This window comes from Kosakonia sp. YIM B13588, assembly GCF_042788165.1.
GTDB classification, from domain to species: domain Bacteria; phylum Pseudomonadota; class Gammaproteobacteria; order Enterobacterales; family Enterobacteriaceae; genus Kosakonia; species Kosakonia sacchari.
This window is the reverse complement of record NZ_JBHZPO010000013.1, coordinates 1-55,201: the sequence shown is the minus strand read 5'-3', so window position 1 is coordinate 55,201 and position 55,201 is coordinate 1. Positions and strand designations below refer to the sequence as shown.

Below are 55,201 nucleotides of genomic sequence, written 5' to 3'. Positions count from 1 at the left end.
GTGTCTCCCAGTCTTTACTGTTTCCGAGGTTGACTAGCGCGTTTTTCAACCGCAGACACTCATCCTGGCCAGCGCACAAATCCTGAGTTTTCAGTACGATATCGGCGAAGTCATCCAGCAGCACCATGCCGGACTTCTGAATGGCTGAGCGTAACACCGGGCTTACGCGGGAATCGTCTTCGGTAGTGGGATGAAGCTGGCGGCTGACCGCCTGAGCAAGCGCGGTGGCTTTGTTCACAATATCGGATTCTGGCAACGGCAAGGGCGGGGCGTTGTTCCAGATAATTTGCGAGCAGTCGAACGGCGTAAACGGCGACGTCTGCCGTGAGGTCCAGTTGTTTTGCATGTGGATATTACACATGCCGGTGCCGCTGATGCGTAGCGTGTCACCAATCCGCAACCCAGCGGCTTCCAGCTGATTCACGCTGCTGGCTTCAACGGTCTGCGCGCCTTTAATCCACGACACGGTAAATTTGATCGGCATATCCAGCGGCATCCAAATCAACAACATCGCCAGCACCACCAGCGAACCGACGGAAATGACGGCGCTGCGCACCCAGTGTTGTAACGGGAAATTTTTCACTTCATCGTGCAGGGAAAGAAAACGCCCCTGGCGCACAACGTGGCGATCAAGGTAGATATCAATATCGGTTTGCTGGCCCAAATCCTGTGTGACGAAGGGCTGCCAGTGACGCGGATAAATCAGGTCGATAATACCTAACGAGATATTATTCATTTGCTCCTGATTATTCTCACCGAACAGCCCCCAGCGCTTTGGTGTGCCACGCAGACAATGAATCTCCCGCAGTGTGTTTTTAGCCGGCGGCGCATATAAACCCCAGAGCCCTGCTGCAAGCAGCATCACGCCGCCGCCAGCCAGCCACGGGATAAAGACATCGGGCGAGGCCAGACAGAAGAAAAACAATAGAAACGAGACCGAGATCAGCAGTGCTTCGCGCATGCCGTCCGGGCGGCTTAATGCGTACTCCTCCGACGTTTCCCGGCGAATATTGAGCAGCTCAATTTGCTCACTCTCTTCGCCACGGATAGCGGACTGGCTCGACGATACGCGCTCAAGTTCGCCCCCGCGCTCTTCATGCATATATTCGTTGAGCGTGTGCCCATTGAGCGAGATAACCAGCGGCATGGAGTCGGTGCGGATCAGTTCAACATTGTTTTCGTCGGTAATGTACTGCTCCCAGGACGGGGGCAAATGGACTTCGACAGAATCAAGGTAGTAGCGCCATTTATTCGGGGCGTCAGTGGTGATGCCATAGCGGGTGATCGAGTGCGTGACATACAGCACCGTGTTGCTATGCGCGGTAAGATTGATGAAAACAGGGGCGGCAGTCGCGCCCGTCGGGGCGAGATTGTTTTGCGTACGAGAGAGCGCTTCCAGATAACGCTCCGCCATTTCACGTTCTTCAGGTGTTAATTTGCGGGTCGTCGCGCCGGTGAAAGCCTGTAAATACGGCAGTCGATACCGACGTTGCGACCTGAACCTGAAAATCCATCCGGCGAGGAATGCGCAGGCCAGCATAGCAGCGAAAAAAATCAAAATGGTGCTCATGCTTTCCCCATCTTACTTTTTCTAACAGGTGTAGTCAGTTGCACCCTTCCCGTAACAATCTAATGTGGTTGGCCTTTTAAGCAAGCAATTAACTTGAGTATTTTTAAGCGCATACCAATGTCAAAGAGAATAGCAAAACCACCCTAACGGGAATATCAGCAAATTCTTAGTTTTATTTCAAGCTATTGACTTTTGAGTCAAATTGGGAATTGATTTCGATGAGGTTACGGGAATGTAAATTAGCGGCAAAGTACATTGCCCAAACAGTGCGTAGTGTCGCACAATAACGAAAGTTTCTCTGCAAAGACCGATAATAATGAGCGAATCATTGCAAAAACCCACCATTCTTAACGTAGAAACGGTCGCGTCTTCACGACTTTTTAACGTCGAAAGTGTGGATCTGGAATTCAGTAACGGCGTGCGCCGTGTTTATGAACGTATGCGCCCCTCTACGCACGAAGCCGTGATGATTGTGCCAATTGTTGACGATCACCTGATCCTGATCCGCGAATATGCGGTTGGCACTGAATCCTACGAACTGGGATTTTCCAAGGGGCTTATCGATCCAGGTGAGAGTATATACGAAGCGGCGAACCGTGAACTAAAAGAAGAAGTCGGATTTGGCGCAAAAGAGCTTACTTTTCTGAAAAAACTCAGTATGGCGCCTTCTTACTTCTCCAGCAAAATGAACATTGTCGTGGCAGAAGATCTGTATCCGGAGTCGCTGCCGGGTGATGAGCCAGAGCCGTTACCGCAGGTACGCTGGCCGCTGAAGCACTTAATGGATCTGCTGGAAGATCCTGATTTTAACGAAGCCCGCAATGTCAGCGCGCTGTTTTTGGTTCGCGAATGGCTAAAAGGCCAGGGGCGGCTTTGAACGCACAAAATAATAAATGAAAAGGGCGCATTTGCGCCCTTTTTGCTGTCTGTCAGCCGGGACCAGCCCGGCGCAGAGTTAAAAGAGTTCGTGAGACTCGCCGTTATCCATTAACGTGGTGCCCACTTCATGGACGGCTTGCTGCGTTGGCTGCGTGCCTTCAATAAAGTATTCCTGGCGGCTGCTACCACCGTTCGCCAGTTGGCCGGTGCTGCGGTCGATATTCACCGTCACCACGCCTGGCGGCGGCGTTAATGGCTCTTCAGGAACCCCATCCAGCACGACTTTCATATACGCATCCCAGGCAGGTTGCGCGCTTTTCGCGCCGCCTTCGTAGCCGGAAATCTGATCTTTAATCGCGCCGGATGCGGTAGTACGCCCTAAATCCCTGCGATGATCGTCAAAGCCGATCCAAACGGAGGTCACCACACCTGGGCCATAGCCCGAGAACCAGGCATCTTTCGAACTGTTCGTGGTCCCGGTTTTACCGCCAATATCATTGCGTTTGAGATCACGACCTGCGCGCCAGCCTGTGCCCTGCCAGCCTGGCTCGCCAAAGATGTTACTGTTCAGCGCGCTTTTGATCAAAAACGACAGCGGGGTGCTGATAACATGTGGCGCGTACTCTTCGGCGCCGCTTCTTTGCACCAGCGCCTGGTTGGCTTGCTCAAGCTGTGGTTGCGGTACTGCCGCGTTCTGCTGCTCTTGTGAGGTGGCGACGTTTTCCATGTCTTTGTTTTCCAGCACGTTCGATTTCGGCGTATCGCCGTAAATCACCGGAATATCACAATCGGCACAGGCGACTTTCGGACGTACTTCAAACAGCACATTGCCCTGATCGTTTTCGATTTTGGTAATGAAATACGGATCGATCAGGAAACCACCGTTCGCCATCACCGAATAACCACGGGCGACCTGCATTGGCGTAAAGGAAGCAGAGCCCAGCGCCAGCGATTCGGTATGAACAATGTTTTGTGCCGGGAAGCCGAAACGCTGCAGATATTCCGCCGCGTAATCCACGCCCATTGCGCGCATTGCACGCACCATCACCACGTTTTTCGACTGCCCCAAACCCTGACGTAAACGAATCGGACCGGCATACTCATCCGGCGAGTTTTTCGGTCGCCAGTCGGAACCTGCGCCTGCATCCCAGCGGGAAATTGGTGCATCATTCAGAATGCTCGCCAGCGTCAGGCCTTTATCCATTGCCGCGGTGTAAAGGAACGGCTTGATGTTAGAACCTACCTGACGCAGCGCCTGTGTCGCGCGGTTAAACTTGCTTTGGTTGAAATCGAAGCCGCCAACCAGCGCCAATACGGCGCCGTTGCGCGGGTTGATAGAAACCAGCGCGGAGTTAACATCTGGCACCTGCGCCAGCCACCAGGCATCGTCCACCTGGCGAACCCAAATCTGCTGCCCGGCTTGCACCACGTCAGTAACTTTGCGCGGCGTTGCGCCTTGTTGCGTATCGGAACGATAAGGACGCGCCCAGCGCATACCTTCCATGCGCAAAGAAACCGAGGTGCCATCGGCCATCATCGCCGTCGCTTCTTGCGGATTGGCACTGGTCACCACTGCCGGCGAGAGCGGGCCGTAAGTCGGCAGCGTTTTCAGGGAGTCGGTGATTTTTTTACTGTCCCACGCCGCTTCGCCCACTTTCCACAACACATTCGACGGGCCGCGATAACCGTGGCGCATGTCGTAATCCATCACGTTATTACGCACGGCGGCCTGCGCGGCCTGCTGCACTTTACGGGTAATGGTGGTGTAAACGCGGTAGCCATCTTCGTAGGCTTTATCGCCATAGCGATTAACCAAATCCTGGCGCACCATTTCGGAAAGGTAAGGCGCGGAAAAAGCGATTTCCGGCGCGTGGTAATTAGCATCGATAGCTTCGCCGCGCGCTTGATCATACTGCTGCTCGGTGATGTAGCCTTCACTTTCCATACGCGCCAGCACAACGTTACGGCGCGCGGTGGCGCGGTCTAGCGAATAGAGCGGATTAAACGTAGACGGTGCCTTTGGCAGACCGGCAATCACCGCCATTTCACTTAACGTTAACTGATCGACCGTTTTCCCGAAGTAGACCTGCGCTGCGGCACCCACGCCGTACGCACGGTAACCGAGGTAGATCTTATTGAGATAAAGCTCAAGGATCTCATCTTTGCTCAGCAACTGTTCAATGCGGATCGCCAGGAACACCTCTTTAAGCTTACGCATCAGCGTGCGTTCCGGGCTTAAGAAAAAGTTACGTGCCAGTTGTTGGGTAATCGTACTTGCGCCCTGCGACGCGCGTCCGGAAAACATCGCCACGCTGGCGGCGCGGAAAATCCCCACCGGATCGACACCGTGATGTTCATAAAAACGGCTATCTTCCGTGGCGATAAACGCTTTAACCATTTCAGGCGGGATTTGATTCAGCGTCAGCGGAATACGGCGTTTTTCGCCATATTGCGCGATCAATTCGCCGTCAGCGCTATAGACCTGCATCGGAATTTGTAGCCGCACGTCTTTCAGCGTGGCGACGTCAGGTAGCTGTGGCTCAATATATTTGTACAGACCGTAAATCGAGCCTGCTCCCAGCAGAATGCAACATACTGCAAGGATGAATAAATACTTTACGAACTTCACTGGAGATTTCCCATTTAGAGTCATTTGGGCAGTTTATAAACAACCGCGCGGTAGTATAAAGGCAAGCCTGATGCATTGATATAGCGTCATCCAGCGAGACGATAAGGAGATCGGGATTTATGGCATTCAGGCACTGGCAAATTGGTTTGCATATTCAACAAGATGGCATCTTCATTGTCGCCCTTACCGCCGGGCGTCGCGGCCAGGCGCTGCGCCGTTGGTGGCACCTTCCGCTATCCCCTGGCGTCGTGGTGCAGGGGCGGATAAAAGCGCCAGACGAACTGCTCGATGCATTGCGTCCCTGGCGGCAAACCCTACCGCAACGCCATTGCGTACGCATGGCATTTCCCGCCGGGCAAACCCTGCAAAAAAAGCTTCCGCGACCGGCAATTACGCTGCGCGAACCAGCGTTAACAAGCTGGGTTTCGCAGGCAATGGCGCGTGAACTGGAGATGGCAGAAAACGATCTCTGCTTCGATTTCACCGAAGATGAGCCCGGCAAAGCGTACGGCGTTACTGCTGCGCAAAATAAAGATGTGGCGTCGCTGCTGGAGATAGCGCAGACATTATCTCTTCATCTTTCCTCTATTACGCCGGACGCCAGTGCGCTGCAGCCATTGTTACCCTGGCTTACGCCACCGGCTCGTTGCCTTGCCTGGTGTGATGAGCGCCAGTGGCTGTGGGCCACGAGAGAGAGTTGGGGGCGACGAGCGCGGGAAGAAGCCGAAAATGCCGCCCAGCTTGCCGCCGTGCTTGGGCTGCCCGCAGACGAAATCGCACAGTGTGGCGAGATGCCCGGTGGATTTGATTGCTGGAGCGCTGTCCTGTCGCGCCAACCGCCTTTACCCGATGCCGGAGAACGTTACGCGATAGCGCTGGGACTGGCTGTTGCCAGGGGATACTAATGCAGCCCGCCGTGAATTTTCTGCCATGGCGGCGTCAACAGCGGTTGCGCTGCATTCGTCTGTGGGGCGCGGTTTTTATCGCAACAGCGTTGGTGATTGTGCTGGGCGGCACATTATGGCGGGCACTTGCTGCGGTTGATCTGCGTCAGGCTACGCTGTGGCAGCAATCTGATGCCGCTTTACTCGCCGGGTTGCACGCCGCCGAGCAGCCGTTGCAGCTTCGCCGCCAGCGTTGGCAGCAGGAGCAGGCGCAGCGATTACGGCGTCAGCGTACCCAGGCGTGGCGACAGACGTTGCTCACCCTCGCGGAAAATCTGCCGCCCAACGCCTGGCTTACTGCTCTGCGCTGGCAGCAAAACCAGCTTGAAATCGCTGGCCTGGCCGGTTCCTTTCACGCATTAAGCGAGCTTGAGCAAGGGTTGCAGAAAACGACAGGATTTCAGTTGCAACCCGCAGGCACAGTAGAACGTGATGCGCAGGGGCGCTGGCAATTCCACTACCAACTGAACCGGGAGCGTGATGATGCTCAACCCTGATGTTTGGTTTGCTTTGTCATTACGAACGCGCGTGCTTTGTTGGCTACTCAGTTCACTTTGCGCACTGGCACTTTTATGGTGGCTGGCGATATCTCCGGTCAAAGAGACGCAGATGCGGCTGGTTGCTCAACAACCGCAACAACGCACAAAGCTACGTGCGCAGTGGCAAAAGTTACACGCGCTGGTGCCGCCGTCAGAAACAGTGGCCTTGCCGGAGCTTAAGGCATTTAGCCCCCTCGATTTTCAGGCACAGGGGCGCCAGCTTGCCCGCTGGCAGCCTGTTCAGGGGGGCGGAGAATTAGTGCTTGAGACCGGCTGGAAAGGTGTAGTCGAGACGTTTTCGCTGCTAACAGAGCGCGGCATGCAGGTTCCTGCGTTTTCATTAATGGTCAGTGAAGGCGCGTTGAATTTTACGCTGCGAGTGGAGCAAGACAATGCGAATTAGACGTTTGTTACTGGTCGCGCTGCTCCCCCTGTTTCTGTGCGGCATGCGCGATCCTTTTCAACCACCGCCAGATAGATGTCAAACCGCGCAACTTGGCAACTGGCATTTTCACGGCGCAGTGGCTGGCGAGCAACCGATAGGGATCGTGCGTGATGATACCGGGCGCTGGTATCGCCTTATTACCGGCGAAACACTGCCCACCGGATGGCGCATTGTCGCTATCCACCAGGATGAAATGCTGATTGAGATTGGCGAAGAGTGCACTCCAGCGCAATGGCGCTGGCAACGAGAAGGAACTCAACATGCGAAAATGGATAGCGAGCGCGATGCTCTTTAGCCTGCCACTTGCTGGCGCACAGACATCACGTGTCGTCACAATGACCGTCGACGACGTACCTGTCACGCAGGTATTGCAGGCGCTGGTTGCGCTGGAGAAGCAGAACATAGTGATTTCACCTGAGGTCAGCGGCACGGTGTCGCTGAACCTCAAAGATGTTCCCTGGCAGCAGGCGCTCCAAACCATTGCCGCCAGTGCCGGATTAACGTTACACCAGCAGGGCAACATCTGGCAGGTCCATACGGCGGCATGGCGGCAGCAAAAGCAGGCGGAGCAGGAGGCTGCTCAGCGCCAGCGCAAGCAGAACATACCCTTGCAAACACGCAGTTTTGTGTTGCGCTATGCCGACGCGGTAGAGCTGGCAAAAGCCGGAGAAAAACTGCTCAGCCCACAAGGGGCGATGACGGTTGATGTGCGGCTTAACCGGTTACTGGTGCGTGACAATAAAGAAGGGCTCGCCGCACTGGAAAAATGGGTCACGCAGATGGATCTACCGGTCGAGCAGGTAGAGCTGGCGGCTTATATCGTCACCATCAATGAAAAAAGCCTGCGCGAGTTGGGGGTGAAATGGGGACTGGCGCAGGATAAACCTGCGGCGCGTGGGCAACTTAGCGGTATTTCTGCCGATCTCTCAGTTCAGGATGCCAGTACGCGCGTCAGCTTTAATATCGGCAGTATCAACGCCCAACTGCTGGAGCTGGAATTGTCAGCGCTTGAGCAAAAACAGCAACTTGAAATTATCGCCAGCCCGCGCCTGTTGGCTTCTCACCGCCAGCCAGCGAGTATCAAGCAAGGGAGCGAAATACCTTATCAGGTTGCCAGCGGCGATAGCGGTAGCACGGCTGTGGAATTTAAAGAAGCGGTGCTGGGAATGGAAGTCACGCCGACGGTGCTGCCCGATAATCGTGTCCGGCTGAAGTTGCGCATTAGCCAAAATATGCCGGGCCAGGTGCTACAGCAGGCAGGGGGTGAGGCGATGGCGATTGACAAGCAGGAGATTGAAACGCAGGTAGAAGTAAAAAGCGGCGATACGCTGGCGCTGGGCGGCATCTTTTCACAAAAAAATTCTGCCGACAGTGCGCAGGTTCCGGGTTTAGGCTCGATTCCAGGCATCGGCAGGTTATTTCGCCAGGACGCGAAAGATAATGAGCGGCGCGAGCTGGTGGTGTTTATTACGCCCAGGTTGGCGGCGGTACATTAAATCTGCCGTAACTCCCCCTTTTTCAATGGAACTTGGTTCATGTGTTTGACGTGAGACATGATTTAGCTTACAAGGAGTACCGATTTGAGCGTCAGTGGTCTCCGTCGAACAATGAGCAGCATGAAGGATTGCGTGTTTATTCAGTTGCCAAACAAGCCGGAGTACTGAGATAATTTTCGATCTGACTCTCGCACTATCGCATATGAGGTTTCAGTTCATGTCCTGCTACGCCGAGTCTTTGCGAAGCGGGTTTATCATCAACGAATAGTCTTAGTAGTACCGAAAAAATGGCAGAGAAACGCAATATCTTTCTGGTTGGGCCTATGGGTGCCGGCAAAAGCACTATTGGGCGTCAGTTAGCTCAACAACTCAATATGGAATTTTACGATTCTGATCAAGAGATTGAGAAACGAACCGGAGCTGATGTGGGCTGGGTCTTCGATGTTGAAGGTGAAGAAGGCTTCCGCGATCGCGAAGAAAAAATCATCAATGAGCTGACGGAAAAACAGGGCATCGTACTGGCGACCGGCGGTGGCTCTGTGAAGTCTCGCGAGACCCGTAATCGTCTCTCCGCCCGTGGCGTAGTGGTTTATCTGGAAACCACTATCGAAAAGCAATTAGCTCGCACTCAACGTGACAAAAAACGCCCGCTTCTGCAGGTAGATACGCCGCCGCGCGAAGTGTTGGAAGCGTTGGCCGACGAACGTAATCCGTTGTATGAAGAGATTGCCGACGTGACCATTCGCACTGACGATCAGAGTGCTAAAGTGGTGGCAAACCAGATTATTCATATGCTGGAAAGCAACTAATTCTGGCTTAATTCACACGCCTGCGGGTTTAAGCAACTAAGGTGGATGTCGCGTCATGGAGAGGATCACAGTCACTCTCGGGGAACGTAGTTACCCTATCACCATCGCGGCTGGTTTGTTTAACGATCCAGCTTCCTTCTCGCCTCTGAAGTCTGGTGATCAGGTTATGCTGGTTACCAATGAAACACTGGCTCCGCTCTATCTTGATAAAGTCCGCCATGTTCTTGAACAGGCTGGCGTGAAAGTGGATAGCGTGATTCTGCCGGATGGCGAGCAGTACAAAAGCCTTGCGGTGATGGACACAGTCTTCACCGCGCTGTTGCAAAAGCCCCATGGCCGCGATACCACACTGGTCGCGCTGGGCGGTGGAGTGGTGGGTGATTTGACCGGCTTCGCGGCAGCCAGCTATCAGCGCGGCGTGCGCTTTATTCAAGTGCCGACCACGCTCCTTTCTCAGGTTGATTCCTCTGTTGGCGGCAAAACAGCGGTGAACCATCCCCTCGGCAAAAACATGATCGGTGCGTTTTATCAGCCTGCATCGGTGGTTGTCGACCTTGATTGTCTGGCTACGCTTCCTGCCCGCGAATTGTCCTCCGGCCTCGCGGAAGTGATCAAATACGGCATTATTCTCGACGGCGAGTTCTTTACCTGGCTGGAACAGAATATGGATGCGTTGCTGCGCCTTGATGGTCCGGCGATGGCGTACTGTATTCGCCGTTGTTGTGAGCTTAAAGCAGAAGTTGTTGCCGCTGATGAGCGGGAAACAGGCTTACGTGCTTTACTGAATCTGGGGCATACCTTCGGCCATGCTATTGAAGCGGAAATGGGCTACGGGAACTGGTTGCACGGTGAAGCTGTCGCGGCAGGTATGGTGATGGCGGCGCATGCATCGGAGCGTCTAGGTCAGTTCAGTAAAGCGGACACGCAGCGTATAAAGGCGCTGCTGAAACGCGCAGGTTTGCCGGTACAAGGCCCGCAGGAGATGTCCGCGCAGGCTTATTTACCGCACATGATGCGCGATAAAAAAGTGTTGGCGGGAGAGATGCGTTTAGTGCTTCCGTTGGCAATAGGGAAGAGTGAAGTTCGCGGCGGAGTGTCGCACGACGTAGTACTTGGCGCTATTGCTGATTGCCAGCAGGCGTAACTATTAGAAAGGTCTGGTCACGCACCGCGTGGCGTTTAACTTCGGGCGAGATGCATGATGTGGCATACGCCTTTGTGTGGGGTGTTAAATGGATGAATTCAAACCAGAAGACGAGCTGAAACCCGATCCCAGCGATCGTCGTACTGGTCGTTCTCGCCAATCTTCCGAGCGTGTCGATGAACCGCAGATCAACTTTGATGATGTTGATGTCGATGCGGATGACCGCCGCCCTTCTCGCAGCCGCCGGGCGCGTGATGAGCGTGAAGAAGAGAGCTATGAAGAAGATGAAGAAGCGTTTGACGAGGAGCGCGAAGAGCGCCGTCCGCGTAAACGTAAGAAAGCGGCAGCCGCGAAACCCGCTTCCCGTCAGTATGTGATGATGGGCGTCGGCATTCTGGTTCTGCTTCTGTTAATCATCGGCATCGGTTCCGCGCTGAAATCCCCCGCACCGACAACGAGCACTGAACAAAACGCACCGGCGGAGAAAAGCATCGATCTCTCTGCAGGCAATAACAATGCCAGCAATACCGGTGCCGCAGATCAGGCAAATGGCGCACAGCCAGCACCTGCTCAGCAACCTACTTCAGGCAATGCGCCTGCGCAGCAGGATGTCTCGCTGCCGCCAATTTCTTCTACGCCATCACAAGCTGAAACTCCTGCCGCGCCTGCGGGTCAGCAACGTGTTGAAGTGCAGGGCGATCTGAACAACGCGCTGACTCAGCCACAAAACCAGTCTCAGTTGGATAATGCGGTGAATTCGACGTTGCCAACCGAGCCTGCAACAGTTGCGCCGGTACGTAACGGCAACGGCGCTGCTGCGCGTCAGCAACAATCTGCTACGGCTGAAAGCCATACCGCTGCGCCGCGTACCGAACGCAAACAGATGGTGATCGAGCCGAAGGCGGTGGCTAAAGAGTCCGTGTCGAAAGCAGAACCGAAAGCCGAATCCAAAGCTGTCGCTCAGCCGCCGAAACGCACTGAAACCGCCTCTACCGCGCCGGTAAAAGCGCCTGCGGTAACGCCGTCACCTGTGCAAACACAGCCTAAAGCCGTGACTGCACCAGCAGCCAGCGCCGCGCCTGCGGCAAGCACTGCTGCCGCTACCGGAAATGTTGGCGCGTTAAAGTCTGCGCCGGGTAACCACTACACATTGCAGTTGAGCAGTTCCTCGAACTCCAACAACCTCAATGCGTGGGCGAAGAAAGAGAATCTGAAAAACTTCGTGGTATACCAGACAACACGTAACGGCCAGCCGTGGTACGTGCTGGTGAGCGGTGTGTACGCATCTAAAGACGATGCGAAACGCGCTGTTGCGGCGTTGCCGGCAGACGTACAGGCGAAAAACCCCTGGGCCAAACCGATACATCAGGTTCAGGCCGATCTGAAGTAATGTATAAAGCGCAGGATGCTGTCGGAGCTTTCTCCACAGCCGGAGAGAGTGTAAGTAATCAGTCAGCATGAAAAAGAATCGCGCTTTTTTGAAATGGGCAGGGGGGAAATACCCCCTGCTGGACGATATCGGAAGGCATCTGCCGCAGGGTGAATGCCTTATCGAGCCGTTCGTCGGCGCGGGTTCGGTGTTTCTCAACACGTCGTTCTCCCGCTATATCCTCGCTGATATCAACAGCGATTTGATTAGCCTCTATAACATCGTTAAAGACCAGCCTGACGAGTATGTGCGCCAGGCACGGGCGCTGTTCGCGCCTGAGACGAATCAGTCTGTGGTTTATTACCAGCTGCGCGAAGAGTTTAACCAGTGCCAGGAGCCCTTCCGGCGCGCGCTGCTGTTTTTATACCTCAATCGCCATGGCTACAACGGTCTGTGCCGCTATAATTTGCGCGGTGAATTCAACGTACCGTTCGGGCGTTATAAGAAACCCTATTTCCCGGAAGCGGAGTTGTACCACTTCGCCGAAAAAGCGCAGAATGCCTTTTTTTACTGTGAATCTTACGCAGATAGCATGGCGCGCGCTGACGAGAACTCCGTGGTTTACTGCGATCCGCCTTACGCCCCGCTGTCGGCGACGGCCAATTTTACGGCGTATCACACCAACAGTTTCAGTCTTGAGCAGCAGGCGCATTTGGCGGCGATTGCCGAAAGCCTGGTGCAAAACCGGATCCCGGTATTGATTTCCAACCACGACACGCTGTTAACGCGTGAGTGGTACAGTCAGGCAAAATTGCACGTGGTAAAAGTGCGGCGCAGTATCAGCAGTAACGGTGGTACACGTAAAAAGGTGGATGAGCTGCTGGCACTCTATCGCCCGGCTCCGCGATAATTCGCATTCACCGCGCTGCCTGCCGAACCCTACTTTCTCAAGGAGATGCGGATGAAACAGTATTTGATTGCCCCCTCGATTCTGTCGGCTGATTTTGCTCGCCTGGGCGAAGATACCGCCGCCGTACTGGCTGCGGGTGGTGATGTGGTGCATTTCGACGTGATGGATAACCATTACGTGCCGAATTTGACCATTGGCCCGATGGTGCTCAAAGCGCTGCGCAATTATGGCATCACCGCGCCTATTGATGTTCACCTGATGGTGAAGCCGGTTGATCGGCTGATCCCGGACTTCGCGGCCGCTGGCGCAAGCATTATCACCTTTCATCCCGAAGCGTCCGAACACGTCGATCGCTCCCTGCAGCTCATCAAAGAGCACGGTTGTAAAGCGGGGCTGGTGTTTAACCCGGCAACACCGCTCAGCTACCTGGATCATGTGATGGATAAACTGGACGTGATCCTGCTGATGTCGGTAAACCCCGGTTTTGGCGGCCAGTCTTTTATTCCACACACGCTGGATAAGCTGCGTGAAGTGCGTCGCCGCATTGATGCCTCAGGCTTTGATATCCGTCTCGAAGTCGACGGCGGTGTGAAGGTGAGCAACATCGGCGACATCGCCGCCGCGGGCGCAGATATGTTTGTCGCGGGTTCGGCGATTTTCGATAAACCCGATTACAAACAAGTTATTGATGCAATGCGTAGCGAACTGGCAAAGGTAAGTCATGAATAAAATGCAGTCGATTCAGGGTATTGCTTTTGATCTCGACGGTACGCTGGTGGATAGCGCGCCGGGTTTGACCGCCGCGGTGGACAGCGCGCTGTATGCCCTTGAGTTACCGCAGGCGGGTGAAGCGCGTGTGGTGACCTGGATTGGTAACGGCGCAGATGTGCTGATGGAGCGGGCGTTTAACTGGGCTCGCCAGGAACGCAGCAGCCAGCGCGCGGCGCAAGGCAAGCCGGACGTAGGTAACGATATTCCGCAAGAAGAGCAGATACGCATGCTGCGTAAGCTGTTCAACCGTTATTACGAAGAGACCGTGGAAGAGGGCAGTTTTCTGTTTCCGGACGTGGCGCAAACGCTGGCGGCTCTGCATGCCAAAGGCTTGCCACTGGCGCTGGTGACCAATAAGCCGACGCCGTTCGTGGCACCGCTGCTGGAGGCGCTGGGCATTGCGCAATACTTCACGTTTGTGGTCGGCGGCGATGATGTGGTGAACAAAAAGCCGCACCCGGAACCGTTGCTTCTGGTGTGCAAAAAGCTCAATATTCAACCTCATGAGTTACTCTTCGTTGGTGATTCGCGTAATGACATCCTGGCCGCTAAGGCGGCAGGTAGCGCTTCTGTTGGTCTGACTTACGGGTATAACTACGGCGAAGCGATTACCGCCAGCGAGCCGGATTACGTGTTCGATCACTTCAAAGATTTACTGCCCGCACTCGGGCTTTCGCACAGTGAAAATCAGGAAATGAAAAATGACTAAGCCCATCGTCTTTAGTGGCGCACAGCCCTCAGGTGAATTAACCATTGGCAACTATATGGGTGCGCTTCGTCAGTGGGTGAACATGCAGGACGACTATCACTGTATCTACTGCATCGTTGACCAGCACGCGATTACCGTGCGCCAGGATCCGCAAGCGCTGCGTAAGGCGACGCTGGATACGCTGGCACTTTATCTGGCGTGCGGCATCGATCCGCAAAAAAGCACCATCTTCGTTCAGTCCCATGTGCCGGAACATGCGCAGCTCGGCTGGGCGCTGAACTGCTACACCTATTTCGGTGAACTGAGCCGCATGACTCAGTTCAAAGACAAATCCGCACGCTATGCGGAAAACATCAACGCCGGTCTGTTTGATTACCCGGTGCTGATGGCGGCGGACATTCTGCTGTACCAAACCAATCAGGTACCGGTGGGTGAAGATCAGAAACAGCATCTGGAACTGAGCCGCGATATTGCCCAGCGTTTCAACGCGATTTATGGCGATATCTTTAAAGTGCCTGAGCCATTCATTCCTAAATCCGGCGCGCGCGTGATGTCGCTGCTGGAGCCGACCAAGAAGATGTCCAAATCGGATGATAACCGCAACAACGTTATCGGCCTGCTGGAAGATCCGAAATCGGTGGTGAAGAAAATCAAACGTGCGGTGACCGATTCCGACGAGCCGCCAGTGGTTCGTTACGACATCGCCAACAAAGCGGGCGTTTCCAACCTGCTGGATATTCTCTCTGCCGTGACTGGTCAGGGCATTGCGGAGCTGGAACAGCACTTTGAAGGCAAAATGTACGGTCATTTGAAAGGGGAAGTGGCGGATGCCGTTTCCGGCATGCTGACCGAGCTGCAAGAGCGTTATCATCGCTATCGCAATGACGAAGCTTTCCTGCAACAGGTGATGAAAGACGGCGCGGAAAAAGCCAGCGCGCGGGCATCGGAAACCCTGAAGAAAGTCTACGAAGCGATTGGTTTCGTTGCTAAACCGTAATTGATGACAGAATAAAAAAGGGCGGGTTCTACCTGCCCTTTTTCTATTTTCAGAACCATTTTAGCTTATCGCGCAGCCCCACCACGCGGCCAACAATGATCAGCGCCGGGCTTTGCACCTGCTGTGCCAGCTCGCCCAGTTGCGACAACGCGCCGCTGACGACTTTCTGCTGCACGGATGTGCCGTTTTCAACCAGCGCCACTGGCATATCTGCCTGCATTCCATGCGCCATTAATTGCGTCTGAATCGTTGCCGCCTGATTCAGCCCCATATAGAACACCAGCGTTTGCTTTTCCGCAGCCAGATTGGCCCAGTCCAGCTCGCCACCGGTTTTCAGGTGGCCGGTCACCAGCCGCACGCTTTGCGCATAATCACGATGCGTTAACGGAATGCCGGAGTAAGCCGAACAGCCGGATGCCGCCGTAATACCGGGCACTACCGAAAAAGGGATACCCGCGTGGCAGAGCGTTTCCAGCTCTTCGCCGCCGCGACCGAAAATAAACGGGTCGCCGCCTTTAAGCCGGACAACGCGTTTACCGCTTTGCGCTTCGCGCAGCAGGATCTGATTGATCTCCTCCTGCGGCACGCAGTGATAGCCCGCGCGTTTGCCCACAAAAACCCGGTCGGCATCGCGGCGCACCAGGTTCATGATCTCATCTGAAACCAGCCGGTCATACACTACCACATCGGCTTGCTGGATCTGCTGCAAACCTTTTAAGGTCAGCAGTCCGGCGTCGCCAGGCCCTGCGCCAACCAGTACCACTTCACCACGGTTATCCAGCGGCTCGGTCAGCAGTTTTTCGGTGATTTTCTCCACTGAACTGGTGTCCTGGTTCGCCAGGGATTGCGCCAGGCGGTCATTGACGAACAATTTTTCCCAGAAACGGCGACGCTCGCTCATGCTGGCGAACTGCTTTTTGACCCGGCTGCGTAACGTGCCCGCGAAATGGGCGACATGACCCAGATGCTGCGGCAACAGCGATTCCAGTTTTTCGCGCAGCAAACGCGCCAGCACCGGCGATGTGCCGCCGGAAGAGACCGCCACCATCAACGGCGAGCGGTCAATGATCGACGGCATGATAAAGCTTGCCTGTTTGGGCGCATCCACAACGTTACAGAAGATACGGCGCTGCTCTGCGGCGTCGCTGACGCGCTGATTCACCGCTTCGTCATCCGTTGCGGCAATCGCCAGCCAACACGCGTCTAACAACGTTTCGCTAAATTCGCCTTCAACCAGCGTTAACATGCCTTCTTCGGCCCAGACGCTGAACTGGGGAACAAACGTGAGCGCGTTAACGGTAAGCCGTGCACCCGCATCCATTAACAGCCGGGCTTTACGTTCTGCGACATCGCCGCCACCGACAAGCAGGCACTGGCGATCGCGTAGCTGGCAAAAAATTGGCAAATGGTCCACGACATTACCTCAACATTTTAGTTATTCTCTGTAGCCTGGCTTGCCACGCGGGTGACCGCAGAAGGACGCTCAGATTTCGGCGTAGCATACCAGTAACCTAACCCCATAAATACCGCACCAGAGAGAGTATTGCCAAGCGTTACCCACAGCAGGTTATGTCCGATCCCAGACAGCGTATACGCTTCGCTGTGATGACCAAACCAGGAGAGCGCGAAGAGCGTCATATTGGCGATGGAGTGCTCGTAACCCGAGGCGATAAACGCCAGCAGACACCACCAGATAGCGAGAAACTTCGCCGCGCCTTCGGTGCGGATTGCCATCCAGATAGCAAGGCATACCAGCCAGTTACACAGCGCGCCCTTAAAAAACAGCACCGTTGCTGGCGCACTGGTTTTCGCCAGCGCTACCGCGTGCACCAGGCTGGTGTCTACGGGTAACAAGCTGCCACCGCCCCAGCTATACAGCAGCGCGACGAACACTGAGCCGAGCAAATTACCGAGCCAGGTTTGCGGCAAAATAGCCCACATTTGCCCGTGGCTGATGGTGCCCGCTTTGACGCCCAGCGTCAGAAACATGGTGTGACCGGTAAACAACTCAGAACCGGCGATAATCACCAGCGTTAAGGCGATACCGAACGTCGCACCCATCACCAGCGGGCGCAATGCCGGCTCGAGCAGGTTGCCAAGGGTAAAAATCAGGATGATGCCGAGGCCAACATACGCGCCCGCCATGGCGGAACTTATCCAGAAACCCAGCGGATTTTGTGCAGAGAGGCGAGCGATACGCGCAGCATTAGCCGCGCACTTATTAATAGTGTCGGTAAACATGATGTTGATTATCCAAAGTTAAAAAGAAAATGTTTAAAAGAAAAAAATGAAAACGAAAAAGTGAAACAGCGGGAGCATTGCGCCCCCGCAGGGGTATTACGCTTTAATCTGTACTTCGCCGTCTTTCACGCGCGCATCGAAATGCGCGACAGAGCGGCTTTCATCTTCCATGCATACGCCGTCACGCAGGCGGAAGCGCTGTTTTTTCAGCGGGCTGGCAACCCACAACTCGCCCTGATGTTCAGCGATAAGGCCGCGAGAGAGCACGCTGGACTCAAAAAACGGGTCGATATTGCTAATGGCATACACTTGATCATCATGGCGCGGGCGAAAAATTGCGACTTGCTGACCTTTCACCAACGCGCACACGCCGGTCGCCGGGATGATGTCATCGATTTTGCAGACGGTGTTCCACTGGCTCATGCGTTTTCCTCCACTAACACCACCGGAATACGTTCATACGGCGTTGCCGGGCGATGTTGCTGACGCTCTGGCACCACCTGCACGTTCGGATCGCGGCGGTCGCTGTTGATAAAGTGTTTAAAGCGAAGCTGCGCAGAAGGCGTGTTCACCGTTTCTGTCCACTCGCAGACTACCGCTTCACGCAGACGGGTCATCTCTTCTTCCAGCTGTGCGTCAAAGCCCAGTTTGTCATCGATAATCACGCTCTTCAGATATTCGATGCCGCCTTCCATGCTGTCGAGCCAGGAGGCGGTACGCGTCAGTTTGTCGGCGGTGCGGATGTAAAACATCATAAAGCGATCGAGATAGTGCAACAGGGTTTCGCGATCGAGGTCCGCCGCCAGCAGATCCGCGTGGCGCGGTTTCATGCCGCCGTTACCGCACACATACAGGTTCCAGCCTTTTTCCGTGGCGATGATCCCCACGTCTTTACCCTGCGCTTCGGCACATTCACGGGTACAGCCAGAGACGCCGAACTTCATTTTGTGCGGGGTACGAATCCCTTTGTAGCGGTTTTCCAGCTCAACGCCGAAGCCCACACTGTCGCCCACACCGTAACGGCACCAGGTCGAACCGACACAGGTTTTCGCCATACGCAGCGCTTTGGCGTAGGCGTGGCCGGTTTCAAAGCCCGCGTTAATCAACTGACGCCAGATTTCCGGCAGATCGTCTTTTTGCGCGCCAAACAGGCCAATACGCTGAGAACCGGTGATTTTGGTGTAGAGATTGAATTCACGGGCAATACGGCCCACTTCCATCAGCCCTTCCGGGGTAATTTCGCCGCCTGCGGAGCGCGGGATCACGGAGTAGGTGCCATCTTTCTGGATGTTGGCGAGGAAGTTGTCGTTAGTATCCTGCAACGGCGTGTGTTGCGGTTTCAGGATGTACTCATTCCAGCAGGACGCCAGCAGTGAACCGACAGTCGGTTTACACACTTCGCAACCATAACCTTTGCCATATTTTGCCAGCAGTTCGTCGAAGGATTTGATGCCTTCCACGCGGATCAGGTGGTACAGCTCTTGGCGTGAGTAAGCAAAGTGCTCGCACAGGTTATTGGTCACTTCGATGCCCTGTTTCGCCAGTTCGGCGTTCAGCACTTGGGTGACCAGTGGGATACAACCGCCGCAGCCTGTACCGGCTTTGGTTTCTGCTTTCAGCGCGGCAACGGTGTGACAGCCTTTATTAATCGCGGCAATCAGGTCACCTTTGGTGACGTCGAAGCAGGAGCAGATCTGCGCGCTGTCCGGCAGCTTATCCACGCCGATAGAGGGTTTTCCGCCTGCCGCATGGGCTGGCAGGATCAATGCGTCCGGGTTTTCCGGCAGTTCGATAGCGTTCAGCACCAGTTGCAGCAGGTTGCCGAAATCGCTGGTGTCGCCAACCAGTACTGCGCCGAGCAGAGTTTTGTTATCCGGGCTGACAATCAGACGTTTGTAGACTTCTTTGCTTTCGTCGAGATAGACATAGCTGCGTGCGCCTGGCGTACGGCCATGCGCGTCGCCGATACCACCAACATCGACGCCGAGCAGTTTCAGTTTGGCGCTGAGGTCTGCACCTTCAAAGGCATTGGCCGTGCCGAGGATATGATCCACCGCCACCTGCGCCATTTTGTAACCGGGCGCGACCAGACCGTATACGCGGTTGTTCCAGCTGGCGCACTCGCCGATGGCATAGATATTCGGGTCGGAGGTTTGGCAGCTATCGTTGATCATGATACCGCCGCGCTGCGCCACTTCGAGACCGCACTGGGTCGCCAGTTTGTCGCGCGGGCGAATACCGGTGGAGAAGACAATAAAGTCCACTTCCAGCGCGCTACCATCGGCAAAACGCATGGTTTTACGCGCTTCGGTGCCTTCCTGCACAATCTCTTTAGTGTTTTTGCTGGTGTGTACGCGCACGCCCATGCTTTCGATTTTGCGCTTCAGTTGCTCGCCGCCCATCTGGTCGAGCTGTTCTGCCATTAGCATTGGCGCAAATTCAATGACGTGGGTTTCCACGCCTAAGTTTTTCAGCGCTCCGGCCGCTTCCAGACCGAGCAAACCGCCACCGACGACCGCGCCGCGGCGGCTACGACGTGCGCAGGATTCAATGGCGTTCAAATCTTCAATAGTGCGATAAACGAAGCAGTCTTGCGTTTCGGAACCTTTGATCGGCGGGATCCACGGATAGGAACCGGTCGCCATGATCAATTTGTCGTAATAAACCGTGCGTCCGGCGCTGGAGTGGATCACTTTTTCCTGACGGTTGATGGTGATAGCGCGCTCGCCGACCAGTACTTTTACGCCATGTTTCTCGTAAAAGCCTTCGCGAACCAGCGACAGCTCTTCAGCTGTATGGTGGGAAAAATAGGAAGAGAGGTGGACGCGGTCGTAGGCTTTACGCGGCTCCTCACAGAAGACGGTAATATCGAACTGGCTGGCGTCGGCTTTATCGAGGAGATCCTCAATAAAACGGTGGCCGACCATGCCGTTACCGATAATAGCGAGTTTAACTTTGCTCATTTTTGCCTCGATTTCTTTTCTACTACCACCTACCTTAACGATTCAGCTACCCGGCTTATTGATGTGCATCAAATACACCTTCACATACCACTTAATGGGTAGATATTTGATTTTTATTGGTTTTTATAAGTCGCGGATATCGCTGGCTTTTATGGTTTGCAGAATTTGTGTACAAAAAAAGAGGGTTTTTGCACGCACGTCTGATACAAATTATCTGAGGGAAACAGAGGGAGTCACACTATGTCGGCAGCACCGATTTGGTTAGTTCAGAATGTGCATTTACCCGAACGCGAAGGGTTATGGCAAATCGCGATTGAGAATGGTCGCTTCGGTGAAATTACCCCAATGAATGAAACACACAGTGACAGCCTGGAAGTGCTGAATGCGCACGGTGGGCTGGCGCTACCGCCGTTTGTTGAACCACATATTCACCTGGATACCACGCAAACTGCCGGAGAGCCGAACTGGAACCAATCCGGCACGCTGTTTGAAGGTATTGAGCGCTGGGCGGAACGCAAAGCGCTGCTGAGCCATCAGGATGTCAAAGCGCGCGCCTGGCAAACATTGAAGTGGCAAATGGCGAACGGTGTGCAGCATGTGCGGACCCATGTTGATGTTTCCGACCCCAGTCTGACAGCGCTGAAAGCCATGCTGGAAGTTAAAGGCGAGGTCGCGCCATGGATTGATCTGCAAATCGTCGCTTTCCCGCAGGAAGGGATCCTCTCCTATCCCAACGGCGCTGCATTGCTGGAAGAGGCGCTCCAGCTTGGCGCGGATGTGGTTGGCGCGATCCCACACTTTGAATTTACCCGTGAATATGGTGTTGAATCGCTGCACATTGCGTTCGCACTGGCGCAAAAATATGACCGTCCGTTGGATATTCACTGTGATGAAATTGACGACGAGCAGTCGCGTTTTGTCGAAACCGTTGCTGCGCTGGCGCTGAAGATGGGCATTGGCCCGCGCGTTACCGCCAGCCATACCACGGCGATGCACTCTTACAATGGCGCGTACACCTCGCGGCTGTTCCGTTTGTTAAAGCTTTCCGGCATTAACTTTGTTGCTAACCCGCTGGTAAACATTCACCTGCAGGGGCGCTTTGACGATTATCCCAAGCGCCGGGGAATTACGCGGGTAAAAGAGCTCCTGGCGGCGGGAATAAATGTCTGCTTTGGCCATGACGATGTGTTTGATCCCTGGTATCCGCTTGGCACCGGCAATATGTTGCAGGTGCTGCATATGGGGCTGCACGTTTGTCAGTTGATGGGCTACCAGCAAATTAATGATGGGTTGCGTCTTATCACGCATAACAGCGCCAGAACATTTGGTTTAACGCAGTACGGTATTGAAACGGGGAACCCGGCGAATATGGTTATTTTGCCCGTTGAAAGCGGTTTTGATGCGGTGCGCTGCCAGTCGCCGGTACGCTGGTCGATTCGACAAGGGCGGATCATTGCCAGCACGCAACCTGCGCAAAGCTGGATTCAGATGGATAACGGTGGTGAAGCGGTGCTTTTTAGCCGTTATCGTTCAGGTATGTAGCCTTCGTGAAGCGGGTTGTGAGCGGTCTGGCGTTACATCTGTTACTAAATACGTAAAATTAAGTAAAAGGCTGGCCTGCTGGCTGACTGCTCTTTAGAATCAAGCCACTCGCTTTCTTTACTGCTCTTCGTTAAGGAAACCTTATGGTTAAATCGACTCTGGCGGCTGTTGCGGCTGTGTTTGCCCTTTCTGCTTTCTCTTCTGCTGCGCTGGCGGCAAAAGGCGATCCTCATGTTCTGCTCACCACTTCCGCCGGTAACATTGAACTGGAGCTGAACAACCAGAAAGCCCCTGTGTCGGTGAAAAACTTCCTTGATTACGTAAATAACGGTTTCTATAACAACACCACGTTTCATCGTGTGATCCCGGGGTTTATGGTGCAGGGCGGTGGTTTCAACGAGCAGATGCAGCAAAAGCAGCCTAACCCGCCTATCAAAAATGAAGCTGACAACGGCTTGCGTAACACGCGCGGCACCATTTCGATGGCGCGTACCGCCGATAAAGACAGCGCAACCAGCCAGTTCTTTATTAACGTCGCTGACAACGCGTTTCTCGATCATGGCCAGCGCGACTTTGGTTACGCGGTGTTTGGTAAAGTGGTGAAAGGCATGGATGTCGCCGACAAAATCTCCCAGGTACCGACGCACGATGTCGGACCTTACCAGAATGTCCCGTCAAAACCGGTCGTTATCCTCTCTGCGAAAGTGTTGCCGTAAGTTTCCCCCGCACGGGGTGTTCACCCCGTGCTTCCTGAGCTTCCCTGCGTAACCTGTCATTTCTGCTTATAATTTGGGCACCGACATGTGAAACAGGGAGGCGCTATGACCAAAAAACTCACCGACCGGCAAAAATCCCGTCTCTGGGAACAGCAGCGCAATGCCAATTTTCAGGCCAGCCGACGGCTGGAGAATGTCGACAGCGAACGGGTGACGCTAAGTAGCGCGGAAGCCGATGCGCGCCTTGAAGAACTGCGGAGGCACTATGAGCGATAAATTCGGCGACGGGCGCGATCCGTATCTCTATCCTGGCCTGAATGTGATGCGCAATGAGCTGGGGCTTCGCCAGGCGCAGAAACTGGAGCAGGCGGCTTATCAATTCACCGCCTTACGCGCCGCCACACTGGATCTTGGCCCGATGGTGCGCGGCCTTCCTCATTTATGCGCCATTCACCACCATCTTTATCAGGACGTGTTCGACTGGGCCGGGCAGATCCGCGAAGTGGATATTTACGAAGGCGATACCCGGTTTTGCCACTTCGAGTATATCGAGAAAGAGGGCAATGCCTTGATGCAGCAACTGGAAGATGAAGAGTGGCTGTGCGGGCTGGAAAAGGCGTCGTTTATTGAGCGGCTGGCGCACTACTACTGTGAAATCAACGTGCTGCATCCGTTCCGCCTTGGCAACGGCATCGCTCAGCGCATCTTCTTAGAACAACTGGCGCTGCACGCGGGTTTTTCGCTCGACTGGCGTGGCATCGATCCTGATGAGTGGCGCGAGGCAAACCAGGCTGGCGCAATGGGCGACTTAGCCCCGCTTTGCGCCATCTTCAGCAAAGTGGTGAGTGAAGCGGTCGAAAGCGAGTAAACTAGCGCGGTTTCCGACATCAGAGGCCGCTATGATCCTGCTTATCGACAATTACGACTCCTTTACCTGGAACCTGTATCAATATTTTTGTGAGCTGGGGGCAAGCGTAGAGGTGCGGCGTAACGATGAGATAACGCTTGCGGATATTGCCGCGCTGGCGCCGGAAAAGATCGTTATTTCGCCCGGCCCCTGTACGCCGGATGAGTCCGGCGTTTCGCTGGCGGTTATCCGCCATTACGCGGGGAAATTGCCTATTCTTGGCGTTTGTCTTGGTCACCAGGCGATTGCGCAGGTCTTTGGTGCAACTATCGTGCGTGCGGCAAAAGTGATGCACGGTAAAACATCGCCTGTCACCCACAACGGCACTGGCGTATTTTGCGGGCTTAATAATCCGTTAACCGTCACCCGTTACCATTCCCTGGTTATCGATCCGCCTACGTTACCGGCGTGCTTCGAGGTTACCGCCTGGAGCGATAGCGGCGAGATCATGGGCATTCGCCACCGGGGGTGGGATCTGGAAGGGGTGCAATTTCACCCGGAAAGTATCCTGAGCGAGCAGGGACATCAGTTACTGAAAAACTTCCTCGAACGCTGATTTGTGGTTGCCATTAACTGATTTTTTATGCATATTTCGTGATTATATTTTCATAATCAATGCAACGTAAAACTGGATGGGCAAGCCATGGCAACTCAGCAAGACGCGGTAACTCGTGCAAACTTCGATGACGTTATTCTGCCAATTTACGCACCGGCCGAGTTTATCCCGGTAAAGGGTAAAGGCAGCCGGGTGTGGGATCAGCAGGGTAAAGAGTACGTTGATTTTGCAGGTGGGATTGCGGTTACTGCGTTAGGACATTGTCATCCGGCGCTGGTGGAGACGCTGAAAACGCAGGGCGAGACCCTGTGGCACACCAGCAATGTTTTTACCAACGAGCCTGCTCTGCGCCTGGCGCGTAAACTCATCGACGCCACGTTTGCCGAGCGCGTGGTGTTTATGAACTCCGGCACTGAAGCCAACGAAACGGCATTCAAACTGGCGCGTTTTTATGCATCTACGCGTCACAGCCCATACAAAACAAAAATCATCGCGTTCCATAATGCCTTCCACGGTCGTTCGCTGTTTACCGTAAGCGTGGGCGGCCAGCCGAAGTATTCCGATGGCTTTGGCCCGAAACCGGCGGACATTATTCATGTGCCGTTTAACGATCTGCACGCGGTGAAAGCGGTGATGGACGATCACACCTGCGCGGTAGTGGTAGAGCCTATTCAGGGCGAAGGCGGCGTTACTGCCGCTACACCGGATTTCCTGAAAGGTTTGCGCGAGCTGTGCGATCAGCACAACGCCCTGCTGGTATTTGACGAAGTGCAGTGCGGCATGGGCCGCAGCGGAGAGTTGTTTGCTTACATGCACTATGGTGTGACGCCGGATATTCTGACCAGCGCCAAAGCGCTCGGTGGCGGTTTCCCTATCAGCGCGATGCTGACCACGCATGACATTGCCAGTGTCTTCCACGCCGGTTCACACGGTTCCACCTACGGTGGCAACCCGCTGGCCTGCGCCGTCGCCGGAACCGCATTCAACATTATCAACACTGCGGAAGTGCTCAGCGGCGTGAATGAAAAACGTCAGTTGTTCGTGAAGCATCTGCAACAAATTGGCGAGAAGTTTGACCTGTTTAGCGATATTCGGGGCATGGGGCTGCTGATTGGTGCCGAGCTGAATCCGCAATATAAAGGCCGCGCGCGCGACTTCCTCTACGCCGCTGCCGATGCGGGCGTTATGGTGCTGAATGCTGGTCCGGACGTCATGCGTTTTGTGCCTTCGCTCATTATTGATGCGCAGGATATCGAAGAAGGGATGCAGCGCTTCGCGAATGCGGTGGCGAAAGTGGTCAACGGTTAAGGCGGCGGTTAAGCCAGATGCCGTGATGCGGGCGCTGACGCCATGCTACCGATGAAATGGTGTGCATGGTGTTCAGATGCCCGATAATCCGTTGTAAATGCTGCTCCAGCGTGCTCATTGGCCCGTGCGTTAACGTTTCCGGGGCTTCGAGGATATTCACATCGCCGGATCCTCCCGGCCCGTCGTACTCCAGTCGCTGTTGGCAGCGTTGTAGGGCAATTTCGCAGGATTGCAAATAACGCTGCGCCAGTTCCGGCGTCAACATCGTATGTTCGCGCGCCAGCGTCGTCATCGCATTGATATGCTCAACGATAAACTGGCTATGCGTTACCCACAGTTTCATATCTTCCAGATAACGCGTATTAAACCCCGGTTCCTGCATCGCCTGGTTTAGCGAGTTGAACAGGGCGTTATGCGCCTGGTTTACGCGCATGCGCTGCCAGGCAAGCGGTGTGGGCTGCGGGTTATCGCTTAAGATCAGGCGAATCGCTTCCTGATCTGTTTCCAGCGCATCGTGCGCATTCTGACGCAGCAAGCCACTTTGCCACTGCGGCCACAGCCAGACCATGCCGCCGAAGGCAATCAGGCAACCAATCAACGTATCGATAAGGCGGGCGACAATAAACTCCTCGCCATTTAGCGTCAGCAACTGCAAGGTGTAGACAGCGGTAATGGTAAAACCCACCATCGCCCAGCCGTAGTTTTTCCGAATAATGAGATAACTGACCAGCGTAATCATCAGCATCGCCGCCAGCGTAAAACCGAGTGGAACATGAAAGTGCAGCGTAGCTCCGGCAATCACCAGCCCGGCAATGGTGCCTGCCGCCCGGTGGACAATGCGAACGCGCGTTGCGCCATAACCGTTTTGCGTGACAAACATTACCGTCATCATGATCCAGTAGGGTTTTGGTAAATGCAGTGCGCTGCCCATCAGGCTGGCGATGCTAAGCATGACGCTGATTCGCGCGGCATTACGCAGCGCCGCAGATTTCAGTGATAAATAGCTTTTCAGCGCCGGGAAAAGGGGCAAGCGCCGCTGCTTTTCTGCCATCAGATCGCGGGCATAGAGCGGGCGCTGAGTGCGCAAGACGCGCGCGATGCGGCTAAAATGCCAGGCGCAGAACTGCCCGACCGGGTTATCCGGGTGCTGGCGGGCGATTTTTTCCAGCGCGCCAATCTGCTTATCCATGTTGAAGCGCGTGGGATAGCGGTGATAGAGAATGTCGTCTGCCAGCACGCGCAGACGAGCGGCAACGGTTTGTGCGTTCCAACGGATCACCTGTTCGGCGTGAGTTTGTTCCACTAGCTTTTGCACTTCTTCCGGCTGGTGCAAACTCACCGAAATGTGCTCTTGCAGATCCAGCCCTACCTGGAAAACCCGCAGTAGCCGTTTGTAATCGTTGTGTTTATTGGCGGCCAGCATATGCAGCTGTTGGTAGCACTGGCTTATCATATCCACCGCTTTTTGCTGGCGGGCAAGCAAAGGCGGCAGGGCTTTTTCCGGGTCGGCATGCTGCGTCAGCAGGCTGTATTTCGCCTCGCAGTAGTCTGCCAGTTGCCGGTAGAGCAGGCTGAGAGATTCGCGCAGCGGTTGCTCTCGCCACATCCAGAACCAGAACCAGTTGAACAGCCCGTACCACAGCGTGCCCAGCGCATAGATAAGCAGCGGCTCCCATACCGGCATGTTACCGGCAAGGCTGAGCGTAAAGATGGCGGCAATGAGCGAAGCCGGAAGCAGGCGACCGTGCAGTGCGCTGATTTCGGCGGTGACGCCTAAAACCAGCGTCAGCCCGGTGAGGATCAGCGGCAATGGAAGATCTTTCGCCAGCAGTAATTGCACCGCCAGGCTGCTGCCGGCAAACAGGGTTCCGCCAATGATCAGGCGTTTGAAAAAACGTTTATGTGGCGTATCAAGCCCGGCAATGTTGCAGCAGGCGGGAACGAGGGAAAACAGCAGACCTTGTTGCAGATGACCCGTAACCAGACCAATGGCCACAGGTAAACATAACACCAGCGTTTGTCGCAGTGCGTAGTTGATTTCGGGGTGATAAATCAGCCTGCGCCACATGAGGGAAGAAAAACGACGCAGCGCGTAAGCTGCGCCGTTTTACAGATTAACGCGTTCCGTATACGACGATGGTTTTACCGTGGGCGGAGATCAGGTTCTGATCTTCGAGCATTTTGAGAATGCGGCCCACTGTTTCACGGGAACAACCGACGATCTGACCAATTTCCTGGCGAGTAATTTTAATTTGCATGCCGTCCGGATGGGTCATTGCGTCTGGCTGTTTCGCCAGGTTTAACAGCGTTTGCGCGATACGGCCGGTGACGTCCAGGAAGGCGAGGTTACCCACTTTTTCTGAAGTGACCTGCAGGCGACGCGCCATTTGCGAGGAAAGACGCATCAGGATATCCGGGTTAACCTGGATTAACTGACGGAATTTTTTGTACGAGATTTCAGCCACTTCACAAGCAGTTTTAGCGCGTACCCATGCACTGCGCTCCTGACCCTCTTCGAACAGGCCCAGTTCACCGATAAAATCTCCCTGGTTCAGGTAGGAGAGGATCATCTCTTTACCCTCTTCGTCCTTGATTAGCACTGCCACTGAGCCTTTAACGATGTAATACAGCGTTTCCGCTTTTTCACCCTGGTGAATCAGCGTGCTCTTCGACGGGTACTTGTGAATGTGGCAATGAGACAAGAACCATTCAAGCGTCGGGTCTGTTTGTGGTTTGCCAAGCACCATGCGCGATTATCCTCTGTTATAAGCTGTCTCAGACACAGGATGAGCCCCTACGTCTGGGGTTGCAATCTAAGCTTCCCGCATCCAGGGAAGTGGACCGTCAGCGTCATCTGCGGTCTCTAAAGTATGATGTCATGCATACATGCGTAACATCCATTTATCTCTGTAGCATCCAGAGTGTTTTAGCATAGCTTTTACCGCCTGTCTCCTGGTGTCTCGCTTCAGCATGACGCAGGTCGCCTTCCGTTGCGAGTTTTGTTATGTACGCGTAATCTGTAAAGAAAATTGCCACTCCGGAGTGAAGAAAATGCAGGCACGTGTGAAATGGGTTGAAGGGTTAACGTTCCTTGGCGAGTCCGCATCGGGCCACCAAATCCTGATGGACGGTAACTCCGGCGACAAAGCGCCAAGCCCGATGGAAATGGTGCTGATGGCGGCAGGTGGATGCAGTGCCATCGATGTGGTTTCTATTTTGCAAAAAGGGCGTCATGACGTGACCGACTGCGAAGTGAAGCTGACTTCAGAGCGTCGTGAAGAAGCGCCGCGCCTGTTTACCCACATCAATTTGCACTTTATCGTCACCGGAAAGGATCTGAAGGATGCGGCGGTTTCCCGCGCGGTGGATTTATCAGCGGAGAAGTATTGCTCCGTGGCCTTGATGCTCGAAAAAGCGGTGAATATCACCCACTCTTACGACGTTATCGAAGCCTGATGCGAAAAGCCCGGCGGCGCGTTGCTGACCGGGCTTTCTGCATTATTTGATCTTTTTGCCTTCCATCAGCCGTTGCACCAGCGGCGTCATAATCAGCTCCATGGCCAGCCCCATTTTTCCGCCAGGCACTACCAGCGTATCCATATGTGAGATAAACGAGCCTTGCAGCATCGCCAGCAACCACGGGTAATCAATACCCTCCAGATTACGGAAGTGGATCACCACAAAACTCTCGTCCAGTGAGGGAATGCCTTTCGCGGCAAACGGATTGGACGTATCCACCGTTGGCACGCGCTGGAAATTAATGTGCGTACGGGAAAACTGCGGCGTAATAAAATTGATGTAATCCTCCATCGAACGCACGACAGAATCCATTACCGCTTCACGCGAATGCCCACGCTCGCTGGTATCGCGGACAAGTTTTTGAATCCATTCAAGGTTGACGATCGGCACCACGCCCACCAGCAAATCCACATGACGCGCGACATCGTTTTGCGGCGTCACCACGCCGCCGTGCAGACCTTCATAAAACAGCACATCGGTCGGCTCCGGCAGTGGTTGCCAGGGTGTAAATGTGCCCGGTACCTGGTTCCAGGGAACGGCTTCATCGTAGGTATGCAGGTATTTGCGCGCCTGGCCTTTGCCGGTTTGGCCATATTCGCTAAACGTCTGTTCCAGCAGGCCAAAATCGTTGGCTTCAGGGCCAAAATAGCTGATATGCCGCCCAAGATCGCGGGCCTTACGGATAGCCATATCCATTTCCGGGCGGGTATAGCGATGGAAGCTGTCACCTTCCACTTCTGCCGCGTGCATATTGAGCTGGGCGAAGATCTTACGAAAGGCGAGGCTGGTGGTGGTGGTTCCCGCGCCGCTGGAGCCTGTAACGGCGATAACCGGATGTTTGGCGGACATAGCAACTCCCTGAATTAACGATTATTTCAGTATAGCCAGCCGCCATGTACTTGTTCAGTCGTGGAACTGCCCGCGCGGCATTATGTTGACCGTCTCGTGCAGTTCCGACCACACCAGTACGGCTTCGCCGCGTTGCAGCTGCCGTTTAACGTCGGCGACCTTTTGCTCAAGTGAACGCTCATGTTCACCATAATCAGTGCCTTCGCGCAAGACAAAGCTCTCAATCAGATTGTCCAGCGTCTGTGCATCAATTTCTTGCCAGGGAATAATCATCGTTTTTCCAGGTAAGCGGATAACCAATCCGGAATTCGTTTTTCCAGCCACATTTCCGGGTGGCGCAAGGTTCCGCCAACAAACCCGACATGGCCGCCGTGTTCCGTCAGTTGGTACTCAATATTCGCCGGTAAATGCCCGGCGTCCGGGATCACGTTGTGATCCATAAACGGGTCATCTTTCGCGTGGATAATCAGCGTCGGTTTACGAATATCCGGCAAAACCGGCATTGCGCTACAGCGGCGATAGTAATCCAGCGCGTCGGCAAAACCGTGGATTTTTGCGGTGATCAGATCGTCGAACTCGCGAATACGGCGCAGCTTACGTAGCGCAGGCAAGGTGGTTGGCAGCGAGCCAGGATAAGCGCGTAATTTGCGCGCGGCGTTCGCTTTCAGCAAATTCAACAAGTAGCGCTGATAAACGCGGGAAAATCCCTTATCCATATGATAACTGCAAGCTTCCAGCACCAACGGAGCTGAGACAATCACCGCTGCATCGACGGGCAAATCGTCATCGGCTTTTGCCAGCAAACAACCGAGCATGTTCCCGCCGAGCGAATAACCCACCGCTGCGGTTGGCACGGATCCGAATTCCTGATGTAACCAGTGCAAGAACCAGGTGCCATCTTCGGTTTCACCCGAGTGATAAATGCGGTTCAGACGATTCGGGATGCCGCTGCAGCCGCGAAAATGCATCACCACGCCAAGCCAGCCGCGCTGCTTCGCCGCATGCACCAGACCGTGCGCGTAAGGACTGTGCAGGCTGCCCTCCAGACCATGAAAAACCACCAGTCGCGGTTTATGTTTCGCCTGATTCGGCTCTTCGCTCCAGGCCAAATCAACGAAGTCGCCATCCGGCAGCTCAAGGCGCTGCCACCAGGGTTCAAACTGGAGACGGCGTCGAATCAGCCGTGGCAGCATGGTCTGCAAATGCGGGTTACGCACGCCGCGCATCGGGCGAAAGTCATGCGTATCGTCTGCAATTTCCGAAAGTTGTGAAGGTGTGATTTCAGCCATAACACAGAAAAAAGAGTAGATATTGGGACAACTATAACCGCGCAAGGGCATTCCGTTTGTTCATTTTACGGGAATTAGCACGATCGGGCATTAATCTGTTAGCAAATTCCGCGAAAACAGATGGATGTCGACGCCCGGTTTGCGCCGCCATAAACGCGCTTTACGCGCGCCGGTCGCCACGCTTTCGCCGGTCTCTTCAAACATGCCAGAGGCTTCAAAACGGCGAATCAAACTTTTGCGCTGAATAGGCTGACCAAGGATTATCTCCGTCGCTTCCTGCAATTGCGCCTGAGTAAACGTATCGGGCAAACAGTAAACCGGCAGGAGCGAGTACATGGTTTTCTGCCGCAGTCGGTGCAGCGCCGCCTGAATGATCGCCTGATGATCAAAAGCCAGCTCAATAGTCGCCAGCTCGCTTACCGGCACCCATTTCGCATCGCTAACGCTTGCGATATGCGGCGCGCAGGAGACCCACGAAATCAGTGCAAACCAGGCGATAGTCAGACTCCAGCCGCGCGGATCGCGCTGCGGGCCGGAAAAGGTATCCAGCTGTTCCAGCCATGATGGCGAAACGCCGGTTTTTTCCGTCAGTTTGCGCAGCGCCGTGGCGCGCGTGGAATCATCCTGCGCCATATCGATAAATCCGCCGGGCAATCCCCAGCGTCCTTGCTGCGGCTGGCTGGCTCGCTGAACCAATAACACGCAAAGCACCTGCTGATGTACCGTAAACAGCACGCTATCCACCGTCACCAGCGGTGAGGGGAAACGGCTGGCATCATAAGATTTCAGGTACTCTGCTTCACTGATCATCGCTCACTCGCTCCTTTTTTCACGCCACAAGTTTATCAGCCTGCCCTGGTGCGGCAAGTTAACTTTTATCTTATTAATTTTCATGGGCTTAATTATTTATTTCCTGAATGATTAAAAAAACGCTTGCTCAATAAGTGTCTTATAGACAATATTAAACGTGTCTAAGGGACACTAATTGTTGGGTCGAGGTGAAAGATGGCGAGCAGAATCGAATTATTCATTGATAACGAGCAAGTTGTACTGAGCCATGGCGTCTTTCCGGATGGCGCCGTCTGGCTCAAAGTGACCGGCAAACTTCCGCCATTCGGCCAGCAGATGCGGGTGCGTGTTGCCGCGATGCGCGATATGAACGACTTCATGTTGCTGGCACAACTGGTGGACGCCGTTCGTCACGCCACCGATATCGCCGTGAGCCATCTGGAACTGGCGTGGTTGCCGTGGGCGCGTCAGGACAGGCATATGGTGCCTGGCGACAGCTTCGCGCTGAAAGTTTTCGCAAACTTACTCAACACACTCAATTTCAATAAAGTTTTTGTGCTCGATCCGCACAGCGACGCCGCTGCCGCAGCCATTAATAACTGCGTGGCTATCTCCCAGGAAAGTTGCTTAATGCAGAGCGAAACCCTGCGTCGCGCCATTGGCAATCGCGAGCTGATGCTGGTCGCGCCGGATGCCGGTGCGCTGAAGAAAATCCATAACGTAGCAAAAGCCAGTGGCGCGCAAGAGTACGCGATCCTCACGAAAGAGCGTGATGTCGCCACCGGAAACCTGACGGGCTTCGCGCTGGTGGCCGGAGACGTCGCGGGCAAAGATCTGCTGATCGTCGATGATCTTTGCGACGCGGGTGGAACATTTATTGGTTCAGCCCAGGTGTTGCGCGACGCCGGCGCCCGCAGCGTCAGCCTGTATGTCACGCACGGCGTCTTTTCCAAAGGGGTTGAGAACCTGCTGAATAACGGTATCGACGTGATTTACACCACCACATCCTTCACCTCGCCTGCACTGACGGACCCGCGAGTTGAACTGATCGACATTGACGCTATTTTCCGTGCTTAAGGGAGACAACATCATGAATATCAATCCGATTCTGGCTATCGACGGTTACAAAGTTTCGCACCGTGTGCAGTACCCGCAAGGGACAACGCAGGTTTATTCCAATTTCACGCCGCGTAGCGACCGCTTTTTTCAGTCGCCGATGGCGGACGGCAAGCTGGTGTTCTTCGGTCTGCAGGGTTTCCTGAAGTGGTTTATGGTCGATTTGTTCAACGACGGCTTTTTTGCTCGCCCGGAAGAGGAAGTCGTTAATGAATACAAGCAGGTGATGGATAACTATCTCGGCAGGGACGCCGTGGCGGTCGATCACATTCGCGCGCTGCACCGTTTGGGCTATCTGCCGCTGCACATTAAATCGCTGGATGAAGGCAGCAAAGTGCCGATGAAAGTGCCGGTTCTGACTATTATCAATACCCGCGAAGAGTTTTTCTGGCTGGTGAACTACCTGGAAACGGTGCTTTCCGCCGAACTGTGGAAAGCCTCCACCAACGCCACCATTGCGCACCACTACCGGAAAATTTGCGAACAATGGGCAGCAAAAACCTGCACGGATTTATCGCACCTCGATTTCCAGTGCCACGACTTCTCGTTTCGTGGCATGGCTGGCCTGCACGATACAGCGCAGGCGGGCGCAGGGCACTTACTGAGTTTTAAAGGCACCGACAGTATTCCCTCTCTGCTGTATGCCCGCGATCACTACACCGCTGGGGAAGAGTACTTTATTGGTGCCAGCATTCCGGCGACCGAGCACAGCGTGATGTGCATGGGCGAACACGACCATGAAATCGAAACCTTCCGCCGCCTGATTGCTGATATCTATCCGCAGGGATTTGTCTCTATCGTCTCCGATACGTGGGATTATTGGCGCGTACTGACGGAATATACCCGCGAACTGAAACAGATAATCCTGGGGCGTGACGGGCGCGTGGTATTCCGTCCGGACAGCGGTGATCCGGTAGACATCCTGTGCGGTACAGGCGCGGATGATGACACGCGTGCAGAACGTAGCCCGGAGGAGAAAGGTTCGGTCGAAGTGCTGTGGGAAATCTTTGGCGGCACGGTCAATGAGAAGGGCTACAAAGTGCTGGACCCGCACGTTGGTCTGATTTACGGCGACTCCATTACCCTGGCGCGCGCCAATGAGATCCTGCGCCGTCTTGAGGCCAAAGGTTTTGCCAGTTCTAACGTGGTATTCGGCGTCGGCTCGTTTACCTATCAGTACAACACCCGTGACACCTTTGGTTTTGCGATGAAAGCCACCTGGGGCGCGGTAAACGGTGAAGGCCGCATGATTTTTAAAGAGCCAAAAACCGATAACGGCCTGAAACGTTCGGCGCGCGGGTTATTGCGTGTGGATCGCGATGCGCAAGGCGAACTGCAACTGCACGATGAGCAGAGCTGGGAGCAGGAAAAAGGCGGTGAACTGAAAACCCGCTTCCTCGACGGCAAGCTTTATCAGACCGAGCATTTCGAGCAGATTCGCCAGCGCCTGGCGAACCAGCATTAATCCTCAGCTGGCGGTACGCCCGTACCGCCAGCGCCATAAGCCTTTCTTCTGATGTGGAAATTGACACACATCACAAATACTTTCATTTAATTATTACTCTCAGGCTAATGATTTGGCCGCCTCCTTAATTGATGGCTTTCTCACCACGGCGCACACTGAGTTCAGTGTTAAGCAAGTCAAAATGATGAGCTGAATCAGGAGGTTAATAATGTTATCTGGGCAAACGCCAGCACAGGTATGGAACACGCGGCGCAGCGAGAAACAGCGCCGCCTGGCGTCCATTCCGGTGCAGGGCAAGGTACTGCCGACCGGCGACCTTGTCGCCATGCTGGAAAAACTGATTGCACCGGGCGACCGTGTGGTGCTGGAAGGGAACAACCAAAAACAGGCAGATTTCCTCTCGCGAACACTTGCCGAAGTCAATCCGCAGAAAGTCCACGACCTGCATATGATTATGCCGAGCGTCGGGCGCAGTGAACACCTTGATATCTTTGAAAAAGGCATTGCCCGCAAGCTTGATTTCTCCTTCTCTGGTACCCAGAGTCTGCGCATCTCGCAACTGCTGGAGGATGGTCTGCTGGAAATCGGTGCGATCCACACTTACATCGAGCTTTACTCCCGCCTGTACGTTGACCTGTGCCCGAATGTGGCGCTGATTGCCGGTTATAAAGCGGACCGCAAAGGTAACCTTTACACCGGCCCAAGCACCGAAGATACCCCGGCGCTGGTTGAAGCCGCCGCCTTCCGCGATGGCATCGTTATCGCTCAAGTTAATGAGCTGGTGGATGACGAATGCGACCTGCCGCGTGTGGATATCCCCGGTTCCTGGATCGACTACGTCGTTGTCGCCGACAAACCGTTCTTTATCGAACCGCTGTTTACCCGCGACCCGCGCCTCATCAAGCAAGAACACATTCTGATGGCGATGATGGCCATCAAAGGTATCTACGCCGAGCATCAGGTGCAGTCGCTCAACCACGGTATCGGCTTTAACACCGCAGCCATCGAACTGCTGCTGCCGACCTACGGTGAGCAGCTCGGTCTGAAAGGCAAAATCTGCAAACACTGGACGCTGAACCCGCACCCGACGCTGATCCCGGCGATTGAAAGCGGCTGGGTGGAAAGTGTGCACTGCTTCGGCGGCGAATTGGGGATGGAAGAGTACATCCGCGCCCGCCCGGACGTGTTCTTCACCGGTTCAGACGGTTCCATGCGTTCCAACCGTGCGTTCTGCCAGTTAGCCGGTCAGTACGCCGTCGATATGTTTATCGGCTCAACGTTACAAGTCGACGGCCTGGCGAATTCCTCCACCGTGACGCGCGGTCGTCTCTCGGGCTTTGGTGGCGCGCCAAACATGGGTCACGACCCGCATGGTCGCCGCCACGCAACACCGGCCTGGCTGAACATGATCACCGAACCTGATCCGATGCAGCGCGGTAAAAAACTGGTGGTGCAGATGGTGGAAACTTTCCAGGCCGGTGCGAAACCCACCTTCGTGGAAAAACTCGACGCCGTGGACGTGGCGAAAACCTCCGGCATGCCGCTGGCTCCGGTGATGATTTATGGCGATGACGTGACGCACGTGCTGACCGAAGAGGGGATTGCTTACCTCTATCGCGCCGAAAGCCTTGAAGAGCGTAGGGCGATGGTCGCGGCGGTGGCGGGGATCACCGATATCGGTCTGGGCGTTGACGCCAAACGTGTCGCCCAGCTTCGCCAGAGCGGCAAAGTGGTCTACCCGGAAGATATGGGCATTCGCCGCACTGACGCCACCCGTTCGTTGCTGGCAGCCAGCAGCGTCGCGGATCTGGTTGAGTGGTCTGGCGGGCTGTACAACCCACCTGCGAAGTTCCGGAGCTGGTAATGAAACTTCTGCCACGGATTGACGCTGAAGGCGGTGCCGAATGGTTGGCGCGAACCGCCACACTGTGTCTGATTGACGAAGCACGATTAAGCCCGAAGCCCGGTCTGGTGGACAGCCGGGGGAACGGCGCGCATCACGATTTAACGCTCGAACTGATGGAGCGTTCCGCGCACAGCCTGACCCCCACATTTCAGGCGCTGGCGCAACAAAGCTGGCGACGGCCAGCGGATGTGGCGCTCAGACAAACCATTGGGCGATTAGGTCGGGAAGGTGAGCAGCAGATGATGGCGGCCACCGGTGGCGTAAATACCCATCGCGGCGCGATCTGGGCATTAGGGTTGCTGGTAAGCGCTGTAGCGATGTCGGGCGGTAGCGCACCGGCACAGGAGATTGCCGCCACGGCCGCAAAGCTGGCGCAACTGCCGGATGACGCTGCGCCGAAGCTATTCAGCAAAGGGTTGCGCGCCACGCACCGTTACCGGGTACCGGGCGCGCGTGAAGAGGCGCAGCAAGGCTTTCCGCACATTATCAAGCTGGCGTTGCCGCAGTTGCAGCACAGCCGCCAGCGCGGCAGCAGCGAAGCGCAGGCCAGGCTTGATGCACTGATGGCCATCATGACCTCGCTCAGCGATACCTGCGTGCTTTCCCGCGCGGGGCTGGAAGGTCTGGAGGCGATGCGCCTGGGGGCGAGCGCGGTGCTGCAAGCCGGTGGCGTTGCGTCAAAGGCCGGTCAGCAAGCGTTAGCCGAACTGGATGCGCGGATGCTGGCGCTGAACGCGTCGCCGGGCGGCGCGGCAGATTTACTCGCGGCGACACTGTTTCTCGATCGCATGACCACGCCTTATTTAGCGAATTAAGAGGAAGTTATGGAACACATTACGATAACCGTGCCTGCTGGCCGCGCATTACGCGGCAAAGCGCTGGCGGGCGTTGTGGGCTCCGGGGATATGGAGGTGTTATTCACCGCCGACCAGGGGCAAACACTGACAATTGAGATCACCACCTCCGTGGATAACAGCCGTGGACGTTGGGAAGCGCTGTTCAACCGTCTGGGTCTGGTAAGCACGCTGCCTGCGGGCCAGCTTGTGATCCACGATTTCGGCGCGACGCCCGGTGTGGCGCGCATCCGTATCGAACAGGTATTCGAAGAGGTGAGCTATGCGTGACGATCGCAGTTTTATCGAACTCAAAGCGCGCCAGCGCGCACAGGCGCTGCTTGATGACGGCAGCTACCGCGAATTACTGGATCCGTTTGAAGGCATTATTTCGCCGTGGTTAGGGCCACAGGGCATTGTGCCGCAGGCGGACGACGGCATGGTGGTCGCCAAAGGCACCATTAATGGCCAGCCGGCGGTTGTGGTGGCGATTGAAGGCGCGTTCCAGGGCGGCAGCATGGGCGAAGTCTCCGGCGCGAAAATGGCGGCGGCACTTGAGCTGGCTGCGGAAGATAACCGTAACGGCATCCCGACTCAGGCGGTGCTGAGCCTTGAAACCGGTGGCGTGCGCTTGCAGGAAGCCAACCTCGGGCTGGCGGCGATTGCTGATATTCATGCGGCAATTGTTGACCTGCGCCGCTACACGCCGGTTATCGGCATCGTTGCCGGTACGGTTGGCTGCTTCGGTGGGATGTCTATCGCCGCTGCGCTCTGTAGCTACCTGATTGTGACGCGCGAAGCGCGTCTCGGTCTGAACGGCCCGCAGGTTATCGAACAGGAAGCCGGGATTGAAGAGTACGACTCCCGCGACCGTCCGTTTATCTGGAGCATGACTGGCGGCGAAGTGCGTTATCGCAGCGGGCTGGTGGATGCGCTGGTCGGCGACGGCATCAATGCAGTGAAACAGGCGATGAACGAGGCAATTGCCAAAGGCGTGCCTGCCAAACATCGCACCGATAAGTACGACGATTATTTGCAACGTCTGACCCACTTCGACACCCGCAAACAAGCGGATGCCGAACAGATCAGCGCGTTGTTTGCCGGGGAGGGGAAAGCATGAGTACGACAGTAAGCCGCGGCGCGTTATGGCTGGAGAAACTGGCGCCGAATGCAACACGTCTGAGCGGGCTGTGTCCGTCCGTGCAGGCAGCCGATGGCAAGGTTAACGGCGAAGCCGTGCGTTTTATCGCCGTGGTGCCGGATGCCAACAACCATTATCCGCGTGCGGCAAAAGGTGAGGTCGGTCTGCTGGAGGGCTGGACGCTGGCGAAAGTGGTGAGTGAAACCGTTGCCGCCGATACCAACAACAGCGTGAAGCGCCCAATCATTGCGGTGATTGATGTGCCAAGCCAGGCCTATGGTCGCCGCGAAGAAGCGTTTGGTATTCATCAGGCACTAGCCGGTGCGGCTGCGGCCTATGCCAATGCGCGGCTGGCGGGACATCCGGTGATTGGTTTGATCGTCGGTAAAGCGATGTCCGGAGCGTTTCTGGCCCACGGCTACCAGGCAAACCGCCTGATTGCCTTTAACGATGCGGGTGTGCTGATCCACGCGATGGGCAAAGAATCGGCGGCGCGCATTACCTTGCGTACCGTGGAGGCGCTGGAAAAACTGGCGGCCACCATTCCGCCAATGGCTTATGACATCAGTAACTATGCGACGCTGGGGCTGCTTGCCGATCTGCTGAACATCAGCAACCCGGACGCGCCATCAGACGCCGATCTGGCGCAGGTGCAGAGCACGTTGCACCAGGCCATCAATGACGCTCGTCAGGACACCACGTTGAAAAACCGTCTGGGTGCTGACAACCGCCGCAGCTCCGCTCTCGTGCGCGAACGCATGAAAGCGAGCTGGTAAGTAAAAAGAAACCTGCCAGATAGCAACGCATGGGCGCGCACGCCGCGCTCATGCGCTACTGAAAATAATAACCATCGCGCTAGTGCTATTTCTTTTCCTTTTAAAGGCTTACAGGTGATTTATGACTTACGTAATTGTTCATGCCCTCGCACCGATATTCGTCATCATGTTGCTGGGTTTCTGGGCGGGAAAGGCCAAAATGGTCGACAACAAAAACGTCTCCCTGCTGAATATTTTTGTGATGGATTTTGCCCTGCCCGCAGCGCTGTTTAGCGCTACCGTTCAGACGCCGTGGACCGGGATCATCGCGCAGTCGCCGCTGATTCTGGTACTGACGCTCTCCATGTGGATTACCTATGCCGCCATCTACTTCCTGGCGACCTCGGTTTTCAAAAAATCACCGCAGGATGCCGCCGTGCTGACGCTGACTGTCGCACTGCCGAACTACGCCGCGCTCGGCCTGCCGATCCTGGGCAGCGTGCTGGGTGAAGGTTCGTCGACATCGCTCTCCGTTGCAGTTTCTATCGCCTGTGGTTCAGTGCTGATGACGCCGTTCTGCTTACTGATCCTTGAGCGTGAAAAAGCGCGAGCCGCGGGTGACAACACCGGTTCTACGCTGGCGATGCTGCCGGTACTGATGTGGCGCTCGGTGAAAAAACCGATTGTCTGGGGGCCGCTGCTGGGCGTGGTGCTCTCCGCTATCGGCATTAAAATGCCGGAGCTGGTGCTGGCATCCATCAAACCGCTCGGCCTCGCTGCGACGGCTGCGGCGCTGTTCCTGACCGGTGTGATCCTTTCGGCGCGAAAACTGGCGATTAACACCATGGTTATTTCTGCCACCATCACCAAGCTTTTGATCCAACCGGCGATTGCGTGGGGGATTGTGCTGGTGTTTGGTCTGCACGGCTCGGTGGCAATCACCGCTATCCTGATGATTGCGCTGGCTGCGGGCTTCTTCGGTGTGGTATTTGGTAACCGCTTTGGCGTGCAATCGCCGGATGCAGAAGCCGTGCTGCTGTTGAGCTCTGTGCTCTGTATCCTGTCGCTGCCGCTGTTTATCTCGCTGACTTCAGGACTGTAATCATGACCGCAACATTACGCCCGCACGATCTGCTCTGGCTTCGCGCACAAGGTGCGCTGGAAGGGGTAACCGAACCCTGGGTTGCCGAGATCTGGCACGCTGGTTTACCGGTGGTGGTGCGGCGTGATGTTGCACAAAACGGATGCATTCCCGTTGGCGTGCGCGGCCTGCGCCGCGACCAACGCGCGGCGGGGTGGGTAAAGCCTGAACAGGTCATCCGTGTGGTCTCACCCGAACAACTGGTCGCACCGCAAGAACTGCCGCGCTCGCCGTTTATCTCCCAGCCGCCGGTACAACTGGCGCTGCAACTGGCGCAGTTTAGCTGGCCGTGGACGTGGGGAGTAACCGGCAGCAGCGGTTATGCGCTGGCGACTGGTATTCCGGTTATCCATGCGACCAGCGATCTCGACTTGCTGATCCGCGCGCCGGAACCGCTCTCCACCCGCGATCTGGCCCGCTGGCAACAGCAGCTTAGCGGCGGGCTTTGCCGGGCGGATACCCAGGTAGAAACCCCGAATGGCGGCTTTGCCCTAGCCGAGTGGCTGCGTGACGGGCGGGTAATGCTGAAAACCAACCACGGGCCGCGCCTGGTGAGCGACCCGTGGCAAAGGGAGGATTCATGAAGATCATCTTTACTTTTCCGGGGCAGGGGACACAGCGTCCGGGAATGTTACAGGCGCTTCCCGGCAGTGAAATAGACGAAGCTCGCGACGTGTTGGGGGCGGAAATCGACACCCTCGATACCGCCGAATCACTAAAACATACCCGCGCAGTACAACTGGCGCTGCTGATTGCCGGTGTCGCCTGGGCGCGTGAATTACAGCGGCGTGGCGTGCGTGTTGATATCACTAGTGGCCTGTCGATTGGCGCGTATCCGGCGGCGGTGATCGCGGGTGCGCTCGATTTTCAGGATGCGCTGCGTCTGGTGGCCTTGCGTGGTGATTTGATGGAACAGGCGTATCCGCACGGTTACGGGCTGACGGCGATTATGGGGCTGACGTTGCCCACAGTGGAAACGCTGATCGAAGGCAGCGGAGCCTATATCGCTAATCTCAATGCCGAAACGCAGATTGTCATTGCCGGTAGCGATGAGGCGATGGCGCAGGTGGCGCAACGGGCCTTAGCAAAAGGGGCCAGCAAGGCGCAGCGCCTCGCGGTCAGCGTACCTTCGCACTGCGCATTGCTGGAAAAACCCGCCGAAAAACTGGCGCAGGCGTTTGCGGATGTGACGTTCCGCCGCCCGCAGTGCGCTTACTTAAGCGGCAGCACCGGGCGCGTGTTGTGGCAGCCGGAGAAAATCGCTGACGATCTGGCGTGGAATATGGCGCGCACCGTGCGCTGGCAAGAGGCGGTCGTTGCCGCTAACGAACGTGACGCGCGGCTAGCGATTGAAATGCCGCCGGGCGGTATTCTCACCTGCCTGACACGGCAAGCCGCGTGGAACGGCGAAAGCATTTCGCTGGAGCGCAGCGGTGTGGATGTGGCGGTGCATCTGGCGAATCGCCTCAGGATGCAGGCGTAATGTTTTCTTGCAGGCTGCGGGCGTACATGCGGCCTTCCGCCGCCAGCGCCAGTAAGTTGGGATCGCGCTCGCGGTTGCGGGAAAAGACAATGGCGATCAATTGCTGCATTTGATACGGCTCGGCAAGGCGCAACATCTGCACGGATCCTTCGTAGACTTTCTTCATTCTTCCCGGCATCAGCGTAAACCCGACGCCCGCCTGCACCAGGCTCAGCATGGAGAAGATGTCATTCACGCGGGTGACAATTTCCGGCTCAAAACCGGCAATGTGAAATGCTTCCTGAAAACCGGCATAGGTGGCGAAACCTTCGGCCAGCGAGACAAATTTTTGCGTGCGGTAGTCGCGCAGATCGGCAAGGGTATCGGTTTCAAGCGTGGCGCTCGCTGGTGCGGCAAGGAAGATGTCGTCATGAAACAGCGGCAGAACTTCGAGGTTGTTGCGGTCGATTTCGCTTTCTGAAATGGAGATCAAAATCGCGTCAAGGCTGCCTTCCTCAAGCATATGCAACAGCGTTTCGTTTGAGCCCATCGTCAGACCCATCTCCAGATCCGGACGCCGCAATTTCATTCCCATTATCAGCCGCGGTACGGTTTCCAGCGTCAGGGAGTAGAGCGTACCGACGCGCAACCGCCCCTGGCCAACGCCGGCGGTTTTACGCGCCTCATCCAGCCCGCGCTCCATTAACTGCGTCACTTCCTGGCAATACTCCAGCAGCGTCCACGCGGCAGGCAGCGGGATAAGGTTACGGCCTTTATGGGCAAACAGCGGGCAACGGACATTCTCTTCCAGCGTGTGCAGCGCGCGGTGTACGCTCACACCGCTGAGATTGAGCGCTTCGGCGGCGCGCGCAATATTGCCTTTTTCCATAAAGGCCATGAAGATGCCCAGCTTGCGAAACGTAATGTCGTTGGTGATATCCAGATTCATAAGCTCTCCCGCCGCCGTTGTTGCGTGTTACTCCCCTTGCAACATGGCTTCCAGTTGCTCGTGCGCTTCCAGCCAGGCCATCTCGCACTCTTCAAGGCCCGATTTTGCCGCCGCCTGCTGTTGCAAACAGGTGGTTAATTCCGCTTTGCGGCTTTGATCGTAAAGACCGCTGTCACCGAGCTTCTCCTCAGCCTGCGCCAGCTGGGCGTTGAGTTTTTCCATCTCTTTTTCCAGCCGGGCAATCTCTTTACGCAGCGGCTGAGTTTGCGTACGTAGCTCGGCTTCCCGGCGCTTCTGATCTTTACGCGCCTGCGCGCTGTTGGCGCTCTCTTTTACCGTATCCGCAGGCTGGCTTTCCTGTTTTTGCACGTCGCTCAGCCACTGCTGGTAATCTTCCAGATCGCCTTCAAACGGCTCAACTTTGCCGTCGTGAACCAGGTAGAGATCGTCTGTGGTGGAGCGAATCAGGTGGCGATCATGCGACACGACCACTAACGCGCCTTCAAACTCAATCAGCGCTTCGGTCAGCGCCTGGCGCATATCCAGATCGAGGTGGTTGGTCGGTTCATCGAGCAGCAGCAGGTTTGGACGCTGCCAGACGATCAACGCCAGCACCAGACGCGCTTTTTCGCCGCCGGAGAAGCGCTCGGTGATTTCCGTGACTTTATCGCCCTGGAAACCAAAGCCGCCCAGGTAATCGCGCAGTTTCTGCTCCAGCTCCTGCGGTGCGAGGCGCGCCAGGTGTTGCAATGGCGATTCGTCAGCGCGTAAAAACTCCAGTTGATGCTGGGCGAAGTAACCGAGCTTAATGCCTTTCGCCAGCCCGATTTCACCGCTCTGCGCCGCCAGTTCACCTGCCAGCAGTTTGATAAGCGTGGATTTACCCGCGCCGTTACGTCCCAGCAGGCCAATGCGCGAACCCGGCACCAGATTCAGCTTGATGGCGTTCAGAATGGTGCGATCGCCGTAACCGGCGCTCACTTTTTCCATCTTTAATAGCGGGTTGGGCAGGCTTTCCGGTGGGCGGAAGCTGAAGTGAAACGGGTTATCGACGTGTGCTGGCGCAATCAACTCCATGCGCTCAAGCATTTTGATGCGGCTTTGTGCCTGTTTCGCTTTACTGGCTTTCGCTTTGAAGCGGTCGATAAAGCTTTGCAGATGCGCAACGCGCTGCTGCTGGCTTTCATAAGTGGCCTGCTGCTGGGCAAGGCGCGTGGCGCGCTGGCGCTCAAACGAGCTGTAGTTGCCGGTATATTCGAACAGGCTTTGTTGCTCGATATGCAGAATTTTGTCCACCACCGGATCGAGGAAATCGCGGTCGTGGGAAATCAGGATCAGCGTCCCCTGGTAGCTTTTCAGCCACTTCTCCAGCCAGATCACTGCATCGAGATCGAGGTGGTTGGTCGGTTCATCAAGCAGCAGTAAGTCGGAGCGGCAAATCAGCGCCTGTGCGAGGTTTAAACGCATACGCCAGCCACCGGAGAAGTCGCTTACCGGGCGCTCCAGTTGCTCGTTGCTGAAACCCAGACCGTGCAGCAGGCTGGACGCGCGCGAGCGAATGGTCCATGCATCAATCGCGTCGAGTTTACCGTGCACGGTGGCGATGGCGTGACCATCGTTACGCTCGTTGGCGGCGTTCAGTTCGGTTTCAAGCTGGCGGTATTCGCGATCGCCATCGATCACATAGTCTATAGCCGCTTCATTTAACGCCGGCGTTTCCTGGTTCACCCATGCCAGTTGCCAGGTGCCGGGAAACGTGAAGCTGCCGCCGTCGGCACCGATCTCGTTTTTCAATAGCGACAGCAGCGTGGATTTGCCGCAGCCGTTTTTACCCACCAGGCCTACTTTCTGGCCCGGGTTAATGGTGGCTGTGGCGTTATCCAGCAGGACACGCACGCCGCGACGAATTTGTAACGAGGAGAAAACAATCATAAGGCGCCGTATGTTCAGACTATGTTAATTTGTCATTATGATAATGTAAGAGTGCGGCCTAAAGACGCACCGGGGCCGCAATGGTAGCCCAAAATGAAGATGATAGACAAAATCATTCTGGCAGCGCCCACAGGCCGCTCGCCAGAGTTTGACACCCGGGAGGGGAATGATGTCGCAGACAGCGAAAGTGTTGCTGCTGTATGCCCATCCGGAATCACAGGACTCGGTGGCTAACCGGGTTTTGCTTAAGCCGGCAACGCAGCTGCAAAATGTCACGGTGCACGATCTTTATGCCCGTTACCCTGACTTTTTTATCGATATTCCTTATGAACAGGCGTTGCTGCGCGAGCATGACGTCATTGTGTTTCAACATCCCTTATATACCTACAGTTGCCCGGCGCTGCTCAAAGAGTGGCTTGACCGTGTGTTAAGCCGTGGCTTTGCCAGCGGCATTGGCGGGAACCAACTCGCGGGAAAGTATTGGCGTAGCGTGGTCACTACCGGGGAACCGGAGGCCGCGTATCGCCATGATGGGCTTAACCGCTACTCCATGAATGACATTTTGCGCCCGTTTGAGCTGACTGCCGCCATGTGCCGTATGCACTGGTTAAGCCCGATTATTGTGTACTGGGCGCGCCGGCAACAGCCGCAGGAGTTGGCGAGTCATGCCAAAGCTTATGGTGACTGGCTGGCGTCGCCGTTGCCTGTGGGAGGCCGTTAATGGAAGGTTCCGCGCTGTTACTGGCCGGTGTGTTGTTTCTTTTCGCGGCAGTTGTCGCCGTTCCGCTTGCCGCACGTTTAGGGATTGGCGCGGTGCTCGGCTATTTGCTTGCGGGTATCGCGATTGGCCCGTGGGGGCTGGGGTTTATCAGCGATGTAGATGAAATCCTCCATTTCTCCGAGCTGGGCGTGGTATTCCTGATGTTTATCATCGGGCTGGAGCTGAACCCGCGAAAACTTTGGGAGCTTCGGCGCTCCATCTTTGGCGTGGGTGCCGCACAGGTGCTGCTCAGTGCGGCGATCCTCGCCGGGCTGCTGATGCTGACGCAATTCTCCTGGCAGGCGGCGGTGATTGGCGGTATCGGTCTGGCGATGTCATCCACCGCGATGGCGCTGCAACTGATGCGCGATAAAGGCATGAACCGCAGCGAGTCCGGTCAACTGGGATTTTCGGTGCTGCTGTTTCAGGATTTAGCGGTGATCCCGGCGCTGGCGCTGGTGCCGCTACTGGCAGGCAATGGCGATGAGCATCTCGACTGGATGAAAGTTGGCATGAAAGTGCTGGCGTTCGCGGGCATGTTGATTGGCGGGCGCTACTTGCTGCGGCCTGTGTTCCGCTTTATTGCCGGTTCCGGGGTGCGTGAAGTGTTTACCGCCGCCACGTTACTGTTGGTGCTTGGTTCGGCGCTGTTTATGGATGCGCTGGGGTTATCAATGGCGCTGGGAACCTTTATCGCTGGCGTGTTGCTGGCCGAAAGCGAATATCGCCACGAACTTGAGATCGCGATCGAGCCTTTTAAAGGGCTGCTGCTGGGGTTGTTTTTTATCTCCGTTGGCATGGCGCTGAACCTCGGCGTGCTCTATACCCATCTGCTATGGGTGGTGCTGAGCGTTGCGGTGCTGGTGGCGGTAAAATCGCTGGTGCTGTATGGGTTGTCGCGGATATACGGTTTGCGCAGCTCGGAGCGTATGCAGTTCGCCGGTGTGTTAAGTCAGGGTGGTGAATTCGCATTTGTTTTGTTCTCTTCCGCATCTTCTCAGCGTCTGTTCCAGAACGATCAAATGGCGCTGCTGCTGGTCACCGTCACGTTGTCGATGATGACCACACCGTTGCTGATGCGTGGCGTGGATAAACTGCTCTCCCGGCGTTTTAACACCCCGGAAGATGAAGATGAAACCCCATGGGTGGAAGATGATAAACCCCAGGTGATTGTGGTGGGGTTTGGCCGTTTTGGTCAGGTGATTGGCCGCCTGTTAATGGCAAATAAGATGCGCATTACCGTGCTGGAGCGCGATATCAGCGCCGTCAATCTGATGCGTAAATATGGATATAAGGTCTATTACGGGGATGCAACGCAGGTGGAATTGTTACGCTCGGCAGGCGCGGAAGCGGCGCAATCGATCGTCATCACCTGTAATGACCCGCTGGATACGATGAAGCTGGTGGAGATTTGCCAGCAGCATTTTCCGAACCTGGCAATCCTGGCGCGCGCTCGCGGGCGTGTGGAAGCGCATGAACTCCTGCAGGCTGGTGTGACGCAGTTTTCCCGCGAGACGTTCTCCAGTGCGCTGGAGTTAGGGCGTAAGACGCTTATTTCGCTGGGGATGCATCCACATCAGGCTCAGCGTGCGCAACTGCACTTTAAACGTTTGGATATGCGTATGCTGCGCGAGCTGATGCCGGTGCATACCGATACGATGCAAATTTCCCGTGTCCGCGAAGCGCGGCGCGAGCTGGAGGAGATTTTCCAGCGTGAAATGCAGCAAGAGCGTCGCCAGCTGGATGGTTGGGACGAGTTTGAATAAGGGGAATCGAATGGCTGTACGAAAACGTTTTATCGCCGGGGCGGTTTGCCCGGCATGCCAGGCGAAGGACTCAATGGCAATGTGGCGTGAGAATAATGTCGATATTGTTGAGTGCGTTAAGTGTGGGCACCAGATGCGTGAAGCGGATAAAGAAGCCCGCGAGCATGTTCGCAAAGATGAGCAAGTGATTGGCATTTTTCATCCGGACTAGCGAGATCGGGCAGCTTTTTTTAAGCTAAAGGGTACACGGGTGCAGAATTCCGCTACAATCTGCGCCAGTAATTTTCCCACGCTCAGGAGATATCATGAAAGTAGCAAAAGACCTGGTGGTCAGCCTGGCCTATCAGGTACGTACAGAAGACGGTGTATTGGTTGATGAGTCTCCGGTGAGTGCGCCGCTGGACTACCTGCACGGTCACGGTTCCCTGATCTCTGGTCTGGAAAACGCGCTGGACGGTCACGAAGTCGGCGACAAATTCGATGTGGCCGTTGGCGCGAACGACGCTTACGGTCAATACGACGAAAACCTGGTGCAGCGCGTACCGAAAGACGTCTTTATGGGCGTTGACGAGTTGCAGGTTGGCATGCGCTTCCTGGCAGAAACCGACCAGGGCCCGGTACCGGTAGAAATCACCGAAGTGGAAGACGACCACGTTGTTGTTGACGGAAACCACATGCTGGCTGGCCAGAACCTGAAGTTCAACGTTGAAGTTGTCGCTATTCGCGAAGCAACCGAAGAAGAGCTGGCTCACGGCCACGTTCACGGTCCGCATGGTCACGATCATGACCACGACCACGATCATGACGGTTGCTGCGGCGGCCACGGTCACGATCACGGCCATGACCACGGTAAAGGTGGTTGCGGCGGTAATGGCGGTTGCGGCTGCCACTAATACGCATTGTTTTTCGCGCCGCAGGGCTGTTGGCTTCGCTTTCAAACCCCGGTTGCATCGTTTTCTATGCTCCCGGGGATTTTCAAGTTTGCCGCCTGCCTGCAACACGAAATCCATAGCGTCATTGATGAGCGGGGAAACCCGCTTTTTTTACGCCATTAATAATGGGGCGGCGGCGTCTCTTCTGAAGGGGAGGCCATGTGCGATGGCTGGCTCGCTTTGAGTTTTTCCGCCATTAACCGCAGATGTTCGCGCAGCTTCGCCATTTCCAGTTCATGGGCGACAACCGTCTGGTTCAGTTCCTCGATGGTCCTCTCCTGAAAAGCCAACCGGCTTTCCAGTTCCGCCAGTCGCGCTTCTATTGTTAACTCTTGCATACATTACCTCTGGATTGCGTCCGGCCTGGTTTTCGTTAAACGGGCGAATTTTACTGAACTTTGCCGCCAGGTACAGCTTTGGCAAAGAAAAGCAGAAACTTATTTAAACAAAAATAGTCAGAAAACAGGTGAATTCAGGTGGTGTCCTTATGTTGATTTCCACCGCAACGCTTTATAGTACGTCTCTTACATTTTTGTTTAACCCTGGGGCGAGATGCCCCGGCCCCTGGAGAAATGGATGAAATCACTGTTTAAAGTCACGCTGCTGGCGACCACGATGGCCGTCGCCCTTCACGCACCGATCTCTTTCGCTGCCGATACCGCTGCAAAGAAAGAACCGGCTGCAGCAGCTGACAGCAAAGCGGCATTTAAAAATGACGACCAGAAATCCGCCTATGCGCTGGGCGCTTCGCTGGGCCGCTACATGGAAAACTCGCTGAAAGAGCAGGAAAAACTGGGTATCAAACTGGATAAAGCTCAGCTGATCGCCGGTGTTCAGGACGCGTTTGCCGATAAGAGCAAACTGAGCGACCAGGAGATCGAACAAACCCTGCAAGCGTTTGAGACGCGTGTGAAAACTGCCGCGCAGGATCGCATGGAAAAAGACGCTGCTGACAACGAAGCAAAAGGCAAAGCCTTCCGTGACACCTTCGCCAAAGAGAAAGGTGTGAAAATCTCTGATACCGGTCTGCTGTACAAAGTAGAGAAAGAAGGTACCGGTGATGCGCCGAAAGACAGCGACACGGTTGTTGTGAACTACAAAGGTACGCTGATCGACGGTAAAGAGTTCGATAACTCTTACACCCGTGGTGAGCCGCTCTCTTTCCGTCTTGACGGTGTTATCCCTGGCTGGACCGAAGGCCTGAAAAACATCAAGAAAGGCGGCAAGATCAAACTGGTTATCCCACCGGCACTGGCTTACGGGAAAACGGGTGTTCCGGGCATTCCGGCTAACTCCACGCTGGTATTTGATGTCGAGTTGCTGGATATCAAAGCCGCACCGAAAGCAGATGCCGCAGCGCCAGAAGCTGCACCGGCAGCGGGCGATAAAGCTGCTGACGCGAAAGCCGCAGACACCAGTAAGAAATAAAATTTGCAATAGCGCCGCCTTCGGGCGGCGTTTTTTTTTGCAGCAGGGATATAATTCTGGAAAGCTTAACCTACGATGTATTAATTTATATCCCCATATAAATACTGAGCCTGCCCTGAAAACATAACGACAGGTTCCTGAAAAGGAGTGTTTTTTTTCATGTCCAGGTCGCTATTAACCAACGAAACCAGTGAACTTGATTTGCTGGATCAACGTCCTTTCGATCAGACCGACTTCGATATCCTCAAATCCTATGAAGCGGTGGTGGACGGGTTAGCGATGCTCATTGGCAGCCACTGTGAAATCGTTTTGCACTCCCTGCAAGATTTGAAATGTTCCGCAATCCGTATTGCCAATGGCGAACACACAGGGCGTAAAATTGGCTCGCCCATCACCGATCTCGCTCTGCGCATGCTGCATGATATGACCGGCGCCGACAGTAGCGTATCGAAGTGCTACTTCACGCGCGCGAAAAGCGGTGTGCTGATGAAGTCCGTCACTATCGCTATCCGTAACCGCGATCACCGCGTGATTGGCCTGTTATGCATCAACATGAACCTTGATGTGCCGTTCTCACAGATCATGAGCACCTTTGTGCCGCCGGAAACGCCTGATGTTGGCTCTTCGGTGAACTTTGCTTCCTCGGTGGAAGATCTGGTCATGCAAACGCTGGAGTTCACCATTGAAGAGGTCAACGCCGATCGTAACGTTTCTAACAACGCCAAGAATCGCCAGATCGTACTGAACCTCTACGAGAAGGGGATCTTTGATATCAAAGACGCTATCAACCAGGTCGCCGATCGCCTCAACATTTCAAAACACACCGTTTATCTCTATATCCGCCAGTTCAAAAGCGGTGATTTTTCCGTACAGGATCGTTAATGCGTTTTGCCCTGATGGTCACCGGCCCGGCGTATGGAACCCAACAGGCCAGCAGCGCGTACCAGTTTGCGCAGGCGCTACTGGATGCCGGGCATACGTTAGCCAGCGTCTTTTTTTATCGCGAAGGGGTGAGCAACGCGAACGCGCTCACGGCGCCCGCCAGTGATGAATTTGACATGGTTCGCGCCTGGCAGCGCCTGCATGAGGAACACCAGGTCGAGTTGCATATCTGTGTTGCCGCCGCGCTGCGTCGCGGCGTTGTTGATGATGCCGAAGCACAACGTCTGGCGTTATCTGGCGCAAACCTGCAAGCCGGTTTTTCACTGACCGGCCTTGGCTCGCTGGCGGAAGCCGCGCTCTCTTGCGATCGGGTGGTGCAATTCTGATGCAACGTATCGCCTTTGTATTTACTTCTGCGCCGCATGGTTCCGCTTCCGGTCGCGAAGGGCTGGATGCGTTGCTGGCGACTTCAGCGTTTACTGATGATATCGGCGTGTTTTTTATTGGTGATGGGGTATTCCAGTTACTGGCCAATCAGCAGCCGGACGCGGTATTAGCGCGCGATTACATCGCGACGTTTAAAGTTCTGCCGCTTTATGACATCGAACAGTGCTGGCTGTGTGCGGCTTCCCTGCGTGAACGTGGATTAGGTGAAGAGACAACCTTCGTGTTGCCGGCTCAGCGTCTGGAACCGGACGCGCTGCGCGAAAAACTTGATAGTTACACCGTCGTTCTGACCTTTTGAGGCATTTATGCTGCATACCTTGTCCCGCTCTCCCTGGCAGTGTGATATGGCGGCGATGCTCCGTTTGCTGCGCCCTGGCGACGATCTGCTGCTGCTTTCAGATGGCGTAACCGCCGCCTTGCAAAACGGGCGCTATGTTGAGTTATTGCTAAACGCCCCCATAACTGTGCACGCGCTTAAAGAAGATATCGATGCCCGTGGTCTGGGTGGTCAAATTTCAAGCAGTGTCGTCAGGGTTGGCTATACTGATTTCGTTAGTCTGACGGTGAAAAACGCTGTTCAGATGCATTGGTAATGTGTGATCGCTGTATATTTCTTGACACCTTTTAAGCACAGCCATAAAATTCTGCGTCCTCATATTATATGAGGCCGTTTTATTACGTGTTTACGAAGCAAAAGCTAAAACCAGGAGCTATTTAATGGCAACAGTTAACCAGCTGGTACGCAAACCACGCGCTCGCAAAGTTGCAAAAAGCAACGTGCCTGCGCTGGAAGCATGCCCGCAAAAACGTGGCGTATGTACTCGCGTATATACTACCACCCCGAAAAAACCGAACTCCGCACTGCGTAAAGTATGTCGTGTTCGTTTGACCAACGGTTTTGAAGTGACTTCCTACATCGGTGGTGAAGGTCACAACCTGCAGGAGCACTCCGTGATCCTGATCCGTGGCGGTCGTGTAAAAGACCTCCCGGGTGTTCGTTACCACACTGTACGTGGCGCGCTCGACTGCTCCGGTGTTAAAGACCGTAAGCAATCTCGCTCCAAATACGGCGTGAAACGTCCTAAGGCTTAATGGTTCTCCGTTAAGTAAGGCCAAACTGTTTTAACTTTAATGTCAAACTAAACTCTTAGAGTTTTGGACAATCCTGAATTAACAACGGAGTATTTCCATGCCACGTCGTCGTGTTATTGGTCAGCGTAAAATTCTGCCGGATCCGAAGTTCGGATCAGAACTGCTGGCTAAATTTGTCAATATCCTGATGGTAGACGGTAAAAAATCTACTGCAGAAGCAATCGTATACAGCGCGCTTGAGACCCTGGCTCAGCGTTCTGGTAAAAATGAACTGGAAGCTTTCGAAGTAGCTCTCGAAAACGTGCGCCCGACTGTCGAAGTTAAGTCTCGCCGCGTTGGTGGTTCTACTTATCAGGTTCCGGTTGAAGTTCGTCCGGTTCGTCGCAATGCTCTGGCAATGCGTTGGATCGTTGAAGCTGCTCGTAAACGCGGTGATAAATCCATGGCTCTGCGCCTGGCGAACGAACTTTCCGATGCTGCGGACAACAAAGGTACCGCAGTTAAGAAACGTGAAGACGTTCACCGTATGGCCGAAGCCAACAAGGCGTTCGCACACTACCGTTGGTAATCCCTTCGGAGTTTTAGTCACATGGCGGGCGCTTCAAGCAAGTGGCCCGCCGTTTGGCAACTTAAATCTGAACGCCTAAAGAGACAAACGAGGAATCAAATGGCTCGTACAACACCCATCGCACGCTACCGTAACATTGGTATCAGTGCGCACATCGACGCCGGTAAAACCACGACTACCGAACGTATTCTGTTCTACACCGGTGTAAACCACAAAATCGGTGAAGTTCATGACGGCGCCGCAACCATGGACTGGATGGAGCAGGAGCAGGAGCGTGGTATTACCATTACCTCCGCAGCGACTACCGCATTCTGGTCTGGTATGGCGAAGCAGTATGAACCGCATCGCGTAAACATCATCGACACCCCGGGGCACGTTGACTTCACCATCGAAGTAGAACGTTCCATGCGTGTTCTTGACGGTGCGGTAATGGTTTACTGCGCCGTTGGTGGTGTTCAGCCGCAGTCTGAAACCGTATGGCGTCAGGCAAACAAATATAAAGTTCCGCGCATCGCGTTCGTTAACAAAATGGACCGCATGGGCGCTAACTTCCTGAAAGTTGTTGGTCAGATCAAATCCCGTCTGGGCGCGAACCCGGTTCCGCTGCAGCTGGCAATTGGTGCTGAAGAAGGTTTCACTGGTGTTGTTGACCTGGTGAAAATGAAAGCCATCAACTGGAACGATGCAGACCAGGGCGTAACCTTCGAATACGAAGATATCCCGGCTGAGATGCAGGATCTGGCTGACGAATGGCACCAGAATCTGATCGAATCCGCTGCTGAAGCTTCTGAAGAGCTGATGGAGAAATACCTGGGTGGTGAAGAACTGACTGAAGAAGAGATCAAAAAAGCTCTGCGTCAGCGTGTTCTGAACAACGAAATCATCCTGGTAACTTGTGGTTCTGCGTTTAAGAACAAAGGTGTTCAGGCGATGCTGGATGCGGTAGTTGACTACCTGCCGTCCCCGACTGACGTACCTGCGATCAACGGTATCCTGGACGATGGTAAAGATACTCCGGCTGAGCGTCACGCAAGTGATGAAGAGCCGTTCTCTGCGCTGGCGTTCAAAATCGCTACCGACCCGTTTGTTGGTAACCTGACCTTCTTCCGTGTGTACTCCGGTGTGGTTAACTCTGGTGATACCATCCTGAACTCCGTGAAATCTGCACGTGAGCGTTTCGGTCGTATCGTTCAGATGCACGCTAACAAACGTGAAGAGATCAAAGAAGTTCGCGCTGGCGACATCGCTGCTGCAATCGGTCTGAAAGACGTGACCACTGGTGACACCCTGTGTGACCCGGATCACCCGATCATTCTGGAACGTATGGAATTCCCGGAACCGGTAATCTCCATCGCGGTAGAACCGAAAACCAAAGCTGACCAGGAAAAAATGGGTCTGGCTCTGGGCCGTCTGGCGAAAGAAGACCCGTCATTCCGCGTATGGACTGATGAAGAATCTAACCAGACCATTATCGCCGGTATGGGTGAGCTGCACCTCGACATCATCGTTGACCGTATGAAACGTGAATTCAACGTTGAAGCGAACGTCGGTAAACCTCAGGTTGCTTACCGCGAAGCGATTCGTGCGAAAGTTACCGATATCGAAGGTAAACACGCTAAGCAGTCTGGTGGTCGCGGTCAGTACGGTCATGTTGTTATCGACATGTACCCGCTGGAGCCGGGCTCTAACCCGAAAGGTTACGAGTTCATCAACGACATCAAAGGTGGTGTAATTCCTGGCGAATACATCCCGGCCGTTGATAAAGGTATCCAGGAACAGCTGAAATCTGGCCCGCTGGCGGGTTACCCGGTAGTTGATCTCGGTGTGCGTCTGCACTTCGGTTCTTACCACGACGTTGACTCCTCTGAACTGGCGTTTAAACTGGCTGCGTCTATTGCCTTTAAAGATGGCTTTAAGAAAGCGAAACCAGTTCTGCTTGAGCCGATCATGAAGGTTGAAGTAGAGACTCCGGAAGAGAACACCGGTGACGTAATCGGTGACCTTAGCCGTCGTCGCGGTATGCTGCGCGGTCAGGAATCTGAAGTTACTGGCGTTAAAATCCACGCTGAAGTTCCGCTGTCTGAAATGTTCGGATATGCAACTCAGCTGCGTTCTCTGACCAAAGGTCGTGCGTCTTATACTATGGAATTCCTGAAGTATGATGATGCGCCGAACAACGTTGCTCAGGCCGTAATTGAAGCCCGTGGTAAATAAGCCGCAGGGTTAAAACCAAAGTCCCGTGCTCTCTCCAAAGAGGGAGAGCACTATAGTAAGGAATAAAGCCGTGTCTAAAGAAAAATTTGAACGTACAAAACCGCACGTCAACGTCGGTACTATCGGCCACGTTGACCATGGTAAAACTACTCTGACCGCTGCAATCACTACCGTTCTGGCAAAAACCTACGGTGGTTCTGCTCGCGCATTCGACCAGATCGATAACGCGCCGGAAGAAAAAGCTCGTGGTATCACCATCAACACGTCTCACGTTGAATATGACACCCCGACTCGCCACTACGCACACGTAGACTGCCCGGGCCACGCCGACTATGTTAAAAACATGATCACCGGTGCTGCGCAGATGGACGGCGCGATCCTGGTTGTTGCTGCGACTGACGGCCCGATGCCGCAGACCCGTGAGCACATCCTGCTGGGTCGTCAGGTAGGCGTTCCTTACATCATCGTGTTCCTGAACAAATGTGACATGGTAGATGACGAAGAGCTGCTGGAACTGGTAGA

58 protein-coding genes (1 of these 58 cut by a window edge) are annotated in these 55,201 nt (G+C 55.0%); 43 read left to right on the top strand and 15 right to left on the bottom strand.

Annotation, left to right across the window (positions count from 1 at the left end; genetic code table 11):
• Positions 1-1,570 carry the 5' portion of an intracellular growth attenuator family protein gene (locus ACFX4U_RS19450; protein WP_349350393.1) on the bottom strand. It extends 569 nt beyond the left edge of the window, so the window shows 1,570 of its 2,139 coding nt (coding positions 1-1,570); the start codon lies at positions 1,568-1,570; the stop codon falls past the left edge of the window.
• Between the two features lie 316 nt (positions 1,571-1,886).
• Between ACFX4U_RS19450 and nudE the strand changes: the two genes are divergently transcribed.
• Positions 1,887-2,447 (top strand): ADP compounds hydrolase NudE, encoded by a 561-nt coding sequence (nudE, locus tag ACFX4U_RS19445; RefSeq protein WP_017459845.1) that lies wholly within the window; start codon positions 1,887-1,889, stop codon positions 2,445-2,447.
• 78 nt (positions 2,448-2,525) lie between these two features.
• On the opposite strand, the gene mrcA is transcribed toward nudE, so the two are convergent.
• The gene (gene mrcA / locus ACFX4U_RS19440; protein WP_313511214.1) at positions 2,526-5,078 is read right to left on the bottom strand and encodes a peptidoglycan glycosyltransferase/peptidoglycan DD-transpeptidase MrcA; all 2,553 of its coding nucleotides are present in this window, start codon (positions 5,076-5,078) and stop codon (positions 2,526-2,528) included.
• Between the two features lie 119 nt (positions 5,079-5,197).
• On the opposite strand from mrcA, the gene ACFX4U_RS19435 reads away from it, so the two are divergent.
• From ACFX4U_RS19435 to trpS, 12 genes are all read left to right on the top strand, one after another.
• A complete protein-coding gene (locus ACFX4U_RS19435; RefSeq protein ID WP_313511213.1) occupies positions 5,198-5,983 on the top strand; it encodes a DNA utilization protein HofM in 786 nt (261 codons plus the stop codon).
• Positions 5,983-6,519, top strand: coding sequence for a PilN domain-containing protein (locus ACFX4U_RS19430; RefSeq protein WP_313511212.1), 537 nt, complete (start codon positions 5,983-5,985; stop codon positions 6,517-6,519). The genes ACFX4U_RS19435 and ACFX4U_RS19430 overlap by 1 nt, the downstream gene beginning before the upstream one ends.
• On the top strand, positions 6,503-6,964 hold the full coding sequence (locus ACFX4U_RS19425) for a hypothetical protein (RefSeq protein WP_313511211.1): 462 nt from the start codon (positions 6,503-6,505) through the stop codon (positions 6,962-6,964). The genes ACFX4U_RS19430 and ACFX4U_RS19425 overlap by 17 nt, the downstream gene beginning before the upstream one ends.
• Positions 6,954-7,301 (top strand): HofP DNA utilization family protein, encoded by a 348-nt coding sequence (locus tag ACFX4U_RS19420; RefSeq protein WP_313511210.1) that lies wholly within the window; start codon positions 6,954-6,956, stop codon positions 7,299-7,301. Before ACFX4U_RS19425 ends, ACFX4U_RS19420 begins: the two co-directional genes overlap by 11 nt.
• On the top strand, positions 7,267-8,502 hold the full coding sequence (gene hofQ, locus ACFX4U_RS19415; RefSeq protein WP_305734812.1) for a DNA uptake porin HofQ: 1,236 nt from the start codon (positions 7,267-7,269) through the stop codon (positions 8,500-8,502). The genes ACFX4U_RS19420 and hofQ overlap by 35 nt, the downstream gene beginning before the upstream one ends.
• Before the next feature lie 287 nt (positions 8,503-8,789).
• Complete coding sequence (aroK, locus tag ACFX4U_RS19410; RefSeq protein ID WP_017459852.1) at positions 8,790-9,311, top strand: shikimate kinase AroK; 522 nt, start codon at positions 8,790-8,792, stop codon at positions 9,309-9,311.
• Between the two features lie 55 nt (positions 9,312-9,366).
• Entirely contained in the window at positions 9,367-10,455 is a 1,089-nt protein-coding gene (aroB, locus tag ACFX4U_RS19405; RefSeq protein WP_017459853.1) for a 3-dehydroquinate synthase, read from the top strand.
• A gap of 88 nt (positions 10,456-10,543) precedes the next feature.
• Positions 10,544-11,845: a cell division protein DamX gene (gene damX, locus ACFX4U_RS19400; protein ID WP_349350394.1), complete on the top strand. Its 1,302-nt coding sequence runs from the start codon at positions 10,544-10,546 to the stop codon at positions 11,843-11,845.
• Positions 11,846-11,912: 67 nt separating this feature from the next.
• Entirely contained in the window at positions 11,913-12,734 is an 822-nt protein-coding gene (dam, locus tag ACFX4U_RS19395) for an adenine-specific DNA-methyltransferase (protein ID WP_017459855.1), read from the top strand.
• A 51-nt stretch (positions 12,735-12,785) separates the two neighbouring features.
• Entirely contained in the window at positions 12,786-13,463 is a 678-nt protein-coding gene (rpe, locus tag ACFX4U_RS19390; protein WP_313509540.1) for a ribulose-phosphate 3-epimerase, read from the top strand.
• A complete protein-coding gene (gene gph, locus ACFX4U_RS19385) occupies positions 13,456-14,214 on the top strand; it encodes a phosphoglycolate phosphatase (protein ID WP_017459857.1) in 759 nt (252 codons plus the stop codon). The genes rpe and gph overlap by 8 nt, the downstream gene beginning before the upstream one ends.
• A complete protein-coding gene (gene trpS, locus ACFX4U_RS19380; RefSeq protein ID WP_200551387.1) occupies positions 14,207-15,211 on the top strand; it encodes a tryptophan--tRNA ligase in 1,005 nt (334 codons plus the stop codon). The genes gph and trpS overlap by 8 nt, the downstream gene beginning before the upstream one ends.
• 49 nt (positions 15,212-15,260) lie before the next feature.
• On the opposite strand, the gene cysG is transcribed toward trpS, so the two are convergent.
• The 4 genes from cysG to nirB all read right to left on the bottom strand — a co-directional run bounded on the left by cysG (position 15,261) and on the right by nirB (position 20,415).
• Positions 15,261-16,625: a siroheme synthase CysG gene (gene cysG, locus ACFX4U_RS19375; protein ID WP_313509537.1), complete on the bottom strand. Its 1,365-nt coding sequence runs from the start codon at positions 16,623-16,625 to the stop codon at positions 15,261-15,263.
• A gap of 17 nt (positions 16,626-16,642) precedes the next feature.
• Positions 16,643-17,452: a nitrite transporter NirC gene (gene nirC, locus ACFX4U_RS19370; protein ID WP_313509534.1), complete on the bottom strand. Its 810-nt coding sequence runs from the start codon at positions 17,450-17,452 to the stop codon at positions 16,643-16,645.
• A 96-nt stretch (positions 17,453-17,548) separates the two neighbouring features.
• A complete protein-coding gene (gene nirD, locus ACFX4U_RS19365) occupies positions 17,549-17,875 on the bottom strand; it encodes a nitrite reductase small subunit NirD (protein WP_020455530.1) in 327 nt (108 codons plus the stop codon).
• On the bottom strand, positions 17,872-20,415 hold the full coding sequence (gene nirB / locus ACFX4U_RS19360; RefSeq protein ID WP_313509531.1) for a nitrite reductase large subunit NirB: 2,544 nt from the start codon (positions 20,413-20,415) through the stop codon (positions 17,872-17,874). Before nirB ends, nirD begins: the two co-directional genes overlap by 4 nt.
• Positions 20,416-20,655: 240 nt before the next feature.
• Here nirB and ACFX4U_RS19355 point away from each other — a divergent pair, with 240 nt between their 5' ends.
• The 6 genes from ACFX4U_RS19355 to ACFX4U_RS19330 all read left to right on the top strand — a co-directional run bounded on the left by ACFX4U_RS19355 (position 20,656) and on the right by ACFX4U_RS19330 (position 25,444).
• Positions 20,656-21,957, top strand: coding sequence for a cytosine deaminase (locus ACFX4U_RS19355; RefSeq protein ID WP_313509529.1), 1,302 nt, complete (start codon positions 20,656-20,658; stop codon positions 21,955-21,957).
• Between the two features lie 143 nt (positions 21,958-22,100).
• Positions 22,101-22,673 (top strand): peptidylprolyl isomerase A, encoded by a 573-nt coding sequence (gene ppiA, locus ACFX4U_RS19350; protein WP_017459864.1) that lies wholly within the window; start codon positions 22,101-22,103, stop codon positions 22,671-22,673.
• Positions 22,674-22,778: 105 nt separating this feature from the next.
• Positions 22,779-22,949: a YhfG family protein gene (locus ACFX4U_RS19345; RefSeq protein ID WP_305734819.1), complete on the top strand. Its 171-nt coding sequence runs from the start codon at positions 22,779-22,781 to the stop codon at positions 22,947-22,949.
• Positions 22,939-23,541 carry a putative adenosine monophosphate-protein transferase Fic gene (locus ACFX4U_RS19340; RefSeq protein ID WP_313509524.1) on the top strand — a complete coding sequence of 201 codons (603 nt, stop codon included), beginning with the start codon at positions 22,939-22,941 and terminating at the stop codon, positions 23,539-23,541. Before ACFX4U_RS19345 ends, ACFX4U_RS19340 begins: the two co-directional genes overlap by 11 nt.
• Before the next feature lie 31 nt (positions 23,542-23,572).
• A complete protein-coding gene (gene pabA / locus ACFX4U_RS19335; protein WP_313509522.1) occupies positions 23,573-24,136 on the top strand; it encodes an aminodeoxychorismate synthase component 2 in 564 nt (187 codons plus the stop codon).
• Positions 24,137-24,223: 87 nt separating this feature from the next.
• The gene (locus ACFX4U_RS19330; RefSeq protein WP_313509520.1) at positions 24,224-25,444 is read left to right on the top strand and encodes an aspartate aminotransferase family protein; all 1,221 of its coding nucleotides are present in this window, start codon (positions 24,224-24,226) and stop codon (positions 25,442-25,444) included.
• On the opposite strand, the gene ACFX4U_RS19325 is transcribed toward ACFX4U_RS19330, so the two are convergent.
• Both ACFX4U_RS19325 and crp read right to left on the bottom strand, forming a co-directional pair.
• On the bottom strand, positions 25,434-27,512 hold the full coding sequence (locus ACFX4U_RS19325) for a YccS/YhfK family putative transporter (protein WP_313509517.1): 2,079 nt from the start codon (positions 27,510-27,512) through the stop codon (positions 25,434-25,436). The two genes, ACFX4U_RS19330 and ACFX4U_RS19325, sit on opposite strands and share 11 nt — an antisense overlap.
• Before the next feature lie 46 nt (positions 27,513-27,558).
• Entirely contained in the window at positions 27,559-28,191 is a 633-nt protein-coding gene (crp, locus tag ACFX4U_RS19320) for a cAMP-activated global transcriptional regulator CRP (RefSeq protein ID WP_000242758.1), read from the bottom strand.
• A gap of 304 nt (positions 28,192-28,495) precedes the next feature.
• Between crp and ACFX4U_RS19315 the strand changes: the two genes are divergently transcribed.
• Positions 28,496-28,900, top strand: a complete 405-nt coding sequence (locus ACFX4U_RS19315) for an OsmC family protein (RefSeq protein ID WP_305734824.1) — start codon at positions 28,496-28,498, stop codon at positions 28,898-28,900.
• Positions 28,901-28,942: 42 nt separating this feature from the next.
• Here the strand turns inward: ACFX4U_RS19315 and ACFX4U_RS19310 are convergent, their stop codons facing one another.
• The 4 genes from ACFX4U_RS19310 to ACFX4U_RS19295 all read right to left on the bottom strand — a co-directional run bounded on the left by ACFX4U_RS19310 (position 28,943) and on the right by ACFX4U_RS19295 (position 31,911).
• A complete protein-coding gene (locus ACFX4U_RS19310) occupies positions 28,943-29,812 on the bottom strand; it encodes a phosphoribulokinase (protein WP_017459871.1) in 870 nt (289 codons plus the stop codon).
• Positions 29,813-29,866: 54 nt separating this feature from the next.
• The gene (locus tag ACFX4U_RS19305) at positions 29,867-30,085 is read right to left on the bottom strand and encodes a YheU family protein (RefSeq protein WP_017459872.1); all 219 of its coding nucleotides are present in this window, start codon (positions 30,083-30,085) and stop codon (positions 29,867-29,869) included.
• Positions 30,082-31,101: a hydrolase gene (locus ACFX4U_RS19300; RefSeq protein WP_313509511.1), complete on the bottom strand. Its 1,020-nt coding sequence runs from the start codon at positions 31,099-31,101 to the stop codon at positions 30,082-30,084. Before ACFX4U_RS19300 ends, ACFX4U_RS19305 begins: the two co-directional genes overlap by 4 nt.
• Before the next feature lie 90 nt (positions 31,102-31,191).
• Positions 31,192-31,911: an NUDIX domain-containing protein gene (locus tag ACFX4U_RS19295; RefSeq protein WP_313509509.1), complete on the bottom strand. Its 720-nt coding sequence runs from the start codon at positions 31,909-31,911 to the stop codon at positions 31,192-31,194.
• A gap of 195 nt (positions 31,912-32,106) precedes the next feature.
• Here ACFX4U_RS19295 and prs point away from each other — a divergent pair, with 195 nt between their 5' ends.
• The 10 genes from prs to mdcH all read left to right on the top strand — a co-directional run bounded on the left by prs (position 32,107) and on the right by mdcH (position 41,730).
• The gene (prs, locus tag ACFX4U_RS19290; RefSeq protein ID WP_313509506.1) at positions 32,107-32,967 is read left to right on the top strand and encodes a ribose-phosphate diphosphokinase; all 861 of its coding nucleotides are present in this window, start codon (positions 32,107-32,109) and stop codon (positions 32,965-32,967) included.
• A gap of 13 nt (positions 32,968-32,980) precedes the next feature.
• A complete protein-coding gene (locus ACFX4U_RS19285; protein ID WP_313509504.1) occupies positions 32,981-34,471 on the top strand; it encodes a nicotinate phosphoribosyltransferase in 1,491 nt (496 codons plus the stop codon).
• Between the two features lie 208 nt (positions 34,472-34,679).
• On the top strand, positions 34,680-36,335 hold the full coding sequence (gene mdcA, locus ACFX4U_RS19280) for a malonate decarboxylase subunit alpha (protein ID WP_045507892.1): 1,656 nt from the start codon (positions 34,680-34,682) through the stop codon (positions 36,333-36,335).
• The gene (locus ACFX4U_RS19275; protein ID WP_313509499.1) at positions 36,335-37,192 is read left to right on the top strand and encodes a triphosphoribosyl-dephospho-CoA synthase; all 858 of its coding nucleotides are present in this window, start codon (positions 36,335-36,337) and stop codon (positions 37,190-37,192) included. The genes mdcA and ACFX4U_RS19275 overlap by 1 nt, the downstream gene beginning before the upstream one ends.
• A gap of 9 nt (positions 37,193-37,201) precedes the next feature.
• Positions 37,202-37,501 (top strand): malonate decarboxylase acyl carrier protein, encoded by a 300-nt coding sequence (gene mdcC, locus ACFX4U_RS19270; RefSeq protein WP_020455512.1) that lies wholly within the window; start codon positions 37,202-37,204, stop codon positions 37,499-37,501.
• The gene (locus ACFX4U_RS19265) at positions 37,494-38,330 is read left to right on the top strand and encodes a biotin-independent malonate decarboxylase subunit beta (protein WP_313509496.1); all 837 of its coding nucleotides are present in this window, start codon (positions 37,494-37,496) and stop codon (positions 38,328-38,330) included. Before mdcC ends, ACFX4U_RS19265 begins: the two co-directional genes overlap by 8 nt.
• Positions 38,327-39,127, top strand: a complete 801-nt coding sequence (gene mdcE / locus ACFX4U_RS19260; protein ID WP_305734837.1) for a biotin-independent malonate decarboxylase subunit gamma — start codon at positions 38,327-38,329, stop codon at positions 39,125-39,127. Before ACFX4U_RS19265 ends, mdcE begins: the two co-directional genes overlap by 4 nt.
• 121 nt (positions 39,128-39,248) lie before the next feature.
• A complete protein-coding gene (locus tag ACFX4U_RS19255) occupies positions 39,249-40,208 on the top strand; it encodes an AEC family transporter (protein ID WP_313509493.1) in 960 nt (319 codons plus the stop codon).
• 2 nt (positions 40,209-40,210) lie between these two features.
• The gene (locus ACFX4U_RS19250) at positions 40,211-40,831 is read left to right on the top strand and encodes a malonate decarboxylase holo-ACP synthase (RefSeq protein WP_313509490.1); all 621 of its coding nucleotides are present in this window, start codon (positions 40,211-40,213) and stop codon (positions 40,829-40,831) included.
• On the top strand, positions 40,828-41,730 hold the full coding sequence (gene mdcH / locus ACFX4U_RS19245; protein WP_313509488.1) for a malonate decarboxylase subunit epsilon: 903 nt from the start codon (positions 40,828-40,830) through the stop codon (positions 41,728-41,730). The genes ACFX4U_RS19250 and mdcH overlap by 4 nt, the downstream gene beginning before the upstream one ends.
• On the opposite strand, the gene ACFX4U_RS19240 is transcribed toward mdcH, so the two are convergent.
• Positions 41,714-42,658 (bottom strand): LysR family transcriptional regulator, encoded by a 945-nt coding sequence (locus ACFX4U_RS19240; protein ID WP_313509485.1) that lies wholly within the window; start codon positions 42,656-42,658, stop codon positions 41,714-41,716. The two genes, mdcH and ACFX4U_RS19240, sit on opposite strands and share 17 nt — an antisense overlap.
• A 27-nt stretch (positions 42,659-42,685) precedes the next feature.
• Positions 42,686-44,590 carry an ABC transporter ATP-binding protein gene (locus tag ACFX4U_RS19235; protein WP_313509482.1) on the bottom strand — a complete coding sequence of 635 codons (1,905 nt, stop codon included), beginning with the start codon at positions 44,588-44,590 and terminating at the stop codon, positions 42,686-42,688.
• A 166-nt stretch (positions 44,591-44,756) separates the two neighbouring features.
• Between ACFX4U_RS19235 and kefG the strand changes: the two genes are divergently transcribed.
• From kefG to slyD, 4 genes are all read left to right on the top strand, one after another.
• On the top strand, positions 44,757-45,311 hold the full coding sequence (kefG, locus tag ACFX4U_RS19230; RefSeq protein WP_071925236.1) for a glutathione-regulated potassium-efflux system ancillary protein KefG: 555 nt from the start codon (positions 44,757-44,759) through the stop codon (positions 45,309-45,311).
• Positions 45,311-47,116 (top strand): glutathione-regulated potassium-efflux system protein KefB, encoded by a 1,806-nt coding sequence (gene kefB, locus ACFX4U_RS19225; protein WP_200551410.1) that lies wholly within the window; start codon positions 45,311-45,313, stop codon positions 47,114-47,116. The genes kefG and kefB overlap by 1 nt, the downstream gene beginning before the upstream one ends.
• A gap of 10 nt (positions 47,117-47,126) precedes the next feature.
• Complete coding sequence (locus ACFX4U_RS19220; RefSeq protein WP_017459891.1) at positions 47,127-47,327, top strand: YheV family putative zinc ribbon protein; 201 nt, start codon at positions 47,127-47,129, stop codon at positions 47,325-47,327.
• A 94-nt stretch (positions 47,328-47,421) separates the two neighbouring features.
• A complete protein-coding gene (gene slyD, locus ACFX4U_RS19215) occupies positions 47,422-48,009 on the top strand; it encodes a peptidylprolyl isomerase (protein WP_017459892.1) in 588 nt (195 codons plus the stop codon).
• 158 nt (positions 48,010-48,167) lie between these two features.
• Here slyD and ACFX4U_RS19210 read toward each other — a convergent pair whose 3' ends face one another.
• The gene (locus tag ACFX4U_RS19210; RefSeq protein ID WP_305734844.1) at positions 48,168-48,386 is read right to left on the bottom strand and encodes a protein SlyX; all 219 of its coding nucleotides are present in this window, start codon (positions 48,384-48,386) and stop codon (positions 48,168-48,170) included.
• A 238-nt stretch (positions 48,387-48,624) separates the two neighbouring features.
• Between ACFX4U_RS19210 and fkpA the strand changes: the two genes are divergently transcribed.
• The 9 genes from fkpA to ACFX4U_RS19165 form a co-directional block, all read left to right on the top strand.
• Positions 48,625-49,476: an FKBP-type peptidyl-prolyl cis-trans isomerase gene (fkpA, locus tag ACFX4U_RS19205; protein WP_313509476.1), complete on the top strand. Its 852-nt coding sequence runs from the start codon at positions 48,625-48,627 to the stop codon at positions 49,474-49,476.
• 159 nt (positions 49,477-49,635) lie between these two features.
• Positions 49,636-50,358 (top strand): transcriptional regulator, encoded by a 723-nt coding sequence (locus ACFX4U_RS19200; RefSeq protein WP_017459895.1) that lies wholly within the window; start codon positions 49,636-49,638, stop codon positions 50,356-50,358.
• Entirely contained in the window at positions 50,358-50,744 is a 387-nt protein-coding gene (gene tusD, locus ACFX4U_RS19195; RefSeq protein WP_200551412.1) for a sulfurtransferase complex subunit TusD, read from the top strand. The genes ACFX4U_RS19200 and tusD overlap by 1 nt, the downstream gene beginning before the upstream one ends.
• Positions 50,744-51,103, top strand: a complete 360-nt coding sequence (gene tusC, locus ACFX4U_RS19190; protein WP_305734845.1) for a sulfurtransferase complex subunit TusC — start codon at positions 50,744-50,746, stop codon at positions 51,101-51,103. Before tusD ends, tusC begins: the two co-directional genes overlap by 1 nt.
• 7 nt (positions 51,104-51,110) lie before the next feature.
• Positions 51,111-51,398, top strand: a complete 288-nt coding sequence (gene tusB / locus ACFX4U_RS19185) for a sulfurtransferase complex subunit TusB (protein WP_313509471.1) — start codon at positions 51,111-51,113, stop codon at positions 51,396-51,398.
• Between the two features lie 124 nt (positions 51,399-51,522).
• Positions 51,523-51,897, top strand: a complete 375-nt coding sequence (rpsL, locus tag ACFX4U_RS19180; RefSeq protein WP_003023654.1) for a 30S ribosomal protein S12 — start codon at positions 51,523-51,525, stop codon at positions 51,895-51,897.
• Positions 51,898-51,994: 97 nt separating this feature from the next.
• Positions 51,995-52,465 carry a 30S ribosomal protein S7 gene (rpsG, locus tag ACFX4U_RS19175; protein ID WP_007369802.1) on the top strand — a complete coding sequence of 157 codons (471 nt, stop codon included), beginning with the start codon at positions 51,995-51,997 and terminating at the stop codon, positions 52,463-52,465.
• A 99-nt stretch (positions 52,466-52,564) separates the two neighbouring features.
• Positions 52,565-54,679 (top strand): elongation factor G, encoded by a 2,115-nt coding sequence (gene fusA / locus ACFX4U_RS19170; RefSeq protein ID WP_312689579.1) that lies wholly within the window; start codon positions 52,565-52,567, stop codon positions 54,677-54,679.
• A gap of 70 nt (positions 54,680-54,749) precedes the next feature.
• The coding region (locus ACFX4U_RS19165; protein WP_040216622.1) for a GTP-binding protein at positions 54,750-55,201 on the top strand (452 nt) is incomplete at its 3' end.

What these genes read in the sequence shown, in the direction of transcription:
- nudE (WP_017459845.1), top strand. Translation starts at nt 1,887, where the DNA reads ATGAGCGAATCATTGCAAAAACCCACCATTCTTAACGTAGAAACGGTC.
- ACFX4U_RS19435 (WP_313511213.1), top strand. Translation starts at nt 5,198, where the DNA reads ATGGCATTCAGGCACTGGCAAATTGGTTTGCATATTCAACAAGATGGC.
- ACFX4U_RS19430 (WP_313511212.1), top strand. Translation starts at nt 5,983, where the DNA reads ATGCAGCCCGCCGTGAATTTTCTGCCATGGCGGCGTCAACAGCGGTTG.
- ACFX4U_RS19425 (WP_313511211.1), top strand. Translation starts at nt 6,503, where the DNA reads ATGATGCTCAACCCTGATGTTTGGTTTGCTTTGTCATTACGAACGCGC.
- ACFX4U_RS19420 (WP_313511210.1), top strand. Translation starts at nt 6,954, where the DNA reads ATGCGAATTAGACGTTTGTTACTGGTCGCGCTGCTCCCCCTGTTTCTG.
- hofQ (WP_305734812.1), top strand. Translation starts at nt 7,267, where the DNA reads ATGCGAAAATGGATAGCGAGCGCGATGCTCTTTAGCCTGCCACTTGCT.
- aroK (WP_017459852.1), top strand. Translation starts at nt 8,790, where the DNA reads ATGGCAGAGAAACGCAATATCTTTCTGGTTGGGCCTATGGGTGCCGGC.
- aroB (WP_017459853.1), top strand. Translation starts at nt 9,367, where the DNA reads ATGGAGAGGATCACAGTCACTCTCGGGGAACGTAGTTACCCTATCACC.
- damX (WP_349350394.1), top strand. Translation starts at nt 10,544, where the DNA reads ATGGATGAATTCAAACCAGAAGACGAGCTGAAACCCGATCCCAGCGAT.
- dam (WP_017459855.1), top strand. Translation starts at nt 11,913, where the DNA reads ATGAAAAAGAATCGCGCTTTTTTGAAATGGGCAGGGGGGAAATACCCC.
- rpe (WP_313509540.1), top strand. Translation starts at nt 12,786, where the DNA reads ATGAAACAGTATTTGATTGCCCCCTCGATTCTGTCGGCTGATTTTGCT.
- gph (WP_017459857.1), top strand. Translation starts at nt 13,456, where the DNA reads ATGAATAAAATGCAGTCGATTCAGGGTATTGCTTTTGATCTCGACGGT.
- trpS (WP_200551387.1), top strand. Translation starts at nt 14,207, where the DNA reads ATGACTAAGCCCATCGTCTTTAGTGGCGCACAGCCCTCAGGTGAATTA.
- nirC (WP_313509534.1), bottom strand. Translation starts at nt 17,452, where the DNA reads ATGTTTACCGACACTATTAATAAGTGCGCGGCTAATGCTGCGCGTATC.
- nirD (WP_020455530.1), bottom strand. Translation starts at nt 17,875, where the DNA reads ATGAGCCAGTGGAACACCGTCTGCAAAATCGATGACATCATCCCGGCG.
- nirB (WP_313509531.1), bottom strand. Translation starts at nt 20,415, where the DNA reads ATGAGCAAAGTTAAACTCGCTATTATCGGTAACGGCATGGTCGGCCAC.
- ACFX4U_RS19355 (WP_313509529.1), top strand. Translation starts at nt 20,656, where the DNA reads ATGTCGGCAGCACCGATTTGGTTAGTTCAGAATGTGCATTTACCCGAA.
- ppiA (WP_017459864.1), top strand. Translation starts at nt 22,101, where the DNA reads ATGGTTAAATCGACTCTGGCGGCTGTTGCGGCTGTGTTTGCCCTTTCT.
- ACFX4U_RS19345 (WP_305734819.1), top strand. Translation starts at nt 22,779, where the DNA reads ATGACCAAAAAACTCACCGACCGGCAAAAATCCCGTCTCTGGGAACAG.
- ACFX4U_RS19340 (WP_313509524.1), top strand. Translation starts at nt 22,939, where the DNA reads ATGAGCGATAAATTCGGCGACGGGCGCGATCCGTATCTCTATCCTGGC.
- pabA (WP_313509522.1), top strand. Translation starts at nt 23,573, where the DNA reads ATGATCCTGCTTATCGACAATTACGACTCCTTTACCTGGAACCTGTAT.
- ACFX4U_RS19330 (WP_313509520.1), top strand. Translation starts at nt 24,224, where the DNA reads ATGGCAACTCAGCAAGACGCGGTAACTCGTGCAAACTTCGATGACGTT.
- ACFX4U_RS19325 (WP_313509517.1), bottom strand. Translation starts at nt 27,512, where the DNA reads ATGTGGCGCAGGCTGATTTATCACCCCGAAATCAACTACGCACTGCGA.
- crp (WP_000242758.1), bottom strand. Translation starts at nt 28,191, where the DNA reads ATGGTGCTTGGCAAACCACAAACAGACCCGACGCTTGAATGGTTCTTG.
- ACFX4U_RS19315 (WP_305734824.1), top strand. Translation starts at nt 28,496, where the DNA reads ATGCAGGCACGTGTGAAATGGGTTGAAGGGTTAACGTTCCTTGGCGAG.
- ACFX4U_RS19310 (WP_017459871.1), bottom strand. Translation starts at nt 29,812, where the DNA reads ATGTCCGCCAAACATCCGGTTATCGCCGTTACAGGCTCCAGCGGCGCG.
- ACFX4U_RS19305 (WP_017459872.1), bottom strand. Translation starts at nt 30,085, where the DNA reads ATGATTATTCCCTGGCAAGAAATTGATGCACAGACGCTGGACAATCTG.
- ACFX4U_RS19300 (WP_313509511.1), bottom strand. Translation starts at nt 31,101, where the DNA reads ATGGCTGAAATCACACCTTCACAACTTTCGGAAATTGCAGACGATACG.
- ACFX4U_RS19295 (WP_313509509.1), bottom strand. Translation starts at nt 31,911, where the DNA reads ATGATCAGTGAAGCAGAGTACCTGAAATCTTATGATGCCAGCCGTTTC.
- prs (WP_313509506.1), top strand. Translation starts at nt 32,107, where the DNA reads ATGGCGAGCAGAATCGAATTATTCATTGATAACGAGCAAGTTGTACTG.
- ACFX4U_RS19285 (WP_313509504.1), top strand. Translation starts at nt 32,981, where the DNA reads ATGAATATCAATCCGATTCTGGCTATCGACGGTTACAAAGTTTCGCAC.
- mdcA (WP_045507892.1), top strand. Translation starts at nt 34,680, where the DNA reads ATGTTATCTGGGCAAACGCCAGCACAGGTATGGAACACGCGGCGCAGC.
- ACFX4U_RS19275 (WP_313509499.1), top strand. Translation starts at nt 36,335, where the DNA reads ATGAAACTTCTGCCACGGATTGACGCTGAAGGCGGTGCCGAATGGTTG.
- mdcC (WP_020455512.1), top strand. Translation starts at nt 37,202, where the DNA reads ATGGAACACATTACGATAACCGTGCCTGCTGGCCGCGCATTACGCGGC.
- ACFX4U_RS19265 (WP_313509496.1), top strand. Translation starts at nt 37,494, where the DNA reads ATGCGTGACGATCGCAGTTTTATCGAACTCAAAGCGCGCCAGCGCGCA.
- mdcE (WP_305734837.1), top strand. Translation starts at nt 38,327, where the DNA reads ATGAGTACGACAGTAAGCCGCGGCGCGTTATGGCTGGAGAAACTGGCG.
- ACFX4U_RS19255 (WP_313509493.1), top strand. Translation starts at nt 39,249, where the DNA reads ATGACTTACGTAATTGTTCATGCCCTCGCACCGATATTCGTCATCATG.
- ACFX4U_RS19250 (WP_313509490.1), top strand. Translation starts at nt 40,211, where the DNA reads ATGACCGCAACATTACGCCCGCACGATCTGCTCTGGCTTCGCGCACAA.
- mdcH (WP_313509488.1), top strand. Translation starts at nt 40,828, where the DNA reads ATGAAGATCATCTTTACTTTTCCGGGGCAGGGGACACAGCGTCCGGGA.
- ACFX4U_RS19240 (WP_313509485.1), bottom strand. Translation starts at nt 42,658, where the DNA reads ATGAATCTGGATATCACCAACGACATTACGTTTCGCAAGCTGGGCATC.
- ACFX4U_RS19235 (WP_313509482.1), bottom strand. Translation starts at nt 44,590, where the DNA reads ATGATTGTTTTCTCCTCGTTACAAATTCGTCGCGGCGTGCGTGTCCTG.
- kefG (WP_071925236.1), top strand. Translation starts at nt 44,757, where the DNA reads ATGATGTCGCAGACAGCGAAAGTGTTGCTGCTGTATGCCCATCCGGAA.
- kefB (WP_200551410.1), top strand. Translation starts at nt 45,311, where the DNA reads ATGGAAGGTTCCGCGCTGTTACTGGCCGGTGTGTTGTTTCTTTTCGCG.
- ACFX4U_RS19220 (WP_017459891.1), top strand. Translation starts at nt 47,127, where the DNA reads ATGGCTGTACGAAAACGTTTTATCGCCGGGGCGGTTTGCCCGGCATGC.
- slyD (WP_017459892.1), top strand. Translation starts at nt 47,422, where the DNA reads ATGAAAGTAGCAAAAGACCTGGTGGTCAGCCTGGCCTATCAGGTACGT.
- ACFX4U_RS19210 (WP_305734844.1), bottom strand. Translation starts at nt 48,386, where the DNA reads ATGCAAGAGTTAACAATAGAAGCGCGACTGGCGGAACTGGAAAGCCGG.
- fkpA (WP_313509476.1), top strand. Translation starts at nt 48,625, where the DNA reads ATGAAATCACTGTTTAAAGTCACGCTGCTGGCGACCACGATGGCCGTC.
- ACFX4U_RS19200 (WP_017459895.1), top strand. Translation starts at nt 49,636, where the DNA reads ATGTCCAGGTCGCTATTAACCAACGAAACCAGTGAACTTGATTTGCTG.
- tusD (WP_200551412.1), top strand. Translation starts at nt 50,358, where the DNA reads ATGCGTTTTGCCCTGATGGTCACCGGCCCGGCGTATGGAACCCAACAG.
- tusC (WP_305734845.1), top strand. Translation starts at nt 50,744, where the DNA reads ATGCAACGTATCGCCTTTGTATTTACTTCTGCGCCGCATGGTTCCGCT.
- tusB (WP_313509471.1), top strand. Translation starts at nt 51,111, where the DNA reads ATGCTGCATACCTTGTCCCGCTCTCCCTGGCAGTGTGATATGGCGGCG.
- rpsL (WP_003023654.1), top strand. Translation starts at nt 51,523, where the DNA reads ATGGCAACAGTTAACCAGCTGGTACGCAAACCACGCGCTCGCAAAGTT.
- rpsG (WP_007369802.1), top strand. Translation starts at nt 51,995, where the DNA reads ATGCCACGTCGTCGTGTTATTGGTCAGCGTAAAATTCTGCCGGATCCG.
- fusA (WP_312689579.1), top strand. Translation starts at nt 52,565, where the DNA reads ATGGCTCGTACAACACCCATCGCACGCTACCGTAACATTGGTATCAGT.